Annotated in this window: 45 protein-coding genes, 9 tRNA genes and 2 pseudogenes (2 of these 56 cut by a window edge); 29 read left to right on the top strand and 27 right to left on the bottom strand. The window is 72.7% G+C overall.

Annotated features, from left to right (window positions below):
• Positions 1–563, bottom strand: partial view of a serine/threonine-protein kinase gene (locus ACEXOX_RS23590; RefSeq protein ID WP_406523063.1) — the start only. The gene continues 1,540 nt to the left of window position 1, outside the view; 563 of the gene's 2,103 nt are visible here — the first part of the coding sequence; it begins with the start codon at positions 561–563; its stop codon lies off the left edge, out of view.
• A gap of 264 nt (positions 564–827) precedes the next feature.
• Positions 828–1,280, bottom strand: a complete 453-nt coding sequence (locus ACEXOX_RS23585; RefSeq protein ID WP_406523061.1) for a MarR family winged helix-turn-helix transcriptional regulator — start codon at positions 1,278–1,280, stop codon at positions 828–830.
• A 230-nt stretch (positions 1,281–1,510) separates the two neighbouring features.
• On the opposite strand from ACEXOX_RS23585, the gene ACEXOX_RS23580 reads away from it, so the two are divergent.
• Both ACEXOX_RS23580 and ACEXOX_RS23575 read left to right on the top strand, forming a co-directional pair.
• A complete protein-coding gene (locus ACEXOX_RS23580; RefSeq protein WP_406523059.1) occupies positions 1,511–2,185 on the top strand; it encodes a DUF4956 domain-containing protein in 675 nt (224 codons plus the stop codon).
• Positions 2,182–2,985, top strand: a complete 804-nt coding sequence (locus ACEXOX_RS23575; RefSeq protein ID WP_406523057.1) for a polyphosphate polymerase domain-containing protein — start codon at positions 2,182–2,184, stop codon at positions 2,983–2,985. The genes ACEXOX_RS23580 and ACEXOX_RS23575 overlap by 4 nt, the downstream gene beginning before the upstream one ends.
• A gap of 17 nt (positions 2,986–3,002) precedes the next feature.
• On the opposite strand, the gene ACEXOX_RS23570 is transcribed toward ACEXOX_RS23575, so the two are convergent.
• Entirely contained in the window at positions 3,003–4,184 is a 1,182-nt protein-coding gene (locus tag ACEXOX_RS23570; protein ID WP_406523055.1) for a sensor histidine kinase, read from the bottom strand.
• Between the two features lie 283 nt (positions 4,185–4,467).
• Complete coding sequence (locus ACEXOX_RS23565) at positions 4,468–5,199, bottom strand: response regulator transcription factor (protein WP_406523054.1); 732 nt, start codon at positions 5,197–5,199, stop codon at positions 4,468–4,470.
• A gap of 202 nt (positions 5,200–5,401) precedes the next feature.
• Between ACEXOX_RS23565 and ACEXOX_RS23560 the strand changes: the two genes are divergently transcribed.
• The 4 genes from ACEXOX_RS23560 (at position 5,402) to ACEXOX_RS23545 (ending at position 9,121) form a co-directional block, all read left to right on the top strand.
• A complete protein-coding gene (locus ACEXOX_RS23560) occupies positions 5,402–5,986 on the top strand; it encodes a hypothetical protein (RefSeq protein ID WP_406523052.1) in 585 nt (194 codons plus the stop codon).
• 176 nt (positions 5,987–6,162) lie between these two features.
• Positions 6,163–7,521 carry an aspartate aminotransferase family protein gene (locus ACEXOX_RS23555; protein WP_406523051.1) on the top strand — a complete coding sequence of 453 codons (1,359 nt, stop codon included), beginning with the start codon at positions 6,163–6,165 and terminating at the stop codon, positions 7,519–7,521.
• Between the two features lie 220 nt (positions 7,522–7,741).
• Positions 7,742–8,419 (top strand): GntR family transcriptional regulator, encoded by a 678-nt coding sequence (locus tag ACEXOX_RS23550; RefSeq protein WP_030023235.1) that lies wholly within the window; start codon positions 7,742–7,744, stop codon positions 8,417–8,419.
• Positions 8,420–8,470: 51 nt separating this feature from the next.
• Positions 8,471–9,121, top strand: coding sequence for a hypothetical protein (locus ACEXOX_RS23545; protein WP_406523050.1), 651 nt, complete (start codon positions 8,471–8,473; stop codon positions 9,119–9,121).
• Between the two features lie 60 nt (positions 9,122–9,181).
• On the opposite strand, the gene ACEXOX_RS23540 is transcribed toward ACEXOX_RS23545, so the two are convergent.
• The gene (locus ACEXOX_RS23540) at positions 9,182–9,916 is read right to left on the bottom strand and encodes an SLATT domain-containing protein (RefSeq protein WP_406523049.1); all 735 of its coding nucleotides are present in this window, start codon (positions 9,914–9,916) and stop codon (positions 9,182–9,184) included.
• A 414-nt stretch (positions 9,917–10,330) separates the two neighbouring features.
• Here ACEXOX_RS23540 and purD point away from each other — a divergent pair, with 414 nt between their 5' ends.
• The 4 genes and pseudogenes from purD to ACEXOX_RS23520 all read left to right on the top strand — a co-directional run bounded on the left by purD (position 10,331) and on the right by ACEXOX_RS23520 (position 15,924).
• Entirely contained in the window at positions 10,331–11,623 is a 1,293-nt protein-coding gene (gene purD / locus ACEXOX_RS23535; protein WP_406523047.1) for a phosphoribosylamine--glycine ligase, read from the top strand.
• 571 nt (positions 11,624–12,194) lie between these two features.
• Positions 12,195–13,673, top strand: coding sequence for a hypothetical protein (locus ACEXOX_RS23530; RefSeq protein WP_406523046.1), 1,479 nt, complete (start codon positions 12,195–12,197; stop codon positions 13,671–13,673).
• A pseudogene (locus ACEXOX_RS23525) lies at positions 13,634–14,155 on the top strand (hypothetical protein); the annotation flags it as partial. The gene ACEXOX_RS23530 and the pseudogene ACEXOX_RS23525, both read left to right, overlap by 40 nt.
• A gap of 290 nt (positions 14,156–14,445) precedes the next feature.
• Positions 14,446–15,924 (top strand): N,N-dimethylformamidase beta subunit family domain-containing protein, encoded by a 1,479-nt coding sequence (locus ACEXOX_RS23520; RefSeq protein ID WP_030023240.1) that lies wholly within the window; start codon positions 14,446–14,448, stop codon positions 15,922–15,924.
• A 25-nt stretch (positions 15,925–15,949) separates the two neighbouring features.
• On the opposite strand, the gene ACEXOX_RS23515 is transcribed toward ACEXOX_RS23520, so the two are convergent.
• Entirely contained in the window at positions 15,950–16,870 is a 921-nt protein-coding gene (locus ACEXOX_RS23515; RefSeq protein ID WP_406523045.1) for a LysR family transcriptional regulator, read from the bottom strand.
• Between the two features lie 101 nt (positions 16,871–16,971).
• On the opposite strand from ACEXOX_RS23515, the gene ACEXOX_RS23510 reads away from it, so the two are divergent.
• Both ACEXOX_RS23510 and ACEXOX_RS23505 read left to right on the top strand, forming a co-directional pair.
• Positions 16,972–18,321 carry an MFS transporter gene (locus tag ACEXOX_RS23510; protein ID WP_406523044.1) on the top strand — a complete coding sequence of 450 codons (1,350 nt, stop codon included), beginning with the start codon at positions 16,972–16,974 and terminating at the stop codon, positions 18,319–18,321.
• A 230-nt stretch (positions 18,322–18,551) separates the two neighbouring features.
• A complete protein-coding gene (locus ACEXOX_RS23505; protein WP_406523043.1) occupies positions 18,552–19,454 on the top strand; it encodes a phosphoribosylaminoimidazolesuccinocarboxamide synthase in 903 nt (300 codons plus the stop codon).
• A 121-nt stretch (positions 19,455–19,575) separates the two neighbouring features.
• Here the strand turns inward: ACEXOX_RS23505 and ACEXOX_RS23500 are convergent.
• The 9 genes from ACEXOX_RS23500 to ACEXOX_RS23460 form a co-directional block, all read right to left on the bottom strand.
• Positions 19,576–19,648, bottom strand: a tRNA-Gly gene (locus ACEXOX_RS23500).
• 34 nt (positions 19,649–19,682) lie between these two features.
• Complete coding sequence (locus tag ACEXOX_RS23495; protein WP_406523042.1) at positions 19,683–20,402, bottom strand: DNA-binding response regulator; 720 nt, start codon at positions 20,400–20,402, stop codon at positions 19,683–19,685.
• Positions 20,403–20,416: 14 nt separating this feature from the next.
• Entirely contained in the window at positions 20,417–21,820 is a 1,404-nt protein-coding gene (locus ACEXOX_RS23490; RefSeq protein ID WP_406523040.1) for a sensor histidine kinase, read from the bottom strand.
• 38 nt (positions 21,821–21,858) lie between these two features.
• Positions 21,859–22,686, bottom strand: a complete 828-nt coding sequence (locus ACEXOX_RS23485; protein ID WP_406523038.1) for an ABC transporter permease — start codon at positions 22,684–22,686, stop codon at positions 21,859–21,861.
• Complete coding sequence (locus tag ACEXOX_RS23480) at positions 22,683–23,657, bottom strand: ABC transporter ATP-binding protein (protein WP_406523036.1); 975 nt, start codon at positions 23,655–23,657, stop codon at positions 22,683–22,685. Before ACEXOX_RS23480 ends, ACEXOX_RS23485 begins: the two co-directional genes overlap by 4 nt.
• Positions 23,658–23,866: 209 nt before the next feature.
• Positions 23,867–23,939, bottom strand: a tRNA-Gly gene (locus ACEXOX_RS23475).
• Between the two features lie 75 nt (positions 23,940–24,014).
• Positions 24,015–24,086, bottom strand: a tRNA-Gly gene (locus tag ACEXOX_RS23470).
• Positions 24,087–24,131: 45 nt separating this feature from the next.
• A tRNA-Gly gene (locus ACEXOX_RS23465) sits at positions 24,132–24,203 on the bottom strand.
• Between the two features lie 443 nt (positions 24,204–24,646).
• On the bottom strand, positions 24,647–24,967 hold the full coding sequence (locus ACEXOX_RS23460) for an Lsr2 family protein (RefSeq protein ID WP_406523034.1): 321 nt from the start codon (positions 24,965–24,967) through the stop codon (positions 24,647–24,649).
• Positions 24,968–25,266: 299 nt separating this feature from the next.
• Here ACEXOX_RS23460 and purS point away from each other — a divergent pair, with 299 nt between their 5' ends.
• Genes purS through purL form a run of 3 tightly spaced genes read left to right on the top strand, consistent with a single transcriptional unit; the run spans position 25,267 to position 28,471 of the window.
• Entirely contained in the window at positions 25,267–25,524 is a 258-nt protein-coding gene (purS, locus tag ACEXOX_RS23455; RefSeq protein ID WP_030023249.1) for a phosphoribosylformylglycinamidine synthase subunit PurS, read from the top strand.
• Positions 25,521–26,225: a phosphoribosylformylglycinamidine synthase subunit PurQ gene (gene purQ, locus ACEXOX_RS23450; protein ID WP_406523032.1), complete on the top strand. Its 705-nt coding sequence runs from the start codon at positions 25,521–25,523 to the stop codon at positions 26,223–26,225. The genes purS and purQ overlap by 4 nt, the downstream gene beginning before the upstream one ends.
• Entirely contained in the window at positions 26,222–28,471 is a 2,250-nt protein-coding gene (gene purL / locus ACEXOX_RS23445; protein ID WP_406523030.1) for a phosphoribosylformylglycinamidine synthase subunit PurL, read from the top strand. The genes purQ and purL overlap by 4 nt, the downstream gene beginning before the upstream one ends.
• A 375-nt stretch (positions 28,472–28,846) precedes the next feature.
• Here the strand turns inward: purL and ACEXOX_RS23440 are convergent, their stop codons facing one another.
• Positions 28,847–30,340, bottom strand: a complete 1,494-nt coding sequence (locus ACEXOX_RS23440) for an MFS transporter (protein WP_406526442.1) — start codon at positions 30,338–30,340, stop codon at positions 28,847–28,849.
• A gap of 219 nt (positions 30,341–30,559) precedes the next feature.
• Between ACEXOX_RS23440 and ACEXOX_RS23435 the strand changes: the two genes are divergently transcribed.
• Genes ACEXOX_RS23435 through ACEXOX_RS23425 form a run of 3 tightly spaced genes read left to right on the top strand, consistent with a single transcriptional unit; the run spans position 30,560 to position 32,023 of the window.
• Complete coding sequence (locus tag ACEXOX_RS23435; protein ID WP_406523028.1) at positions 30,560–30,916, top strand: TetR/AcrR family transcriptional regulator; 357 nt, start codon at positions 30,560–30,562, stop codon at positions 30,914–30,916.
• The gene (locus ACEXOX_RS23430) at positions 30,895–31,206 is read left to right on the top strand and encodes a hypothetical protein (protein ID WP_406523026.1); all 312 of its coding nucleotides are present in this window, start codon (positions 30,895–30,897) and stop codon (positions 31,204–31,206) included. Before ACEXOX_RS23435 ends, ACEXOX_RS23430 begins: the two co-directional genes overlap by 22 nt.
• 10 nt (positions 31,207–31,216) lie before the next feature.
• A complete protein-coding gene (locus tag ACEXOX_RS23425) occupies positions 31,217–32,023 on the top strand; it encodes a sterol carrier family protein (protein ID WP_406523024.1) in 807 nt (268 codons plus the stop codon).
• A 59-nt stretch (positions 32,024–32,082) separates the two neighbouring features.
• Here ACEXOX_RS23425 and ACEXOX_RS23420 read toward each other — a convergent pair whose 3' ends face one another.
• Positions 32,083–32,445: a hypothetical protein gene (locus tag ACEXOX_RS23420; protein ID WP_406523022.1), complete on the bottom strand. Its 363-nt coding sequence runs from the start codon at positions 32,443–32,445 to the stop codon at positions 32,083–32,085.
• Positions 32,446–32,871: 426 nt separating this feature from the next.
• Between ACEXOX_RS23420 and purF the strand changes: the two genes are divergently transcribed.
• Complete coding sequence (gene purF / locus ACEXOX_RS23415) at positions 32,872–34,431, top strand: amidophosphoribosyltransferase (RefSeq protein ID WP_406523020.1); 1,560 nt, start codon at positions 32,872–32,874, stop codon at positions 34,429–34,431.
• Positions 34,432–34,463: 32 nt separating this feature from the next.
• Positions 34,464–35,558, top strand: coding sequence for a phosphoribosylformylglycinamidine cyclo-ligase (gene purM / locus ACEXOX_RS23410; RefSeq protein ID WP_406523018.1), 1,095 nt, complete (start codon positions 34,464–34,466; stop codon positions 35,556–35,558).
• 107 nt (positions 35,559–35,665) lie between these two features.
• On the opposite strand, the gene ACEXOX_RS23405 is transcribed toward purM, so the two are convergent.
• Complete coding sequence (locus ACEXOX_RS23405; RefSeq protein ID WP_003980574.1) at positions 35,666–35,926, bottom strand: DUF3073 domain-containing protein; 261 nt, start codon at positions 35,924–35,926, stop codon at positions 35,666–35,668.
• Between the two features lie 604 nt (positions 35,927–36,530).
• Entirely contained in the window at positions 36,531–37,649 is a 1,119-nt protein-coding gene (locus tag ACEXOX_RS23400; protein WP_406523016.1) for a Leu/Phe/Val dehydrogenase, read from the bottom strand.
• Positions 37,650–37,912: 263 nt separating this feature from the next.
• Between ACEXOX_RS23400 and ACEXOX_RS23395 the strand changes: the two genes are divergently transcribed.
• Together ACEXOX_RS23395 and bldC are read left to right on the top strand one after the other, a co-directional pair.
• Positions 37,913–38,749 carry a hypothetical protein gene (locus ACEXOX_RS23395; RefSeq protein ID WP_030024842.1) on the top strand — a complete coding sequence of 279 codons (837 nt, stop codon included), beginning with the start codon at positions 37,913–37,915 and terminating at the stop codon, positions 38,747–38,749.
• A 545-nt stretch (positions 38,750–39,294) separates the two neighbouring features.
• The gene (bldC, locus tag ACEXOX_RS23390; RefSeq protein ID WP_003980577.1) at positions 39,295–39,501 is read left to right on the top strand and encodes a developmental transcriptional regulator BldC; all 207 of its coding nucleotides are present in this window, start codon (positions 39,295–39,297) and stop codon (positions 39,499–39,501) included.
• A gap of 520 nt (positions 39,502–40,021) precedes the next feature.
• On the opposite strand, the gene ACEXOX_RS23385 is transcribed toward bldC, so the two are convergent.
• The 3 genes and pseudogenes from ACEXOX_RS23385 to hrpA all read right to left on the bottom strand — a co-directional run bounded on the left by ACEXOX_RS23385 (position 40,022) and on the right by hrpA (position 44,908).
• Complete coding sequence (locus ACEXOX_RS23385; protein WP_406523013.1) at positions 40,022–40,348, bottom strand: DUF6274 family protein; 327 nt, start codon at positions 40,346–40,348, stop codon at positions 40,022–40,024.
• 286 nt (positions 40,349–40,634) lie between these two features.
• Positions 40,635–40,709, bottom strand: a tRNA-Asp gene (locus ACEXOX_RS23380).
• A gap of 108 nt (positions 40,710–40,817) precedes the next feature.
• Positions 40,818–44,908: pseudogene (gene hrpA / locus ACEXOX_RS23375) on the bottom strand (ATP-dependent RNA helicase HrpA).
• A 265-nt stretch (positions 44,909–45,173) separates the two neighbouring features.
• Here hrpA and ACEXOX_RS23370 point away from each other — a divergent pair.
• On the top strand, positions 45,174–46,289 hold the full coding sequence (locus ACEXOX_RS23370; protein ID WP_406523011.1) for an ABC transporter permease: 1,116 nt from the start codon (positions 45,174–45,176) through the stop codon (positions 46,287–46,289).
• A 185-nt stretch (positions 46,290–46,474) separates the two neighbouring features.
• Here ACEXOX_RS23370 and ACEXOX_RS23365 read toward each other — a convergent pair.
• From ACEXOX_RS23365 to ACEXOX_RS23350, 4 genes are all read right to left on the bottom strand, one after another.
• Positions 46,475–46,551 (bottom strand) — tRNA-Phe (locus ACEXOX_RS23365).
• Positions 46,552–46,555: 4 nt separating this feature from the next.
• Positions 46,556–46,630, bottom strand: a tRNA-Asp gene (locus ACEXOX_RS23360).
• Between the two features lie 48 nt (positions 46,631–46,678).
• Positions 46,679–46,751: transfer RNA gene (locus ACEXOX_RS23355), tRNA-Glu, on the bottom strand.
• Positions 46,752–46,926: 175 nt separating this feature from the next.
• Positions 46,927–48,627: a metallophosphoesterase gene (locus ACEXOX_RS23350; protein WP_406523009.1), complete on the bottom strand. Its 1,701-nt coding sequence runs from the start codon at positions 48,625–48,627 to the stop codon at positions 46,927–46,929.
• 120 nt (positions 48,628–48,747) lie between these two features.
• Here ACEXOX_RS23350 and ACEXOX_RS23345 point away from each other — a divergent pair, with 120 nt between their 5' ends.
• The 5 genes from ACEXOX_RS23345 to ACEXOX_RS23325 all read left to right on the top strand — a co-directional run bounded on the left by ACEXOX_RS23345 (position 48,748) and on the right by ACEXOX_RS23325 (position 54,438).
• On the top strand, positions 48,748–49,098 hold the full coding sequence (locus tag ACEXOX_RS23345) for a metallopeptidase family protein (RefSeq protein ID WP_003980582.1): 351 nt from the start codon (positions 48,748–48,750) through the stop codon (positions 49,096–49,098).
• Between the two features lie 378 nt (positions 49,099–49,476).
• On the top strand, positions 49,477–49,968 hold the full coding sequence (locus ACEXOX_RS23340) for a hypothetical protein (protein WP_406523007.1): 492 nt from the start codon (positions 49,477–49,479) through the stop codon (positions 49,966–49,968).
• A gap of 344 nt (positions 49,969–50,312) precedes the next feature.
• Entirely contained in the window at positions 50,313–52,571 is a 2,259-nt protein-coding gene (locus ACEXOX_RS23335) for a DEAD/DEAH box helicase (protein WP_406523005.1), read from the top strand.
• A 308-nt stretch (positions 52,572–52,879) separates the two neighbouring features.
• A tRNA-Lys gene (locus ACEXOX_RS23330) sits at positions 52,880–52,955 on the top strand.
• 397 nt (positions 52,956–53,352) lie between these two features.
• The gene (locus ACEXOX_RS23325; RefSeq protein ID WP_406526441.1) at positions 53,353–54,438 is read left to right on the top strand and encodes a PP2C family protein-serine/threonine phosphatase; all 1,086 of its coding nucleotides are present in this window, start codon (positions 53,353–53,355) and stop codon (positions 54,436–54,438) included.
• Between the two features lie 96 nt (positions 54,439–54,534).
• Here ACEXOX_RS23325 and ACEXOX_RS23320 read toward each other — a convergent pair whose 3' ends face one another.
• On the bottom strand, positions 54,535–55,587 hold the full coding sequence (locus tag ACEXOX_RS23320) for a DUF2332 family protein (protein ID WP_406523003.1): 1,053 nt from the start codon (positions 55,585–55,587) through the stop codon (positions 54,535–54,537).
• A gap of 568 nt (positions 55,588–56,155) precedes the next feature.
• Between ACEXOX_RS23320 and ACEXOX_RS23315 the strand changes: the two genes are divergently transcribed.
• A protein-coding gene (locus ACEXOX_RS23315) for a M23 family metallopeptidase (RefSeq protein ID WP_406523001.1) crosses the window boundary here: on the top strand, positions 56,156–57,268 show its 5' portion. It continues 87 nt past the right edge of the window; 1,113 of the gene's 1,200 nt are visible here — the first part of the coding sequence; the start codon lies at positions 56,156–56,158; the stop codon falls past the right edge of the window.

Here is a 57,268-nt window from a genome sequence, read left to right as displayed (position 1 = left end):
CCGACCGCCTGGTTGGTACGGGTGAGGCCGCCCTCGACGGTCACCGCCTCCAGCGCCCGTGCGATACCGAAGTCGATGACCTTGGGGCCGTCGATGGTGAGCAGGATGTTGGACGGCTTGAGGTCGCGGTGGACGATGCCGGCGGCGTGGATGCTGCGCAGCGCGCCCGCCAGCCCGCCGGCGAGGATGCGTACGGAGCGCTCGGGCAGCGGCGTACGGCCCTCGGTGATCACCTGCCGGAGCGAGGGGCCCGCGATGTAGCCGGTGGCGACCCAGGGCGTCGCGGCCTCGGTGTCGGCGTCCAGCACGGGCGCGGTCCACTCGCCGCCGACGCGCCGCGCGGCCTGCACCTCCTGCCGGAACCGGGCCCGGAAGTCGTCCTGGCCGGACAGTTCGGTCTTGACCAGCTTGACGGCGACCGTGCGGCCGCGGTCGGAACGGGCGAGGTAGACGCGGCCCATGCCGCCCTCGCCCAGCCGCCCCAGCAGCCGGTACGCCCCGATCCGCGGCGGGTCCTGGGGGCCGAGCTGCCCGAGGCGGCCGCGCTCTGCGCGCTCATTCACGTTCCGCTTGCCCTTTCACCTTGTTCGCCCTGTGCTCCCGGACGTGCCCTGCGGGGACGGTGCCGCAGGCGCGAACGTATCGGACGACGCCGCCGGTCCGGTTTCGGTTCCCCGGTGTCCGTACGGGGCCCCGGTGTCCGTACAGGCCGTGGTCGGGCCGTGGTCGGGCCGGGGGAGGTGCGGCCGGTGTGCGGTGTGGCCGGGCCGGGCGCGGACTTCGGAACGGTCGTCAGGACGCGGGCGCGAGCCCACACTTCGGTGCACTCAGTAGCCGAGGTTATCGAGCGCGCGCGACAGCGTCTCCACCGCCTCCACGACCGCGCGGAAGTCCGGCGTCCCGCCCAGGTGTTCGGCCAGCTCGGCGGCGAACACGTCGTGTTCCGGAGTGATACGGCGCAAAGCGGACAGACCGTCATCGGTCGGCGCGAGCAACTTGGCCCGGCAATGGGCCGGGTTGGGCCGGTACTCGGCCAGCCCCTCCGCCACCACCAGGTCCGCGACCCGCTGCACGCTCTGCCGGGCGAGGCCCAGCTCCCGCGCGATTCCGGCCACGGGCAGCGGTCCGCCCGCCACCGCGCCGAGCACCTGCCGGCGGGCGGTGGTCAGCCCGGCCGGACGCGCCAGCCGCTCCGACACGGCGAGCAGCTGGCCGTTGAGCCGGGAGACACCGAGGGCGGTCCGGGTGAGGAGCTCGGGGGCGTGCGGGGGCGCTTGCATGACAGCAGCCTGTCGATGTGACAGGAGACTGTCAATGAGGGGACGGGGCTCGGCCGTCCGGGTGAGCGGCGCGCGTTAACCCGTGGAGTGGGGTGGAGTTAACCCGTCCGTTCCTAGCGTCTGACGCGTACCGATCAGCGACCGGCCGATCACGACGGACAGATCAGCGACCGACCGATCACCACCGACCGATCAAGACCGACAGATCAGCGACCGACAGGAGACACGCCATGGAGACGCTGGGGCAGCTCGCCGCCCACCTCGTGCTCGACCTCGCCGCGGTGAGCGTGCTGACGTTCGCCATCTACTACCCGCGCCACCGGCGCCGCGACCTGGTGCCCGCCTACCTCGCGCTGAACGTCGCGCTGTTCGCGGTCGTCTCGGCGCTGGCCCAGGTCGGCGAGGGCGGCACGGCCCTCGGATTCGGCCTGTTCGGGGTGCTCTCGATCATCCGGCTGCGGTCCGACTCGATCCAGCACGAGGAGGTCGCGTACTACTTCACCACCCTGGTCCTCGGCCTGCTGTGCGGCCTGCCGCACCTGGGCTTCGCCATCGCCGCGACGCTCGCCGCGCTGCTGCTCCTGGTCATGTACGGCGCCGACCACCCGCGGCTGATGGCCCGCACCTGCCGGACCGTGGTCACCCTGGACGCCGTCCACACCGACCAGCGGGCGCTCTGCGACGACCTGGCGCGCCGGCTCGGCGGCGAGCCCTGCACCTGGACGGTCAAGGAGATCGATTTTGTCCGGGACCTGATGGTGGTGGACGTCCGCTTCCGTCTGCCGGAACCTTTCGGCAGGCCCGCTCGTACGACCTCACAGCGCACCGACCGCAACCGGCCCCGCACGATCACCCGTTCCCCCGCGCACCCGCAGCCCCGTCCCCTTTCCGAGGAGACCGTGTGATTCCCGCCGTACGGGCGATCGCCCGCGCCGCCATGGCGGCGCGCCCGATAACCCTCTCCGAGCTCCAGGCCCGCGCGGAGCTGATGGCCCGCATCGACCGCAGCTACCTCGTACCGGTCGAGATCTTCGCGGACTTCGCGGCCCGGCTGACCGACCCGCGGCGTCCCGGCGGCCCGTTCCGGGGGCTGTGCATCAACGGCCGCCGCTGGTTCGGCTACCACTCCGTCTACTACGACACCCCCGGCCTCCAGACCTTCCACGACCACCGGCAGGGCCGCCGCTACCGCTACAAGATCCGCGAGCGGCTGTACGAGGACTCAGGGGAACGGCAGTTCGAGATCAAGCTCAAGGGGCGGCGCGGCGAGACGCTCAAGCGGCGGCAACCGCTGCTGCCCGGGGAAGCGACGCTCGGGCGCGGCCCGCGCAGCTTCCTGGCCTCCGTCCTGCACGGCACGTACGGCATCGGCGCCCCCGAGGAACTGGTGCCGTCGCTGGTCACCGACTACCGGCGCGCCACCTTCGTCGCCGACGAGCAGCGCATCACCTGCGACGCGGACCTGGTCTGCCGGGACGCGGGCACCGGCCGCAGCGTACGGGCCGACGGCGGACTGGTCCTGGTCGAGACGAAGACCTCGGTCACCGGCCACCTGACGGAGGCGGACCGGCTGCTGCACTCCTACGGGCTGCGCGCCGCCGAGTTCACCAAGTACTGCGGGGCGATGGCGGCGCTGCGCCCCGGGCTGACGGACAATCACTGGCGGCGGGCGGTGCGGGAGGCGTTTCCGCGGGCTGCGGCATAGGAGGCAGGCAGCCCGTCTCAGGCACGGCGGTCCGTGGCCGCCGGGCCGAAGCGGGCCGTGACGCGGGCACCGCCTCCGGACGCCGCGCCGCACTCCAGCGAGCCGCCCGACTCCTCCGCCGACCGGCGCACGATGTCCAGGCCCAGCCCCGTCGAGCCGCCGCCGCTGCGGCCGCGCTCCGGGACGTGCCCGGCGGGGAAGCCGGGGCCGTCGTCCTCGACGGTGAGCAGGCACCCGCCGGAGACCGCGCGGGCGACCGTGACGCGCAGCCCCGCGCCGTCCGGGGTGTGGTCGAAGACGTTGCCGATCAGGGCGTCCACGGCCGCGGCCAGTCCGGCAGGGTCGGCCCGTACGACGGCCGGACCGCCGGGGGCCTCGAAGGCCAGCTCGCGGCCCTGGTCCTCGGCCAGCGGGCGCCAGAAGTCGGCGCGTTCGCGGGCGATGGCGGACAGGTCGGCGCATGGGGGGCGCTGGGTGCCCGCTGCCGACGCCGTACCCGGGCCCGCCGTACCCGCATCCGTCGGGCCTGGGCCCGAGGCGCCCCGCCGGGCCGCCGCGCCCGGGCCCGCCGCGCCCCGCCGGGCCGCCGCGCGCAGCGGTTCGCGCGCCGTACGGATGATGTCGTCGACGCTGCGCTCCAGCGCCGCCACGTCCGCCGCGATCCGCTCCGCCTCCGCCGGGTCGCGCAGCCCCTCCGCGTCCAGGCGCAGCGCGGCGACGGGGGTGCGCAGCCGGTGCGCGAGGTCGGCCGCGTTCTCCCGTTCGGCGGTCAGGAAGCCGTCGATACGGTCCGCCAGGTGGTTCACCTCGCGCGCCACCGCACGCAGCTCGGGCGGCCCGGACGGCTCGGCGCGGGCCGCCAGGTCGCCCGCGGCCAGCCGGTCGGCGACCCGGGACAGCCGGCGCGCCGAGCCGACCAGGCGGGCACCGAGCCGGTCGGCGACCAGCAGCCCCAGCAGGACCAGCGCCACGCCGATCCCGGCGAGCTCCAGCGAGGAGGCCAGCGTGCCCGCGTACAGCTGGCTCTCCGACAGCGCGACGAGGACGACGGCGGTGCCGCCCGCCACGCCCTGCACCGGCACCAGGACGGTACGGCCCCCGGAGGGCGGCTCGTACGTGAACGCCCGCCCGTACCGGGCCAGCCGTACCGCGTCGGTGACGGGCGTGGCGGGCCCGAGTACGGTGCCGTCGGCGAGCACGACCGAAGTACGGGGAGACCCGGGCCGTTGGCGGAGTCGACGATGCCCGCGGCGGCCCGGCGCGCGTCCGGCGCATCGCTCGGCGCCCCGCCGGACCCCGCGCCCCGCCCGCCGGCCAGCGCCTGGCCGACCCCGGTGGCCAGCGAGTGGGCGCGCGAGGTGGCGTCGGCGGTGGCCCGGTCGGCGGCGTGGCTGCGGGTGAGCAGGGCGAGCGGGACCAGCAGGGCGGCGAGGACGAGCGCGGTGGTCGCGGCGGTCAGGAGGAGCAGGCTGCGGCGCATGGTTACGGCTTGCGGGGCGGGGTGGGGCCGCCGTCCGGGCTGGTTCCGCCGAGGGCTTCCGGAGCCGCCAGCTTCACGCCCACCGTACGGACCGTGTGCAGATAGCGCGGCCGCTGTGCCGTCTCGCCCAGTTTCCGCCGCAGCCACGACAGGTGGACGTCCACTGTCTTGTCCGCGCCGCCCAGCGGCTGCTGCCACACCTCCGCCAGCAGCTCCCGCCGGGAGATCACCTGTCCCGCGCGCCGCGCCAGATGGGCGAGCAGGTCGAATTCGCGCGGCGTCAGGTCCAGCGGCTCGCCGTCCAGGGACACCTCCCGCGCGGCCGTGTCCACCCGCAGGCCGCCGACCCGGAGCGCGGGTTCCGGTTCCGCGGTGCCGAGGCGGCGCAGCACCGCCTTGATGCGGGCGTCCAACTGAGCAGCCCCGAAGGGCTTGACGATGTAGTCGTCGGCACCGTCACCGAGGACCGCGACCATGTCCGGCTCCTCGTCGCGCGCGGTGGCGACGATCACCGGTACGTCACTGACGGCCCGCAGCATCCGGAGCACCTGCGCGCCGTCCACGTCCGGCAGGCCGAGGTCCAGGACGACGAGGTCCGGGCGGTCCGTGACGGCGGCGTCCAGGCCGGACATGCCGGTCGCCGCGGTGGCCACGGCATGGCCGCGGTCGCGCAGCGCGCGCAGCAGAGCGCCGCGCAGCTGGGGGTCGTCCTCGACGACGAGGAGATGGGACATGCCCGTCACCGTAACCAGGCACCCCGGCCCGGCGGGAGACGCCGCGGGCGACGGCACACCTCGGGCCAGGGGTTTGTCCGCGTCTTAACCGGACGTTAGGAAAGGGTGCGGGAAGGTGCCGGGGACGGTGACGCGGGCCGTACGGGCGCCGGATCCGTACGGCGGAACGACGGAACCCCGGAACGGCAGGAAGGACGGCGCGATGGCGTGGCGCAGTGTGGCGGCGACGGCGGCCTGGGTGTGCGCGGTGGCCGCGGCGGGTGGTCTCGGTGCCTGGTCGCTGGCGAGCGCCGACACCGGCGGCCGCAACGCGCGGGCCGTACCGCTGGACGACGGGGGCGTACGGGACCGGCTCGCCGCGGCCCGCGCCGCGTCGCCGGAGCCTGGGCCGGGGTCGGGGCCGGGGCCGGGAACGGGGGTGCCCTCGGGGCCCGCCGGGACCGGCCCGTCGGCCGGATCGCCGTCGGGCGTGCCGTCCGGATCGCCGTCCGGTTCCGGGCCCGCTTCCGCGTCCCCCTCCCGCCCCGGGGGCGGCGGAACGATCCGCCTGGCCGGGGGCAGCGCCACCGCCGAGTGCCGTACGGACGGCCGGATCTACCTGACGGTCTGGAGCCCGGCCACCGGTTACCGCGCGGACGACGTACGGCGCGGGCCGGCCGCTACCGCCGCGATCGAGTTCGAGCCGCTCGACGACCACTCCGGCGACGACCACTCCTACACGCTGCGCTGCGCCGCGGACGGCCGCCCGCAGGCCGCCCCGGCCCCGGACGACGACGATGACGACTGAGCGCCGCCCGGAGCCGCCTGCCCTGGAGCTTCCTACAGCCCCACCGACAGACTGTCCGCGCCCGTGCCGAGCGCCATACACAGTGTCGGTACCTCGCGCCGCGCGGCGGTCCCTAGGCTGAAGGCGTCCGCCGTACCGTGCCCCTTGGCGGGCCCGAGCGATCCGAGGTAGTGCCCGTGACCACGACGCAACCCGACCCGGCAGCCGGCGCGGCGGTGCACGCCGCCGACCGCGCGCACGTCTTCCACTCCTGGTCCGCGCAGGGCCTGATCGACCCGCTGCCGGTGGCCGGCGCCGAGGGCTCGTACTTCTGGGACTACGACGGCAACCGCTACCTCGACTTCTCCTCCCAGCTGGTCAACACCAACATCGGCCACCAGCACCCGAAGGTCGTCGCCGCGATCCAGGAGCAGGCCGGCAAGCTGTGCACCCTCGCGCCGGGCTTCGCGGTGGACGTCCGTTCCGAGGCCGCCCGGCTGGTCGCCGAGCGCACCCCCGGCGACCTCGACAAGATCTTCTTCACCAACGGCGGCGCCGAGGCCGTGGAGAACGCGGTCCGGATGGCCCGGCTGCACACCGGCCGGACAAAGGTGCTGTCCGCCTACCGCTCGTACCACGGCGCCACCGCCGCCGCGATCAACCTGACCGGCGACCCGCGCCGCTGGCCGTCCGACACCGCGTCGGCCGGTGTCGTGCACTTCTGGGGCCCGTTCCGGTACCGCTCTCCCTTCCACGCGGAGAACGAGGCCCAGGAGTGCGAGCGCGCCCTCGCGCACCTGGAGGACACGATCGCCTTCGAGGGGCCGCAGACGGTCGCCGCTATCATCCTGGAGACCGTCCCCGGCACCGCCGGGATCATGGTGCCCCCGCCCGGCTACCTGGCCGGAGTCCGCGAGATCTGCGACCGGTACGGCATCGTCTTCGTCCTGGACGAGGTGATGGCGGGCTTCGGCCGTACGGGCCACTGGTTCGCCGCCGACCACTTCGGCGTCACGCCGGACCTGCTGACCTTCGCCAAGGGCGTGAACTCCGGCTACGTACCGCTGGGCGGTGTCGCCATCTCGGCCGAGATCGCCGCCACCTTCGACCAGCGCCCCTACCCGGGCGGCCTGACCTACTCCGGCCACCCGCTGGCCTGCGCCTCCGCCGTCGCCACGATCAACGCGATGGCCGAGGAGAAGATCGTGGAGAACGCGGCGGAGATCGGTGAGCGGGTCATCGGGCCCGAGCTGCGCGCCATCGCGGAGCGCCACCCCTCGGTCGGCGAGGTGCGCGGCCTGGGCGTCTTCTGGGCGCTGGAGCTGGTCAAGGACAAGGAGACGCGCGAGCCGCTTGTCCCGTACAACGCTTCGGGCGCGGCCAACGCCCCGATGGCCGAGTTCGCGGCGGCCTGCAAGCGGGGCGGCCTGTGGCCCTTCGTGAACATGAACCGTACGCACGTCGTGCCGCCCTGCACCGTCACGGAGGCCGAGGCGAAGGAGGGCCTGGCGGCCCTGGACGCGGCGCTGTCGGTGGCGGACGCGCACACGCGCTGAGACCGGTACGGGCACGGGTTCGTGCCCGGATCCGGGGCCGGGGCCGGGCGCGCGGCCGGGGCTCCGGCCCCCGGCCGCCCCGTGCCACTCCCGCGCCACCGTCGCCCCGCCCGCCCCCTCGCCTATCGTGAGGGCGAGGGCCGCTCTCCTTACGCGGTCTACGGACCATGCGGTCGCACGGGCCCCCGGGGCCACGAGGCCGCCGAAGGAGACGGACACGATGCCCGCCGGCCCAGGCAGCGGAGTCATACGGCGCAACACCCTGCGCCAGCAGATCGCCGACGCGCTGCGCGACGAGGTGCTGGCCGGACGGCTGCCCTGCGGAGACCAGTTCACGGTCAAGGAGATCGCCGAACAGTACGGGGTCTCCGCGACGCCCGTCCGCGAGGCGCTGCTCGACCTGTGCGCCCAAGGGCTCCTCGACGTCGAGCAGCACCGCGGTTTCCGGGTGCACGCCTTCACCGCCGCCGACTACCGGGCCATGATCGAGGCCCGCACCCTGATCGTCGAGGGCATCTTCCGTACCCGCGCCGAGCGGGCGCTGAACACCGTGTCGCCCGCGGTGATGATGTCCATCAGGCGCCGTGCCGAGGAGGCCGAACGGGCCGCCCGGGCCGGTGACATGGACGTGCTGATCGGGTACGACCTGCGCTTCTGGCGCGAACTGGGCAGTCTGGTGGGAAACCCGTACATCAGTGACTTCCTGGACCGGGTACGGGTCCAGAGCTGGGTCTTCGCCGTGCCGCTGCTGCGGCGCGAGCCGGACCTGCGCGGCCGGCTGTGGCACGGCCACCGCGATCTGGTCGGCGCCGTCGTCCGGCGCGACCTGACCGAGGCACAACGGCTGGTACGCGAGTACAACGAGCACTCCCTCGCCCTCGTCGGTGGCCCCGGGTAGCACTACGCTGTCCCGACCGCCCCCCACCCGACTGGAAGCGAGTCTCGTCTCGTGGCATGTGACCTGTGGCTGGTCCCCCTTGTCGATGTGCTGTGCCACAGCCCCGACAACCCCTTCTCCGAAGAGATCGCCGCCTACGACCAGGCCCTCACGGAAGCGGGGCTGCCGCCGGTCCCCGTCTTCAGCTACATGCCCGGCCTGTCCGGGGACGTCGCCCCGGTGGCGGGCTTCGACTACGACGCGCTGCACTTCCTGCGGCGCGCGTACCTGCTGAGGATCTGCGGCCTCGAAGTGACGCCGGTGGACGAACTGGGCGGCGACTACGAGCAGTTGCTGGAGATGTTCGAGACCACGGCCCAGCAGTCGCACCTGGTCTGGCACTACGACCACGCCGGGGCGTACGTCCCGGTCGACTTCCCGCACCCGCTGGCCACCGACGAACTCCTGGAGGGCGGCGGGCCGCTGGGCTCCGCGCACGGCCTGCTGCGCGACCTCGAACTGGTCGCGCCGGCCATCGGTATCGATCCGGCCAATCCGCCGGCCGCCCCGCAGGCCCCGTCGCGCCCCACCACGCTGGAGGAACGGGTGGAGGGACTGCCGCCGGACGACAGTCCGTTCGCGCGGGAGCGGCACGTCTGGCTGGGGCTGCACGCGGCGGCGACCCGCAGCCTGGGCCAAGGGTCGATGATCGTCTTCAGCTGACGGCGGCCGGCCGCAGCCGGTACGGGAGCGGCCGCCGGCCCGCGCGAGCGGGCGTACGCCTCAGCGCGGCGACTCGGGCGGCCGCTGCCGCGGCATGTTCGGGCGGGTGCCCGGCGGGAGCGTGATCCGGCCAGGTTGCGGACCGCCGGGCTCCGGGCGCTGTCCCCACTGGGCCGTCGCCCGCGCGGCCGGCGGCAGCGGGCCCGGACGGAACTGCGCCATCCAGTCGGCGGTCTCGGCCCGCACCAGCTCCGCGATGTCCTCGTTGAACCGGCGCAGCACGCCCAGGCAGCGCTCCGCCGCCTCACCGGCGGTGCCCTCCGTCGGGCCGAGGACCTCGCGGACGTTCTCCGACGCCCAGTCGAACTGGAGGACCTCCAGCCGCCGTTGCACCGCCTGCGCGGTCGCCACGTCCCGCATCCAGCCCGCGGTCACCCCGAAGAACCGGTCGCCGGCCACGCACACCGCCGCGACCAGCAGCGCCAGATACCCCCACTTCGCGCCCCCGGGCACCACCCCGGTCAGGTCGAGCAGCGGCAGCAGGCCGCCCACCGCCACCCCGGCCGCGGCCCCCAGGCGCAGCGCCCGCGCGCCGCGCCGCTTGGCCACCCGGTCGTGCAGGTACCAGGAAGCGGCCCGCAGGGCGCCCTCCTCGACCCAGTGGTACAGCTCGTCGAGGCGCTCAGCCGGCTCGCCCCAGTCCCCGAGCGGGAAGGTGCGGCTCCCCAGGTCGCCGCGCCCGCCCCCGCGCTCCTCCCGAGGGAGCCCCTCGGGCTGCATCTCCGGCTGACTCACCCGTGCACTCCCTCATGCAGATACGTGCGATGCGCGCGGTACGTACGAGACGGCCGGTGCGCATCCTCCTTCCTACCGCCGAACGGTGGGCCTCGCCCCCAAGATCGCTTTATTTCCGCCCGGAAGTGGTGCGGAATCCGGTATAGGACCATGCCCGCTCTCACTCGAAAGAGTTGCCACTGCCCGGTGGCGTACGGTTTCCACGGCTTCCACCCCTTTGGTTCCCGCCTTTCGCTCGGTCGTGTCCCCGCCCCCCGGCCGGTCCCGTCCGCGCCGCCGGTTCCTTCCCCCTCCGCCGCCGGTACCTTCCCGTCCCCGCCTCCGGTCCCGTCCCGTCGCCGTCCGCCGCCCGGCCGCCGGGGGCCCGTGGGGGCGCCGCCCCGCGCCCACGCCCGCGCCGACTAGGCTGCTCACGTGAAGGTCCTCGTCATCGGCGGCGGCGCCCGCGAACACGCCCTGTGCCGCTCACTGTCCCTCGACCCCGACGTCACCGCGCTGCACTGCGCCCCCGGCAACGCCGGCATCGCGGAAGTGGCCGAGCTGCACACCGTCGACGCCGTCGACGGCGCGGCGGTGGCAGACCTGGCGCGGCGCCTGGAAGCGGAGCTGGTGATCGTCGGCCCTGAAGCGCCGCTGGTCGCCGGGGTCGCCGACGCCGTGCGCGAGCGCGGCATCCCGGTCTTCGGACCGTCCGCGCAGGCGGCCGAGCTGGAGGGCTCCAAGGCGTTCGCCAAGGACGTGATGGCCGCCGCCGGGGTGCCCACCGCCCGCAGCTACCTGTGCACCACCCCCGCCGAGATCGACGCCGCGCTGGACGCGTTCGGCGCCCCGTACGTGGTCAAGGACGACGGCCTGGCGGCCGGCAAGGGCGTCGTGGTCACCGAGGACATCGAGACCGCGCGTGCCCACGCGCTGGCCTGTGTGGGGGCACCTCCCGCGCCGTCCAGGCAGCGGGGGAGTGTGGTCATCGAGGAGTTCCTGGACGGCCCCGAGGTCTCTCTGTTCGCCGTCACCGACGGCGAGACCGTCGTCCCGCTCCAGCCCGCCCAGGACTTCAAGCGCGCCCACGACGCCGACGAGGGCCCGAACACCGGTGGCATGGGCGCCTACAGCCCGCTGCCCTGGGCCGACCCCAAGCTGGTCGACGAGGTGCTCCAGAGCGTCCTCCAGCCCACCGTCGACGAACTGCGCCGCCGCGGCACGCCCTTCTCCGGGCTGCTGTACGCGGGCCTGGCGATCACCTCGCGCGGCGTGCGCGTCATCGAGTTCAACGCGCGCTTCGGCGACCCGGAGACCCAGGTCGTGCTGGCCCGCCTCCGTACCCCGCTGTCCGGGCTGCTGCACGCCGCCGCGACCGGCACGCTCGCCGCGCTGCCGCCGCTGCGCTGGAGCGACGACGCGGCGGTGACGGTCGTGGTGGCCTCGCACAACTACCCCGGTACGCCGCGCACGGGCGACCCGATCGGCGGCCTGACGGAGGTCGCGGAGCAGGACGCGCCCGGCGCGTACGTCCTGCACGCGGGCACGAAGAAGGACGCCGCCACCGGCGAGGTCGTCAGCGCGGGCGGCCGGGTGCTGTCCGTGACGGCCACCGGCACCGACCTGGCCGCGGCCCGGGAGCGCGCCTACCGGGCGCTCGGCCGGCTCACGCTGGACGGGTCGCACCACCGTACGGACATCGCGGCGCGGGCGGCGGGGGAGAGCTGACGACCCGTACCGGCGCTGTCGCGGCCCGGATCGGCCCGCTTCTCGGGGCGGGCCGGTTCGCTTTCGGGTCGCTTCCGGGCCGGGCCGGGCGGTGTCCGGGTCGGGCCGGGAGGCGTTCGGGTCGACCCGAACGGCGTTCGGGCTGGTCAGGGTCGCTTCCGGCCGGTCGGCGTCCGGTGGGGTACGGGCCGTGTCCGGCCGGGCCCGCGTGGCGTCCGCTACGCGCCGTTCCGGGCGTACCGGACGATTTTGGCCGGGAAATGGCTCCCGGCTTTACCCAAAGCCATTCCATCGAGTGACCGCACCGCCATCCGGCTGACGGGGAGGGAGCCCCAACTAGGGTTCCCCGCAAGCGTCGTGTGGCGCCCGTGCCGCCCGGCGGCGCGGCTGTCACGGCGGCGTCCGGCAAGTGGCTCACCGGCATTGCGATGTCAGTGGCCGGTGCCACAGTGGTGAAGAGTGAGCGACGCCGCCGGAAGCCGTCCGCGGCCCCGGCACCGTCGCCCCGCTCTCGTCTCGACCCGTGTTCTCTCCGTCCCGTTGATCAGGGCAGCAGGGGGTGTACAGGCTGGTGGCAGGTCCGGAAGCAGGAGCAGAGGCGGCGCGCGCCCGCGCGCTCGCGGTGCTGCGGATCCGCGGCGCGGCGCTGGGCGTGGCCCTGGTGCCCGCGGCGGTGGCGGTGGTGCTGCTCGTCGGGGGCCTCACCGGCCGCATCGGCCGCGCCGACCCGGTCACGAGTTCCGGCGGCTGGGACACGGCGCGCTGGGCCGTGACCGGCCTCGCGCTGGTCGTGCTGCTGCTGGCGGCGCTGGTCACGGCCGTCGTCGTCCGGGCGCGGCCCGCGCTGAGCCCGTCGGTACCGATAGCCGAGTCCTCGGCCCCCGACCTGTACCGCCTCGTACGGGACCTGGCCGACCGCCTGGAGGTGCCCGCGCCGTCCGCGATAGCCCTGACGCCCGACTGCGACAGCTGGCTGGAGGACCGTACGCACCGTGCGCACGCCCCGCCCCGCGGCCGGGCGGCGCGCGGCGGCGAGGGCGCGGGAGCGCGCGACGGCGCGCGTGCGGTGCAGGCGCCGGTCCTGGTGATCGGTTCGCCGTTCATGTGGTGGATGCGGGTCGCCGAGCTGCGGGCCCTGCTGGCGCCCGTCGTGGCCGGCACCGGCCCCTCCGCCAACCCGGACATAGCCGCGGCCCGCCGCTTCGTACGGGGCCTGGACGCCGCGGTGGCGGTCTCCGCGAACGCCAGGAGCCCGCTGACCGCACCGGCGCCGGCGTTCGTCGGCTGGGTCGCGCGGCTGCTGCTGCGGGCCTGCCGCGAGCACGCCCTGGAGATGGAGCGGTGCGTGGCCGCCGCCGCTTCCGAGCGCGCCCAGAGCGTCGACTACGGCCTGCGGATCGTCGCCCAGGAGCAGGTCGGGCTGGCGTACGCGGGCTGGGACCGGTTGCTGACCCGGGTCGCCCTGCCCGCCTGGCGGATGGGCCGCTGGCCCTCCCGGCTGGACGCCGGGGTGGTCTCCGCCCTCACCGAACTCTCCCGCCGCGACCGGCTGGCCGAAGGTTTCGCCTCCCGCCTGGGCGAGCGCCCGGCGTGCGACCTCCTGGAGGAGCCCGGCGCCGTGGACCGCGCCGCCTCCCTCCTCGCCGCCCGCCTCTTCCACGGCGGCCCGGCCGAGCCCGGGCCCGACTGGTCGCCGGTCGGCTGGCAGCAGTATCCGGAGGAGGTCGTGGACCGCAAGTGGCGCCAGGAGGCCGCCCGCCTGCACCGCGTCCTGGACGCCCTCCCGCCGGCCCCGGGCGAGGGCGCGCAGTCGCCGCGCCCCCGGCGACGCCGGAGCGGCCCGCCCGCCCCGAGTGCCGCATACCCCACCCGGCCCCGCAGTCCCCGGGCGCGCAGTCCCCAGCGCCGCAAGCCCCTGGGTCGGGAGAGCCCCTGGCCCTGCAGTCGTCAGGGCGGCAGTCGTCAGGACGGCAGTCGTCAGGGGCGCAGCCCCCGGTGCCGGGCGAGCGGTCCGCCGATCCCGGGCCGGAGAGTTCCGGTCCGACACTGATACGGGTCATCGAACGCCTGATGGCGGACGAGGGCGCGGGCGACCTCGTGGCCGCCCGGCTCGGCGCCGAGCTGGCGCGGGAGGAGTCCGTGGAGGCGGAGCGCCAGGCGGCTCGCGCGCCGGCGGCCGACGGTCCGGGCGCGGGCGCGGACGCGCCGGGCATCTCCGGCATCCCCGGTGTCACCTGGGGTGACGGCCTCGCCGACGGGCTTCCGCTGTTCCCGATGCAGCCCCCGCGCACGGGCCGTGAGCTGCTCGCCGACCATGTGACCGCGATGGTGTGCTGTGCCGCCGTGGACACCGCCGGCGCCGCCCCCGGTCTGGACTGGCTCGACGGCCCGGTCCTGCTCGTGGACGGCGTGCGCCGTTCGGACCTGGGGCACCCGGTGCACCGGCTCGTCGACGACGGTGACGCGGGCCCGCTGGGCGACTGGCTCGGCGAGGTCGGCGTACGGCCGGAGAAGCCGGTCCGGCTCGTGTGAGGGGGCGCCAAGGGCGCGTAGGGAGCGTACGGGGGCGCATTCGGGGGCATGAAGGAGCCGAGTGCGCCTGTTGTCGGCACCCGCCGTGCATCACCCGCACGACCGGGCTGAATGTTCCCCTCCAGTTCGCCGTTCATGGCCGGAACCCTCGCGAATTCACGACGAAGGGTGACGGAGCAAGTGCGTAATGTGATGTGCTGGGGTCGGCCCCAGTCGTTCAATCGAGCACGACATCTGAGTGCCGCGGCGGCCTGCTCAGTCGGCGGGGGGACGCAGGGAGGGGAGTACGAATGGGGACGGAGCAGATCCGGCGCTGGGAGTCGGGTGCGCTTGCGCACGCGGTCACGGATCCGTTCGGACAGGGCCCGCTGCCCTGGCTGCGCGGCAGCGAGAACTACTTCGACTCCGGTCAGGTGGTCCCCTGGTACGTCGATCCGGCGGTCGCCCCCGGCGAGAAGCGCCTGCCCTCGCCCCGCTCCAGCGCCGGACCCCGTACGGCCGACGACGTCCGGCAGCAGATCAAGGGCTTCGTGAGCACCGGCGCGGTCGCCCCCGGCGAAGCCATCGACTTCCGCGTCTCGGTCGACCCGCCCCAGCCCTTCAGCATCGACATCTACCGCATCGGCCACTATGCGGGCACCGGCGCCGCCAAGATCACGACCAGCCCCCGGCTGGCCGGCATCGTGCAGCCCGCGCCGCTCACCGCCGACCGCACGGTCTCCTGCCACCACTGGTGGCTGTCCTGGCGCCTCCAGGTCCCCACGTACTGGAAGCTGGGCGCCTACGTCGCCGTCCTGACCACCGCCGACGGCCACCGCAGCCATGTCCCGTTCACGGTCCGCGACGCCCACCCCGCCGACCTCCTGCTCCTCCTGCCCGACATCACCTGGCAGGCCTACAACCTCTACCCGGAGGACGGCCGTACGGGCGCCAGCCTGTACCACGCCTGGGACGCGGACGGCTCGCTCCTCGGCGAACCGGACGCCGCCACCACCGTCTCCTTCGACCGCCCGTACGCGGGCGCCGGCCTGCCCCTGCACGTCGGCCATGCCTACGACTTCATCCGCTGGGCCGAGCGCTACGGCTACGACCTCGCCTACGCCGACGCCCGCGACCTGCACGCCGGGCTGGTCGACCCATCCCGCTACCGCGGCCTGGTCTTCCCCGGCCACGACGAGTACTGGTCCCAGCCGATGCGCCGGACCGCCGAACTGGCCCGCGACAGCGGCACCTCACTCGTCTTCCTGTCCGCCAACACCATGTACTGGCAGGTCGAACTGGCCCCCTCGCCCGCCGGACCGGACTCGCTGCTCAGCTGCCGGAAACGGCAGGGCCCCGGGCGGCCCGCCCTCTGGCGTGAGGCCGGGGACCCGGAACAGCAGCTGATGGGCATCCAGTACGCGGGCCGGGTGCCGGAGCCCGCGCCGCTGGTCGTGCGCAACGCCGACCACTGGATGTGGGAGGCGACCGGCGCCCACGAGGGCGACGAACTGCCGGGTCTCGTCGCCGGCGAGGCGGACCGGTACTTCCCGCGCACGCCACTGCCCGAGCACAGCCACCGCATCCTGCTGGCGCACTCCCCGTACGAGGACAGCGAGGGCGCCCGCCGCCACCAGGAGACGTCGCTGTACCGGGCCCTCAGCGGCGCCCTGGTCTTCGCGTCCGGCACCTTCGCCTGGTCACCGGCGCTGGACCGCCCCGGCCACGTGGACGAACGCGTCCAGCGCGCGACGGCCAACCTGCTCGACCGCATCTGCAAGCGGGACTGAGGCGAGGGCCTTCAGGGGCCCGCCGCTACCGCGCCGCGAACGCCCCCAGCTCCCGTGCCAGCGCCACCGTCAGCGCCCGGAAGATCCGTACCTCCGGGTTGGGGTCGCCCGCCCGCGTCGCCAGCACGCTGTGCGCGCACGGCGCGTCCAGCACCGGCACGTACACCGTCCCCGGCCACGGGTAGTAGCGGGCGAAGGACTTCAGTCCGGAGCCCGCCCCACGGCCCGCCGCGACACTCGTCAGCACGTCGTGCGGGGTCAGCGCGCAGTCCGGGGCGCGGCGCTCGCCCTCGTCGAAGTACAGGTAGTCGGTGAACGGCCGCGGCGTGTGCCGGGGCAGCCGCAGGTACGGCAGGTCGATGATGTCCGCGACCCGGACACCCGTCGCCGCCGCGTCCGCGAGCTGCGAGGCCGCCGGGACGGCGACGATCCGCTGCTCGGTGGTCAACACGTCCACCTCGATGCCCTCGGCCTGGATCGCGGGCCGTACGAACGCGACGTCCACCCGGTCCTCGCGCAGCGCGCTGCAGTGCTCCGTGAAGGTCAACTGGACGAGCTTGAGCGGAACTTCCGGGCGGGCCCGGCGGAAGGCGTTGACGGCCGCCGGGGTGACCTCGGCCGAACCGTGGCCCATCACCCCCACCCGCAGCCCGCGCGCCGCCAGCGACGACGCCGCCGAGGCGTGCTGTGCCGCCTCGGTCACGTCCTCCACGGCGGCATTGGCGGCGGCCAGCAGCGTACGGGCGTGGGAAACCAGGCGGCGGCCGGCGGCGGTCGGCTGCACGGGGCCGTTGCCGCGGTCCAGCAGCCGGGTGCCCAGCTCGCGCTCCAGCTGCTGCACGTGCTGGGTGACCGCGGCCGGCGAGAGGAAGAGCCGCGACGCGGCCCGCCCGAAGTGGCCTTCCTCGACCACCGCCAAGAAGGAAGACAGGCGTCGCAGGTCCATGAGTGCCACGATAAAACGATCCGGCGTCCGGTCGCGGGGGCCGTTCACGATTCCTGAACGGAGGCGGCGCCCAGGGCCTCCGGCCTCGTACAACGGCTCTCATGAGCACGCCCGCCGCCGATCCCCGTACCGACCCGCATACCGATGTCCGTACCGGTCCCCGTGCGGATTCCCGTACCGATCCACGTACCGGTCCCCGTGCGGATTCCCGTACCGGCCCCCACCACCGCCACTGGCTGCGGGCCGGCTGGATGATGACCGCCTCCGGCTGGAGTGCCAACCAGTTCTCCGCCCTCCTCGGCGCCTACCGCGACGACCTGGGCCTGACCACGGCCACCACCACCGCCCTCTTCGCGGTGTACGTCCTCGGCCTGATCCCCGGGCTGCTGCTGGGCGGCCCGCTCGCCGACCGGCGCGGCCGCCGCCCCGTCGTCTACAGCGCGCTCGCCACCGCCGCCGTGGCGACGTGCCTGCTGATGGCGGGCCCGGCCGCCGCCTGGCTGCTGTGGCCGGGCCGCTTCCTGACCGGCCTCGGCGCGGGCGCCCTGCTCACCGCGGGCAGCGTGTGGATCAAGGAACTCTCGTCCGCCCCGTACGACCCGGCCACCGCGCCCGGCACCGCGGCCCGCCGCTCCGGGCTCTTCCTCTCCGCGGGCTTCGCCTCCGGCGGGCTGGCCGCCGCGCTGATCGCCCAGTGGGCACCGCACCCGATGGTCACGGCGTACGTCCCGCACCTGGTGCTCTCGGCGGCGGCCGCGGTGGCGGCCGCCCGGGCGCCGGAGACGGGCCGGGCCGGGCTCGCGCTCCGTCCGGACGCCGGGGAGACGCACTCCGCCGCCGATGCGGACCGGCCCGCCGCACACGGGACGCCCGCCGCACACGGGACGTCCGCCACCCCCTTCCGGCGGCTGGTCGCCCCGGTGGCCCCCTGGGTGTTCGCCGCGCCCACCATCGCCTTCGTGACCCTCCCCGGACTCGTCGGCGACCGCCTGGACGGCTGGCAGACCGTGTACGCGGGGGTCGCCACCGCCGTGACCCCGGGCGCCGGGCTCCTCGTGGCGCCCCTCGCCCGCCGGCTCGCCGCCCGGCACCGCCTCGCCACCGCCGCCGCCGGACTGGCGGCCGTCGCCCTCGGCCTCCTCGTCGCCGCCGGCGCCGTCGCGGCCGGGCAGCCCGTCGTGGCGCTGATCGCCGCGGTGGTGCTCGGCGGCGGATACGGGCTGTGCGTGGCGTACGGGCTGACCGAGGTCGCCGCCCAGGCGCCGCCGCACCGGCTGGCCCGCCTCACCGCCCGCTTCTGGACCCTCGCCTACCTGGGCTTCTTCGCCCCGTACGTGATCACCCTGGTCAGCGCGGCGGTGCCGCCGGCCGTCATCCTCACGGCCGCGGCGGTGCTGGCCCTGCTGACGCTGGGCGCGGTCGGCCGCGCGGCCCGCCGGGACGGGGTGTGACCCGCTCCCGACCCGCCCCGATCCGCACCCGACCCGCTCCCGACCCGCCCCGATCCGCACCCGATCCGCTCCCGACCCGCCCCGGAACGCACCCGACCCGCCCCCGAACGCCCCCGATCCGCCCCCGACCAGCACCTGAGTGGGCCCCCGCCCGACCCTGCGCCGTCGTTCCCGCTCCGTATACGGGAGAATCGGGGTGAGGGGCCTGGATCAACCTACGCGGAGGCAGCGTGTCCGGTTTTGTAGAAAAGCCCGAGGCAGTGGAGGTACCGGGGCTCACCCATCTCCACACCGGCAAGGTGCGGGACCTCTACCAGAACGCCGACGGCGACCTGGTCATGGTCGCCAGCGACCGCATCTCCGCCTACGACTGGGTGCTGCCCACCGAGATTCCCGACAAGGGGCGGGTGCTGACCCAGCTCTCGCTGTGGTGGTTCGACCAGCTCGCCGACCTGGTCCCCCACCACGTCCTCTCCACGGACCTGCCCCCCGGCGCCCCGGCGGACTGGGCCGGCCGTACGACGGTCTGCACGTCCCTGGCGATGGTCCCCGTCGAGTGCGTCGCCCGCGGCTACCTCACCGGCTCCGGCCTCGCCGAGTACCGGCAGACCCGTACGGTGTGCGGGCTGGCGCTGCCGGAGGGGCTGACCGACGGCTCGGAACTGCCCGGGCCGATCTTCACCCCCGCCACCAAGGCCGCCGTCGGCGAGCACGACGAGAACGTCCCGTACGAGGAGGTGGCCCGCCAGGTCGGCGCCGAGGTCGCCGCCCAGCTCCGGCAGACCACCCTCGCCGTGTACGGCCGCGCCCGCGACATCGCCCGCGAACGCGGCATCGTCCTGGCGGACACCAAGTTCGAGTTCGGCTTCGACGGGGAGCGGCGGCTGACGCTGGCGGACGAGGTTCTCACGCCGGACTCCTCACGCTTCTGGCCCGCGGACGTGTGGCAGCCGGGCCGGGCCCAGCCGTCCTTCGACAAGCAGTTCGTCCGCGACTGGCTCACCTCGCCCGCCTCCGGCTGGGACCGCAGGAGCGAGCAGCCGCCTCCGCCGCTGCCGCAGGAGACGGTCGAGCGCACCCGCGCCAAGTACATCGAGGCGTACGAGCGGCTCACCGGGCTGCCCTGGTCGTGACGGCGGGGACGGAGGGACGCCGGTCGCCTGCCGGAGAGCGGCGGCCGGCAGCACTCCCCGTCCGCAGGTGAAGGCCCGTACGCGAAAGGCCCCGGTCATGATGACCGGGGCCTTTTCCCTGAGCGGACGACGAGGCTCGAACTCGCGACCTCAACCTTGGCAAGGTTGCGCTCTACCAACTGAGCTACGTCCGCCTGCCCCGCGCTCAGCGGCGCGGTGCGGGCTCCACTATAGCCAACCTCGGGCGCGCGCGATGCGCGCCGCCGCGTGCCGGTTCTCCGCGCACAGTTTCGCGGCGGCCGAGGAGAGGTAGTTGCGCACCGTTCCCGGCGACAGCGCGGCCCGCTCCGCGATCTCCGCGATGGGCGCGCCGTTCTCCGCGTACTCCAGCACCTCCGCCTCCCGTACGGTCAGCGGCGAGTCCCCGGCGCTGATCGCGTCGGCTGCCAACTCCGGGTCGACATAACGGTTTCCGGCGTGCACCGAGCGGATGATCTCGGCCAGCCGCTGGGCCGAGACGGTCTTGGGGACGAAGCCCCTGACCCCCGCCTCCAGGGCCCGCTTCAGGTGGCCGGGGCGCCCGTGACTGGTCACGATCATGGCCCGGCAGCCGGGCAGCCGGGTGCGCAGCGATGTGGCCACCGCCACACCGTCCATCCCCGGCATCTGAAGATCCAGTACGGCGATGTCGGGACGCTGGGCCAGCGCCATCGCCAGGGCCTCCGGGCCCGAAGCGGCCTCCGCCACCACCTGGAGATCGTCTTCCAGCGCCAGCAGCGCCGCCAGCGCGCCCCGGATCAGATGCTCGTCGTCGGCGAGCAGCACCCGTAGCGGCGCCGGGGCGCCGGCCGCTTCCGGAGCCCCGGCCGCACTCGGAAGCCCCTCCGCGGCCGCATCCGGCCCACGCCCCTCAGCTCCCCGCCCCTCGGCCCGCTGCGCCTCCACCATGCTCTCCGCTTCCCTCACGTCGTTCCCGCCCCCGCGCCGGGGCTTCCGGCGGCATTCGATGGCCTACGGCCCGCGCCCGGCCCGTCCTCGCACCTGCCCCCGCCTCCCGGTGGCCCGCCCGCGGCGGCCTCCGGCCCGTACCTCTGCGGTTCATCCTTCGCCAGCGGTACCTGGGCCCGCAGCCAGAAGCGCCCGTCCGGCCGGGGGCCGACGGTCAGGGTGCCGCCGAGGGCGGCGAGCCGTTCCCGTAGCCCGGCTGTGCCACTCCCGTCACCGCGGCGCACGGCATCCCGCACCACACCGTCGTTCTCCATCGTGAACACCACCGCAGGCCCGGACCGCTCCGTCGTGGCCGTCCGCCCGGCACCGTCCGGGCCGTCGCCCGTCACCCGCAGCGTCATCCAGCAGGTGACCGCGTCGGCGTGCCGCAGCACGTTGGTGGTGCCCTCCCGTACGACCCAGGCCAGCACCGCCTGCGTCTGCTGCGGCACCCCGGCGCTGCCCTCCTGGTCGATGAGGCACTCCACCCCGGCAGCCTGGAGCACGGCCCGCGCTCCCGCCAGCTCCACCTCCAGATCGGCCTCCCGGTAGGCGCGCACCACGTCCCGTACCTCCCGCTGGGAGTCCTGGGCCATCTGCTGGACCTCCGCCATCTGGTCGGCGGCCTCCGGGCGCCCCTTGCGTGCGAGCCGTTCCGCCAGCTCGCTCTTGAGCGCGATCACGGCCAGGTTCCGGCCGACCACGTCGTGCATGTCGCGCGCGAACCGCAGCCGTTCCTCGGTGACGGCCAGCCGGGCCTGGTCGCCCTTGGCCTCGTCCAGCTCCCGCATCGCGGCGAGGATCCAGCCCCAGCTGCGGCACGTCAGCGCGGCGAAACCCGCGGAGAAGGCGAAGGTGGGCGGCAGCCCCCATGCGTACTTCAGCGGGATGCCCGCGAGGGCCAGCGCCGCCACGGTGACCACCGAGACCGCGGCGCACACCAGGGCCTGCCACCGCTTCTTGACGACCAGGGAGAGGAGGCACCCGGCGGGCAGGGTGGGGAACAGCATCGCCGTGCAGTAGACCGCTACGGGCAACGGCAGGGTGGTGGCGACCGCTGTCAGCAGGCCCACCGACACGGCCGACAGCACCCCGGACACGGCGATCAGCCGCCACGGCGCGGGGGTGCCGTACACGTAGTGCGACAGTCCGTGCCGGACGCCGGGAACGTAGACGCCGCACTGCACCAGCCCCAGCACCACGGTCGCCACGAGCAGCGGCGGAACCCGGTGCACCTCGGCCGCCGCGGCACCCAGGGACGCCGCGAGCCAGCCGATGAGCAACAGCCACGGCGAGATGTACAGCGTCCACCGCGCCCACAAGTACACCTGCGCGACCCTGCCGCGCCCCCGCAACTTGCGCAGCTGCCCGTGGAACACCGGCCCCGCACCCCCGTCGTCCCCATCGCCGTACATCGTCAGTGCCGTGGCTCCCAACGGAACCACCGACGTACAGCAAACACCGCGAGACCGGCCCAGACCAACGCGATGACCAGCCGCTTCAGCGTTTCGGTGAGGTCACCCCCGCCGATCCAGCCGTCCCGGACCAGCCCCATCACGGGGGAGAGCGGCAGCAGCTCCAGGATGTTGGCGATCTTGTCGGGCAGGATGTCCAGCGGCACGATCATGCCGGAGCCGGCCATCGAGACGAAGACGAACGGCATCGTCGTCAGCTGCGCCGCCTCGGCGCTCTTGGTGATGCCGGTGGAGGCGGCGGCCATCGCCACCGCGATCAGCATGCCCAGGGCCACGCCCAGCACGACCAGGTGCGGGGAACGGGGCGCGCCCGCGTCCAGCGCCAGGGAGCCGAGGACCGCCAGCAGGACGATCTGCGCCAGCCCGAGGAGGACCGCCGGCAGTGCCGCCCCGGCCAGGATCTCCCGGTCCGACAGCTCGCCGCAGCGCAGCCGCTTGAGCACCAGTTCCTCCCGCCGCGTCACCAGCGACCCGGTGACGGACGAATACACCGCGAAGAGCAGGACGAAGCCGATGGTGCCCGGCAGCAGCACCGTGCCGACCGACAGGCCGTTGGCCTGCAACGGCATCTGGGAGACCGCCTGCCGCATGGCGAAAGCCATGATCAGCGGCATCAGCAGCGTCATGAACAGCGCGGTCTTGTTACGGCCCAGGAGGATCAGCTCGGCGCGGAACAGGGCGGTCAGCCGCTCCTGCGGTCCCCTGCGGGCGGCCGCCCCGGAACCCGTACCGGGCCGTTGCTCGACGGCCTTGACGTCGGTGACGCTCACTTCTCCTCCAAACCCTTGGCGATCCGCAGGAACGCCTCTTCCAGCGATGCCGAGCGGGCGTCCAACCCCCGCAGCTCGACGCCCTCGTCGCGCGCCCAGAGCAGCAGGCCGGTCGCGGCCCGCTGCAGGTCGGACGTGTGCAGCCGCAGGGTCCGGCCCGCCGTCTCGTGCCCGTCGACGCCCATCGCCGCCAGCGGCGGCAGGTCGCCCGGGGTGTAGCCCGGGGGAAGTTCGAAGGAGATCTGCGCGGGGTGGGTGGCCACCACGTCCGCGACCGTGCCGGCCGTCGCGATCCGGCCCTGGTGCATGATCGCGAGGCGGTCGGCCAGCTCCTGGGCCTCTTCCAGGTAGTGCGTGGTCAGCACGACCGTCGTGCCGCCCTCCCGCAGCTCGCGGATCAACTCCCAGGTCGTATGGCGGGCTTCGGTGTCCAGGCCGGTGGTCGGCTCGTCCAGGAAGAGCACCTCGGGCCGTCCCAGCGTCGCCGTGGCCAGGTCCAGCCGCCGCCGCTCACCGCCGGAGAGCTGCTTGACCCGTACGTCCTTGCGCTTGGTCATGCCGACGGTGGCCAGCGCCTCGCCGACCGGCCGGGCGCCGGTGGTGGCCCCGGCCCACATCCGTACGGTCTCCTCCACGGTCAACTCCGCGGGGAAGCCGCCCTCCTGGAGCATCGCGCCGACCCGCGGCCGGACCTTCGCACGCTCCGTGTACGGGTTGTGGCCCAGCACCCGCACCGAGCCGCCGGTCGGCGCGGCCAGCCCCTCCAGGATTTCGAGGGTGGAGGTCTTGCCCGCCCCGTTCGTCCCCAACAGGGCGAACAGCTCTCCGCGCTCGACGGAGAAGTCGATGCCCCGTACCGCCTCGAAGGCCGCGGTGGCCTTCTTGCTCTTCCGGCCGTCCCCGGACGGCCCGTAACGTCTGCGCAGGCCCGTGACGTCTATCACGCGCTCGCTCGTGTCCCCGATGTCCATGCTTCAAGGCTCCCGTCGGAACCCGGCTGCGGGCAGTGCGGGTTGTCATCACCGCGGATGACAAATGTCAGGAGGGGAGGGAGCGGGGGATTGGTGGGCGGGGAGGCGGCCGGGGTCGATGCGTGGTCCGGGCGGGGGCGAACAGAGGCCCACCACCGGGCCGGACAAAGCAAAAGACCCCGGTCGATATGACCGGGGTCTTTCTTCTGAGCGGACGACGAGGCTCGAACTCGCGACCTCAACCTTGGCAAGGTTGCGCTCTACCAACTGAGCTACGTCCGCAGGCATCCGACCGGCTTTCACCGGGCGGCGCGACAGCTACTCTACCTGATCCACCGGAGTGGTCGGTACTGTCGGAGCGGGTGACAGGGATTGCACACTGCGCCTCCCCCTTGGAAAGGGGGCGCTCTACTACTGAGCTACACCCGCATGACCACCATCAATCGGTCCGTACGGACTTCTTGATGCTGTCAGAGCGGGTGACAGGGATTGCACACTGCGCCTCCCTCTTGGAAAGAGGGCGCTCTACTACTGAGCTACACCCGCGTGACTCCTCGGGATCCGGCCTTTCGGCCTCGCCCCTCGGCGTGCTCCAGACTCTAGCTGATCAACAGGGGGGCTGCGCAACTCCGCTGCGGGACAGCCGGAAGCGGCCGCGGGCGGGGCGCCTTCCGGCCGTCGCCGGGCCGCCGCTCGACCTCCGTCCGGCTCTTCCGTCCGGCTCTTCCGTCCGGTCCTTCCGCCCGTCCGCTCGGCGCGGCCATCGCCGGATCGTCTCCGTCCCCGCCCGGCGGCTCCGCCCCCCCGCCATCCCCGCCCCCGGTCGCCGCCTCTGTCCCCGGCCTCGTCTCCGTCCCCGGCCTCGTCTCCGTCCCCGGCCCCGTCTCCGTCCGGCCGCGGACCGGCGGCCGGACGGAGACGGGTGGGGCGCATGAGAAGGAGGGGGCGGGGGAGAGGGGTGAGGGGAGGGCGGGGGCGGGGCCTCCGGATCAGCTGTTGGCCGCGTCGAAAGCCTCGTAGACCTTCTTCGGGATCCGGCCGCGCGGGGGCACGTCCATGTGGTGGGAACGGGCCCAGGCGCGCACGGCGGCGGGGTCCGGTGTCACCGAGGTGTGGTGGTACGCCTTGCCGGACCTCGACCGCTTGCGGCCGGCCTCCACGAACGGGGCGAGGGTGCCGCGCAGTTTCTTCGCATTGGCGGGATTGAGGTCGATCTCGTACCACTTCCCGTCCAAACCGAAGATGACCGTCTCTGCGGCTTCTCCGCCTTCGATGTCATCGGAGAGCGTGACTACTACGCGCTGCGCCACGGATATCGGTCCTTTCGAGCAGCGACCCCACCTTGACATGGGGGATGCTGCAGATCCGGCTGATTGGGATCAATGCATTTTCATTTGTACAGCGGCGGGCATTGCATGGTGAAGCCCAGTTAATTTCCTCAGCGTGTCCTTCCGCAATGCGGACCCTAGGTCTTTTCTGAGATTTTCCCCACCACTTACCGCGGCCGACGCCGTACCGTGACCGCACCGTCACGATATCTATGCGCGTAGATTTTCGAACACGGTACTGTGATGGCACCGCCTTACGCACCACACCATCGGGAGTGCCAGTGGCACGCGTCGTAGTCGACGTCATGCTCAAGCCGGAGATCCTCGACCCGCAGGGCCAGGCGGTGCAGCGCGCACTGCCACGCCTGGGATTCGAGGGGATCGGCGACGTCCGTCAGGGCAAGCGTTTCGAACTTGAGGTGGAGGGCCCGGTCGACGACGCCGCCCTCGCCCGTATCCACGAGATGGCCGAGACCTTCCTGGCCAACACCGTCATCGAAGACTTCACCGTCCACGTCGAAGACCAGGCCGGGTCATGACAGCGCGCATCGGGGTCATCACCTTTCCTGGCACGCTCGACGACCGTGACACCCAGCGCGCCGTCCGGCTCGCCGGGGCCGAGGCGGTGCCGCTGTGGCACCGCGACAAGGACCTCAAGCAGGTCGACGCCGTGGTGCTGCCCGGCGGCTTCTCCTACGGCGACTACCTGCGGGCCGGCGCCATCTCCCGCTTCTCGCCGGTCATGGAGACCGTGATCGAACAGGCCAGGGGCGGCCTGCCGGTCCTGGGCATCTGCAACGGCTTCCAGGTCCTGACCGAGACGCACCTGCTGCCCGGCGCCATGCTGCGCAACGACAGCCTGCACTTCGTCTGCCGCGACCAGAAGCTGCGGGTGGAGAACGCGGGCACCGCCTGGACCGCCGACTACACCGCCGGCCAGGAGATCTCCGTACCGCTGAAGAACATCGACGGCCGGTACGTCGCCGACGAGCGCACGCTCGACATGCTGGAGGCCGAGGGCCGGGTCGCCTTCCGCTACCTGACCGAGGGCGACACCGCCGACGGGTACGGCAACCCCAACGGCTCGCTGCGCGACATCGCCGGCGTCACCAACGAGGCGGGCAACGTCGTCGGCCTCATGCCGCACCCGGAGCACGCCGTCGAGCCGCTGATCGGCACCGGCCGTACGGACGGCCTCGGATTCTTCACCTCGATCCTGAAGAAATTGGTCAACGCATGACGCTCGACACGGTCAAGCACGCAGCCGAGACGCCGGACACCGACCAGCCGTGGGCCGAACTCGGCCTGAAGCAGGACGAGTACGAGCGCGTCCGCGAGATCCTCGGCCGCCGTCCCACCGGCGCCGAACTCGCCATGTACTCCGTCATGTGGTCCGAGCACTGCTCGTACAAGAGCAGCAAGGTCCACCTGAAGCAGTTCGGCCAGAAGGTCCCCGAGAACGACGCGATGCTCGTCGGCATCGGCGAGAACGCGGGCGTCGTCGACGTCGGCCAGGGCTACGCCGTCACCTTCAAGGTCGAGTCGCACAACCACCCGTCCTACGTGGAGCCCTATCAGGGCGCGGCCACCGGCGTCGGCGGCATCGTCCGCGACATCATCGCCATGGGCGCCCGCCCGGTCGCCGTCGTGGACCCGCTGCGCTTCGGCGCCGCCGACCACCCCGACACCAAGCGCGTCCTGCCGGGCGTCGTCGCGGGCATCGGCGGCTACGGCAACTGCCTGGGCCTGCCCAACATCGGCGGCGAGGTCGTCTTCGACGCCTGCTACCAGGGCAACCCGCTGGTCAACGCCGGTGCCATCGGCGTGATGCGGCACGAGGACATCCACCTCGCCAAGGCGTCCGGCGCCGGCAACAAGGTCATCCTCTACGGCGCCCGGACCGGCGGCGACGGCATCGGCGGCGCCTCCATCCTGGCCTCCGAGACGTTCGACGACGCGAAACCGTCGAAGCGCCCCGCCGTCCAGGTCGGCGACCCCTTCCAGGAGAAGCTGCTCATCGAGTGCACCCTGGAGGCGTTCGCCGAGAAGCTCGTCGTCGGCATCCAGGACCTCGGCGCGGCCGGACTGTCCTGCGCCACCAGCGAGCTGGCCTCCAACGGCTCCGGCGGCATGCGCGTGGAGCTGGACGACGTACCGCTGCGCGACTCGACGCTCTCGCCCGAGGAAATCCTCATGAGCGAGTCGCAGGAACGCATGTGCGCCGTCGTGGAGCCGGCGAAGGTCGAACGGTTCCTGGCGATCTGCGAGAAGTGGGACGTCACCGCCACCGTCATCGGCGAGGTCACCGACGGCGACCGGCTGGAGATCTACTGGCACGGCGAGAAGATCGTCGACGTCGACCCCAAGACCGTCGCCCACGAGGGCCCGGTCTACGAGCGGCCCTACGCGCGTCCCGCGTGGCAGGACGCCCTCCAGGCCGACGACGCGGGCAAGCTGCCGCGGCCGCGGACCGGCGACGAACTGCGCGAGCAGGTCCTGAAGCTGGTCGCCTCGCCCAACCAGGCGTCCAAGTCCTGGATCACCAGCCAGTACGACCACTTCGTGCAGGGCGGCACCGTGCTGGCCCAGCCGGAGGACGCCGGCATGATCCGGATCGACGAGACGACCGGGCTGGGCGTGGCCATCGCCACCGACGGCAACGGCCGCTACGCCAAGCTCGACCCGTACCACGGCGCGCAGCTGGCGCTGGCCGAGTCCTACCGCAACGTCGCGGCGACCGGCGCCAAGCCGCTGGCGATCTCCGACTGCCTGAACTTCGGCTCGCCCGAGGACCCCGCGGTCATGTGGCAGTTCTCCGAGGCCGTCCGCGGTCTCGCCGACGGCTGCCTGGAGCTCGGTACGCCCGTCACCGGCGGCAACGTCTCGCTCTACAACCAGACCGGCGAGGCCGCCATCCACCCGACCCCCGTGGTCGCGGTGCTCGGCGTCATCGACGACGTCAGCCGTCGCACGCCGATCGCCTTCGCCGACGAGGGCCACCTCCTCTACCTTCTCGGTGACACCAAGGACGAACTGGGCGGCTCCGCCTGGTCCCAGGTCGTCCACGACCACCTCGGCGGCCTGCCGCCGCAGGTGGACCTGGGCCGCGAGAAGCTGCTGGCCGACATCCTGATCTCGGCCTCCCGCGACGGCATGGTCGACGCGGCGCACGACCTCTCCGACGGCGGCCTGATCCAGGCCCTCGTCGAGTCGTGCCTGCGCGGCGGCAAGGGCGCCCGGATCGTCGTCCCCGACGAGCTGGACCCCTTCGTCCTCCTCTTCTCGGAGTCGGCGGGCCGCGCGATCGTCGCGGTCCCGCGCAGCGAGGAGCTGCGCTTCACCGACATGTGCGGTGCGCGCGGCCTCCCGGCCACCCGCATCGGTGTGGTCGACGGCGACACGATCGACGTCCAGGGCCAGTTCACCCTGCCGCTGAGCGACCTCCGCGCAGCACACGAGGCAACCATCCCGTCCCTGTTCGCCTGACCCACCCGGACGGCGCCCCAACCGACGCCGTCCGTCCGCACGGTGGCCCGCTTGGCGCCGTTCGCTCGTACCGCGGCCCGTCCCTGCGGGGGCGGGCCGCTGTCGTGGGCCCTGCCGGGGCCGGTCTCTCCCGAGCCAGACCTTCCTCCCCTCCCCCCCTCCCCCCCGGCCCCCGCCCCCGCCCCCTCCCTCCCTGCCCCTCTTGTCCTTCCTTGCCCTTCCTTACCCTCGGGCTCCCCGTCTCCGTCCTACTCGTCCCCTGGGGGCTCCCACCCCCGAGCCACCCGTCCCCCCCCGGGTTCCCCGCGCCTGACCCACTCGCCTCCGGGGCCCCATCCCTGCCTCACTCGCCTCCCGGGGCCCCATACCTCCGTCCTACTCGCCCCCGGGCGCCATCTCCCCCGGCTGCCCTGTCTCCCCCGGCCCCCCAGCCGTCTCCCCTCCCCGTATGCGGAGCGCCAGGAGCGCTGCCAGTACCAGTACGGCTGTCGAGCAGAGGAAGACGACGGCTATGGAGGAGCCGAAGGCGTCCACCGCTTGGGTGTGGGCCTCGCCTTTCAGGGCCGGTATGGCGCTGGTGGAGCCGCCCGGGCCGCGGTCGGCGTAGACGCGGGCCAGTACCGTTCCGAAGAAGGCCACTCCCAGTGAGCTGCCCAGGGTCTGGAAGAAGCGGATGCCGGTCGTCGCCACTCCGAGCTGATGGCGCGGTGCGGCCTGCTGGGCCAGCACGATCAGCTGTCCCAGCGTCTGGCCGAATCCGGCGCCGAGCAGGAGGAGTTCGGCCTGTACGGCCCACAGGCCGGTGTCGGTGCCGTTCGTCGCGAGCAGGAGTGTGGCCACGGCGGCGCAGGCCGCACCGCTGACCACGGATCTCTTCTCCGACCAGCCGTGGGCGCCGAGCCTGCTCGTCGCCAGGCCCGAGACGGCGATGCCGAGCGCCACCGGGATCATGAACAGGCTCGCCGAGGCGGGCTCGACGCCGCGCACCAACTGGAGATAGATCATCACGTAGACCAGCGAGCCCGTCAGGGTCACGCCGATCAGGCCCTGGACCGCGAAGGCGGCGCGCAGCGTACGGATACGGAACATCGACAGCGGGAGCAGCGGTTCGGCGGCGGTGGCCTGCCGCCACAGGAACAGCCCGAGCAGCGCCACGGCCCCGCCGGTCAGACCCAGGATCACCGGGGAGCCCCAGGGGTGCTCCCGGCCGCCCCACTCCGTCACCAGCAGCAGCGCTGTGGAGAACGTGGCTGCCAGCGCCGCGCCGAGGAAGTCGATACGGCGCCGCTCGCCATGGTGGGGGAGCTTGAGGGTGAGTGCTGCCGCGACGAGCACGACCAGGCCGATCGGCAGGTTGACGTAGAAGATCCAGCGCCAGTCCGCGTGTTCGGCGAGCAGCCCGCCGACGACCGGCCCCAGGGCCATGCCGGCCCCCGCGACGAGCCCGCCCAGTCCGGCTCCCTTGCCCGCGCCGTGCTTCCCCGGGCCTCTGAGCTGGGCGATGACGACCATCGTGACGCTCATCAGCCCGCCGCCGCCCAGCCCTTGCACCGCGCGGAAGGCGATCAGTTGGTCCATGTCCTGCGCGGCCCCGCACAGCGCCGAGCCGAGCAGGAAGGTGGCGACGGCGCCGAGGAAGACCCGCTGCGCGCCGAGGGCGTCACAGAGCTTGCCGTACAGGGGCAGCGCGGCGGTGGCGGCGAGCGAGAACGCGCTGACCAGCCAGGGGATGCGGTCGATGCCGTGCAGCGGGTCCAGTTCGCGGACGATCGGGACGGTCGCGGCCGAGACGATGTTCTGGTCGAGGACGGCGAGCAGCATCGTGGCGAGGCAGACGACGAAGCCGACCTTGTACCGGCCCGGGGTCATGCCGCCGGGCCCGCCGAGGCCGTGTCCGTCGGCGCCAGGTCCGGAGCCGCCGTGTCTGTCGGCGCCAGGTCCGGCGCGGCCGGTGGCGACGCTGCCCGGCGAGGTCCGCGAAGGGTGCGAAGGAGTGGTCGAAGGGTTCATGGCAGCACCATGCCCGCGATGTGTGGACCGAGTCAATATTTTGCCCGGTACTATTTTTTGCCCTGGTACAGTGGTGGTATGGCCGAGGAGCTGGGACTGCGCGAGCGCAAGAAACTGCAGACGGAGCGGCGGGTCTGGCGGACCGCCGTCGAACTGTTCCTGGAGCGGGGCTTCGAGAAGGTCTCCGTCCAGGAGATCGCCGCCGCCGCCGAGGTCTCCAAGATGACCGTCTTCAACTACTACGGCTCCAAGGAGGACTTGGTCCTCAAGCCGATGGAGCACCACGCCGAGGACGCGGCCCGCGCCGTCCACAGCCGCGCGCCGGGGAGTCCGCGGTGGCGGCCGTCTGCCGGCAGTTCGTCGAGCTGCTGGAGTCGCGGGACCCCTCCGTGGGCCTGTGCGACCAGCAGGAGGTGCTCAGCATCCGCCGCCTGATCGTGGAGACGCCCGGCCTGCTGCTTCGCGCGTACGCCAACCGGATGCACGGCCTCCAACAGCTCGCCGAGGTGCTGGCGGCGGAGACCGGCGGCGACCGGATGGAGGCCCAGGTCGCCGCGGGCCAGCTGATGGCCGCCCGTAACGCGCTCATCAACGAGAACCACCGCAGGCTGCTGGCCGGCGAGTCCGCCGACGCGGTGTACCCGGACGCGGTGGCCGCCGCCCGCCGGGCCTTCGGCCTGGTGGAGCAAGGGCTGGGGGACTACGCGACGCGCCCCGCCGAGTAGCCTCGACGCCATGCCCAGTGCCCGCAAGCCGTCCGGCCGCGCCCGCGCCCGCAGTTACGACTCCGCGAAGACCCGCGCCGCCGTCATCGCCCAGTTCGGACACGTACGGTCCGCCGTGGAGCGCCTGACGCCGGAGCAGTTCGCGCTGCCCACCCGGCTGGGGGACTGGACGGTCCGCGAACTGGTCGCCCACCTGGCCATGGCGGTGGAGCAGGTTCCCGCGGCGCTCGCGCAGCCCGCGCCGCCCGCCCCGGAAGTCACCCTCGCCACCTGGCCGTCCGTGACCCGCGCACTGGCCTCGAAGGTCGACGAGAACGCCCGCGACACGGCGGCCGGCGGCGAACCCGCGGCCCTCCTGGACCACGCCGCCGCCCGGTACGCCGAAACGGTCCCGATGGCCTCCGACGACCGGCTGCTGGCGGTCCGGATCGGCGCGATGCGCCTGGCCGACTTCCTGGTGGTGCGCTGCGTCGAACTGGTCGTGCACACCGACGACCTGGCCGCCGCCACCGGCCTGGACATCCCGTTCGACCGCCAGGCCCTGGCCACCGCCACCCGGGTGCTCGCCGACGCGCTGGCCGTCAAGGCGCCCGGCGGCTCCGTCGAGGTCCGGGTGCCGCCGTTCGCCGTCGTCCAGTGCGTCGAAGGCCCCCGGCACACCAGGGGCACGCCGCCCAACGTCGTCGAGACCGACCCGATGACCTGGCTCCGCCTGGCCACCGGGCGTACGGACTGGCCCGCGGCGCTCGAAGCCGCCGCCGTGACCGCCAGCGGTGAACGGGCCGATCTCGCGCCGTATCTGCCCCTCATGGGCTGAACCCGGAGACGCGGCAGGCACTTTCCGGCGCCCCGCCTCACCCCTCCGGGCGCCCCGCCTCACCGTCCCGGGCGCCCGCCCCGCCAGGCTCGTACCGTCCAGCGGGTAGGACCACGGCCAGTACGGGGTGGTGAAGTTTGCGGGGCGGTGAAGTCCAGGTTGAGCAGCCACGGCCGGGTGTGCCGCCCGCCCACGAAGCCGTTGGCACGCTCGGTGCTGATCCGCGTGTCATGGCGCAGGTCGCGATATTCGGCGTCCCCCTCGGTCACATTGCCTTCGTGAAGGTCGTGCTCCCCGGCCGGCCCGAGCGCGGAGTGGCACTCCAGCGCGCCGCCGAAGGTCCCGCAGCAGCAGAACGCGCCACGGAACAGGGCCTTCCGGAAAGGGGTGCAGGCGTGCCGCGCCCCGTACGAGCGAGGCATGGAGGCGCGAGGAGCCCGGGCTGAAAAGCCCGGAATTCACCGGAACGTTCGCCGTGCCGCACCCCCGGGACGGCGGAGTGGCGCATCTCACCCCGCACCCCGGTCCGGGGTGCGGGAGGAAGCGGAACGGCGCACGCCGAACCCGCACCGGAACCGGCCGGACCCCGCGTGAAGAGACGGTGCAGGCGAACGCGGGGGAAAGCGGTGTTCGCCCGCGCCGCACGCGGTGACAGGTGGCGCGGGCGACGCGACCGAGGCCGACGTGGCGGCGCTGCGCCAAGGGCCGCGGGCTCCGCGGGGAGCGTGATCCCGCCCGTAAGTACGTGCTCACGTCAAGCACTCGCCCACTTGGAGCAGGCCCCCGGACCCGGCCCCGGTTCGATCCCCGGTTCGGATGAATCGCGGACCTGCCCTAGACTCAGTGCTGTGCCACGTGGTGACGGACGACTCAGCCACGACCTGCTCCCCGGCGAGAAGGGCCCCCAGGACGCATGTGGCGTCTTCGGTGTCTGGGCTCCGGGTGAAGAGGTCGCCAAACTCACCTATTTCGGGCTGTATGCCCTGCAGCACCGCGGTCAGGAGTCCGCGGGCATCGCAGTGAGCAACGGCTCCCAGATCCTCGTATTCAAGGACATGGGCCTGGTTTCCCAGGTCTTCGACGAGACATCCCTCGGTTCCCTCCAGGGCCACATCGCCGTGGGCCACGCCCGCTACTCCACCACCGGTGCCTCGGTGTGGGAGAACGCCCAGCCGACGTTCCGCGCGACCGCGCACGGCTCGATCGCCCTGGGTCACAACGGCAACCTGGTCAACACCGCCGAACTCGCCGAGATGGTCGCCGCACTGCCCCGTGAGGGCGGCCGCGCGACCCAGGTCGCGGCGACCAACGACACCGACCTCGTGACGGCCCTGCTGGCCGGCCAGGTCGACGAGGACGGCAAGCCGCTGACCGTCGAGGAGGCCGCGCCGCGCGTCCTGCCCAAGGTCTCGGGTGCCTTCTCGCTGTGCTTCATGGACGAGCACACCCTGTACGCGGCCCGTGACCCGCAGGGCATCCGCCCGCTGGTCCTCGGCCGGCTGGAGCGCGGCTGGGTGGTGGCCTCCGAGACCGCCGCCCTGGACATCTGCGGTGCCAGCTTCATCCGCGAGATCGAGCCGGGCGAGCTGATCGCCGTGGACGAGAACGGTCTGCGCAGCTCCCGCTTCGCCGAGAGCAAGCCCAAGGGCTGCGTCTTCGAGTACGTCTACCTGGCCCGCCCCGACACCGACATCGCGGGCCGCAACGTGTACCTCTCCCGGGTGGAGATGGGCCGCAAGCTGGCCGCCGAGGCGCCCGCCGAGGCCGACCTCGTCATAGCGACCCCGGAGTCCGGCACGCCGGCCGCGGTCGGCTACGCCGAGGCCAGCGGCATCCCGTACGGCGTCGGCCTGGTCAAGAACTCCTACGTCGGCCGGACCTTCATCCAGCCCTCGCAGACCATCCGGCAGCTCGGCATCCGGCTCAAGCTCAACCCGCTCAAGGAAGTCATCCGCGGCAAGCGGCTGGTGGTCGTCGACGACTCGATCGTCCGCGGCAACACCCAGCGCGCCCTGGTCCGGATGCTCCGTGAGGCCGGTGCCGCCGAGATCCACATCCGGATCTCCTCGCCGCCGATCAAGTGGCCGTGCTTCTACGGCATCGACTTCGCCACCCGGGCCGAGCTGATCGCCAACGGTCTGACCGTGGACGAGATCGGTACGTCGCTGGGCGCCGACTCGCTGGCGTACATCTCGATCGACGGCATGATCGAGTCGACGACGATCGCCAAGCCGGACCTGTGCCGCGCGTGCTTCGACGGCCAGTACCCGGTCGACCTCCCCGACCCGGAGCTGCTGGGCAAGCACCTCCGGGAGGCGGAGACCGCGGGCCAGGCCAAGCCGGACCTGGACGGCGTCGAGACGCTGACGGCCGGGGTCGGCGGCGCCGACGCGCTGCGCCGCCCGTAGAGCTCGTACACACCGACAGGAAAGATCTCACCGTGTCTGCCGAGTCTTTTGAGCGTGCCCAGCACGCGGGCACCAGCGCCAGCTACGCAGCAGCGGGCGTGGACATCGAAGCGGGCGACCGCGCCGTCGACCTGATGAAGCAGTGGGTCAAGAAGGCCACCCGCCCCGAGGTCGTCGGCGGCCTCGGCGGGTTCGCCGGCCTCTTCGACGCCTCGGCCCTCAAGCGGTACGAGCGGCCGCTGCTCGCCTCGGCCACCGACGGCGTCGGTACCAAGGTCGACATCGCCCGCCGGATGGGCGTGTACGACACGATCGGCCACGACCTGGTCGGCATGGTCGTGGACGACCTGGTCGTCTGCGGTGCCGAGCCGCTGTTCATGACCGACTACATCTGCGTCGGCAAGGTCTACCCGGAGCGGGTTGCGGCGATCGTCAAGGGCATCGCCGAGGGCTGTGTCCTGGCCGGCTGCGCGCTGGTCGGCGGCGAGACCGCGGAGCACCCGGGGCTGCTGGGGGCCGACGACTTCGACGTCGCGGGCGCCGGTACGGGTGTCGTCGAGGCGGACCGGGTGCTGGGCGCGGATCGTATCCGTATGGGTGACGTCGTCATCGCCATGGAGTCCTCCGGTCTTCACTCGAACGGGTACTCACTCGTCCGCCACGTGCTGTTCGACCGCGCGGGGATGTCGCTGGACCAGCGGGTCGAGGAGCTCGGCCGGACGCTTGGCGAGGAGCTGCTGGAGCCCACGAAGATCTACTCGCTGGACTGCCTGGCGCTGACCCGCACGGCCGAGGTGCACGCCTTCTCGCACATCACCGGCGGCGGCCTGGCCAACAACCTGGCCCGGGTGATCCCGGACGGCCTGCACGCCACGGTCGACCGGTCCACCTGGACCCCGGGCGCGATCTTCGACCTGGTCGGCACGGCCGGCGACGTCGAGCGGCTGGAACTGGAGAAGACCCTGAACATGGGCGTCGGCATGATGGCCGTCGTACCGCAGGAGTCGGTGGACGTGGCGCTGACCACCCTCGCGGACCGCGGCGTGGACGCCTGGGTCAGCGGCGAGATCGTCGAGCGTGGTGACCACACCGAGGCAGTGACCCTGACCGGTGACTACTCCGCCTGACCCGGCCCGCAGGGCAGCACAGAACCCGGTCCGAGGTGGCTACCCCGGACCGGGTCCGTGGAAATGCTGTGCACACCGTGCACGCACGACAGAAGAGACGTCGTACGTCAGGCGCGACGACGCTGCTGGGACGAGTTGCCCTCGTCCTCGTCATCGTCGTCTCGGTTGTAAAGGTCGGCGTACCGCGCGTACGGGTCGTCGTCCTCTTCATCCTCGAACGGCTCGCCGTTCGGCGGCTGCTGCTGTGCCGGCTGTTGCGGCGATGCACCCAGCTCTTCGGCCAGGCGTGAGAGATCAGTCCCACCGCTGTTGTACTTCAGCTGGCGGGCGACCTTCGTCTGCTTGGCCTTGGCCCGGCCGCGCCCCATGGCTCGACCCCCTCAACGACGGGGCTCGACGGCCCCAGAGTCTTGACACGCGTTCATGATTCAGAGCGGACTCTCGACGGAGAGACCGGCCCGTAGGGCTTTAACGGTACCTGCTTCCGCGGCCATACGGTACGTCGCCCGCATCACCGACCGCTCGGCACGACCGGCAGGACGCCCCGTCCCCGCTGGTCAGCTGCGATTTTAACCTGTCCCGTCCGGCGACCCGCCGACGGGTGGTGAGGGATGTCTCCTTCACCACCCGTGATCCCTTACGCAGCGCTCAGAGATCGTTACGCGAGCCGTTCGCAGGCCATTTCCGTACCCACCGTGACGGCGGCCGGTACGGTCGGTGACCGGCGCGGCGCCCGCAGGGGTGTGCGGGCCTGCTCGGAGCCTCCCGTGCCCATGATCGGATCGCGATCAGGCTCGATCGAGCCCGAGCATTCTTGGTCATTGATGAGCGGGAACGGTCACGATCTCGCTCCGTGACCGGCTGGAAAAATGGCCTGAACCGATCGGTACCAGCCGGGCCGACGCCGCCGCCTGACGGCAGCACCAGGGGGCATCGGGCGCCACCGGGTGCCACCGGCCGGCTCCGGGTCCGTCAGGCCCGCCGGGCGTCCGCCATCCGCTGTTCGGCCAGCCGGTCCGCCGCCGCGGCGGGCGGAATGCCGTCTTCCTTCGCACGAGCGAATATCGCCAGCGTGGTGTCGAAGATCTTCGCCGCCTTGGTCCGGCAGCGGTCGAAGTCGAAGCCGCGCAGCTCGTCGGCCACCTGGATGACACCGCCGGCGTTCACCACGTAGTCCGGCGCGTAGAGGACACCGCGGTCGGAAAGATCCTTCTCGACGCCGGGGTGCGCCAGCTGGTTGTTGGCCGCGCCGCAGACCACCTTCGCGGTCAGCGCCGGTACGGACTCGTCGTTCAGCGCGCCGCCGAGGGCGCACGGCGCGTACACGTCCAGGCCCGGCGTACGGATCAGCGACCCGGTGTCCGGTGCCACCTGCACCCGCGGGTGCAGGCTGCGGACGCGCTCGATCGATTCGGCACGCACATCCGTGATCACGACCTCCGCGCCGTCCTCAAGAAGGTGTTCGACGAGGTGGTGGCCCACCTTGCCGACGCCCGCGACGCCGACCTTGCGGCCGCGCAGCGTCGGGTCGCCCCACAGGTGCTGCGCCGAGGCGCGCATCCCCTGGAAGACACCGAAGGCGGTCAGGACGGAGGAGTCGCCGGCGCCGCCGTTCTCGGGGGAGCGGCCGGTGGTCCACTGGTTGGTGCGGGCGACGACGTCCATGTCGGCGACGTACGTGCCGACGTCGCACGCGGTCACGTAGCGGCCGCCGAGGGAAGCCACGAACCGGCCGTATGCGAGCAGGAGTTCTTCGGTCTTGATCAGTTCGGGATCGCCGATGATCACTGCCTTGCCGCCACCGTGGTCGAGACCGGCGAGGGCGTTCTTGTACGACATGCCACGGGAGAGGTTCAGGGCGTCCAGCACGGCCTCATCCTCGGAGGCGTACGCGTGGAAGCGGGTGCCGCCGAGGGCCGGGCCCAGGGCGGTGTCGTGGATGGCGATGACGGCCCGCAGACCGCTGGCGCGGTCCTGGCAGAGGACGACTTGCTCGTGGCCACCCTGCTCGGAACGGAACAGGGTGTGCAGCACGCCTCCGTCAACGCTGACGGAGGAGGGACGTACGTCGGTCACGGTGGTGACTCCCATAAGTCGCGGAGGACGCTCCCCGGCGGCTCCCTGTGGCTTGTGGCCGGAGGAGGGCCGGAGGGCCGGTCGGGAAGAGAGTAAGACCTGAGGGGCACGCTGATCGGTGCAGTGCGGAGGATCACCCTCTCCTGAGGGACGGGCGTGGGACGATTTGCCGTATCCCGAGCCGGGTGGCGTGAGCCAACTCCCGGTACTTTGCACCTCTTTCTCATTCTTTGCGGTAGTTCTGCGGACGACACGTTGTAGGAGACAAAGGAGCGGGCGTGGCCCTGGCGTCGTCGGTGATGGTCCCGTACGCGGCATATCTACGGGTCTACGAGCCGCTCGCAGCGTTCCCCGAACCGGAGCGCTCCTACTGGGCGCGCTATGCCCGGCGCGCCGAGACCCCCACGGTTCAGGACGAACTTCGGCGGTCTCTGGCCGATTTGCTGCCGACCCCGCCGGTGCCGGTCCGGGTCCACGAGAGCAGCGACGCCTTCGTCACGGTCGTGGACGGCGTGACGTGCGTCTGTCCCTGGCGGACGCGGCTGCGCGGCTGGCAGGCCCTGGAGGAGCTGTCCGAACTCCTCCCGGCGCCCGTGCTGGACGCGGCGCTGCCCCCGGTGGTGCGGCGCCAGGCGGCCGCGGACTACGAGGAGTGGCTGGAGCGCAATCCGGACGCCCGGCCGTGGATCCGCACCGCCACCTGGCACGTACCGGTGCGCTGGTTCGCGCTCTTCGGCGACGGCGAGCGGGAGTACACCAAGAGCGAGCACGGGCCGGTGCTGCGGTACCGGACGCCCATGGTGCAGGCGCGGCGCCGGGTGGCGCGGGGCCTGCGCACGCTGCGCGACTCCCTGGAGGAGGGGCCGTTGATCGACGGCCTGGTGGACGTGGGCCGCTGGCTGGAGGAGTTCCATCCGCGGGCGCTGGTGGAGCTGGACTACGGCGGGCTGGTGCACGCGGTGCCCGAGGGGCAGCTCGCCGAGGACCGGTCGGCGGCCGAGGTTGCGGAGGGGCTGGCCGCGTTGCGCGAGGGGGACAGCGACCGGGCCGGCGAGGCGTACGAGAAACTGTCGGACCGCTGGCGCGAGGTGCGCGAGCGTCAGTTCGCCAGCTGAGGCGGGCGCTTCCCTTCCGGGTGGGCGCTCCCTCTTCCGCGGGACGACAAAATGATCTGCGGCTGCCGAGGCTCGTGCACACTACGGACACGGGGGGCGTGGGACGTAGGTCCCGATCCGGGCGATTGCCTCAAGGGTGACCTAAAGCACTGACTTCGGGCCTTGCGGCCAAGCCATACCCTCGTGCCAAAATAGGACAAGGAGCCTGACAAGGGCCCCTTCCGCCCTACTAAGGACGGATAGTTCGGTATTGCGCTCCTTGGTGGGTCTGGTGGCAGCTGGTCACCGTGTGACTGATCGTCACGGTGGTGTGACTGTCCGCTATGGCATGGTCCATCGGCTTCCGCCGAGGTTGAACACCTGAGAGGGCAATTCCATCGGTTTGGCCGACGTGGCTGGACAGATGGTGTAGTTGTAGTGCCGAGGACAAGCCGTTCGTCCTATAACCGACTCGGCCCGCGTCCGCCATTTCGGGCAACGCGGGTCAAGGTGCAGAATTTAGAGGAAAGAACCGTGATGGTTCGGTTCTCCCGAGGAGGCCGCTCATGACCGCTCGCACCCCTGACGCCGAGCCGCTGCTTACCCCCGCCGAGGTCGCCACGATGTTCCGCGTGGACCCGAAGACGGTGACCCGCTGGGCCAAAGCAGGCAAGCTCACGTCCATCCGCACGCTCGGAGGACACCGGCGCTACCGCGAAGCCGAGGTTCGCGCTCTGCTCGCGGGCATTCCGCAGCAGCGCAGCGAAAGCTGAACAACCGCATGACCGGGCTGTTTTCGGGCCCCCAACCCGATGCCGGCCCATGGAGCCCCACCCGGCTCCGCCCAGCACCACCTAGCACCACACAGCACCACTTAGCTCCACCCAGCTTCATACGACGCGGAGCCTGCCCCAACAGGCCCCACACCCGCACCATCTGGGTACGTCATCGATCGCGCTGGACTCCGCCGGGTCCAGCGCGATCTTTTGTGCGCGCGCTCCCGTGCGGGCGGCCGGTCCGGCCGGCTGGACACCGCCCGCGGGGGCCGCCGGGGCGGGCCCCCGCCGTTCTCCGGTCCAGTCCAAGGACTGCCGGGCGGGCGGTGCAATTGCACATATTAAATTGAACGAGTGTAGGACGGCCGTAAGATTCCCGGTTCCTGAAACCCGGGCGGTGACACCCGTCACAGCCCGGGAAGGTTGTGGCGCCGACGCCGCTGCGATAGAGGGCCGGAGCGCCCTCGCTCCCCTCAACAGCCTCCCACCGCAGGGCCGGTGGGGAACGCGCCGTTGGTCACCGGGCCGGGGGACTTTGGTCCTCGCCCGCCTCCGCGGGCGGCGCGGCCGGTGTGTCCGCCTCCGTCGGCGGCACTTCGCGGGACGCCGGGTCCGAGCCCGGGGCGCCTTCAGAAGCCGTGGAAGGCCCCCTGGAGGGCCGCGCGGACGCCCGGGCGGCGGAGTCGGCGGCTGGTGCGCCGGCGACGCGGCTGCGGGGCTCCATGGCGAGCCGCAGAAGGCGGGCGCACACGGGGCAGTGGCGGGTCAGGTGGCGATAGCCCGTGGCGGCCGACAGATGGGCCCGCAGCAACGCCCTGGTCTCATGCCTGGCGGCTGTCGACATCGCCCACTCCTCCCGGCCCCGCGCCCTCCCTCGTGACTACCGGTGGTACGTGCCCCCGTCAATACGCACATCGGCCCGGGCCCGTACGACCCGGACCTTCAGGCCACGGGGTGGAGCGTCGCTCCCGTCCACACTCCCCCACCGCGGGGCGACGCAAACGGCCCGCAGCCGGCGAGCGGGTACGGCCGGACGGCGACCGGTCGCGGCGCCGCGGCGCGCTCCCCGGCGTACGTCCGCCACAACGCGAACGGCCCGCATCCTCGGAAGGATGCGGGCCGATCAACTGCGGTCCTGACGGGATTTGAACCCGCGGCCTCCACCTTGACAGGGTGGCGAGCACTCCAAACTGCTCCACAGGACCTTGGTGCGGCTTCCGCTTGCGCGGTGCTGCGGAACAAGACTCTACAGCAGGTCAGGGGTGCGGTCGAACTCGGTCCCGCGGGGCCGCCCGGAGGGGCCCCGCGGCCGGTCAGGCCTTGGGCACCGCCGCGTCCACGGCCTTGACGATCCGTTTGTCGGAGACCGGGTACGCGGTGCCGAGCGCGTGCGCGAAGTAGCTCACCCGCAGCTCCTCGATCATCCAGCGGATCTCCCGGGCCTCGGCCGGCACCGGCCGCCCCTGGGGGTACTGCTCCAGCAGCCAGGCGTACTCGTCCTGCATCTCCTTGACCTTCGCCATCCGGGAGCGGTCCCGCTCGGCGTTGTTGGGGAGCTGCTGGAGGCGGCGGTCCACGGCGACCAGGTACCGCATGAGGTCCGGCAGGCGCTTGGCGCCGTGGGCGGTCACGAAGCCGGGCTTGACCAGGGCGGCCAGCTGTTCCTTGACGTCCGTGAGGGACGGGAGCAGCGAGGCGAAGGTGGTGGCCTTCAGGCGGCGCTCGCACGCCTGCCAGGCCGCCAGCACCTCCCGTACCTGCTGGACCGTCTTCATCGTCGCGTCCACCAGGTCGGCGCGGACCGCGTCGAAGAGCTTGCGGAAGGACTCCTCGTCCCAGGCCGGGCCGCCGTGTGCGGCGATCAGCCGGTCGGCGGCGGCGGTCACGCAGTCCTCGAAGAGGGCCTGTATGGAGCCGTGGGGGTTGGCGGACAGTGCCAGCTTCTGTTGATTGGTGAGCTTGCCCTGCGCGAACTTGGCTGGGTTGCTCTGGATATTCAACAAGATCAAACGGCGGGTGCCGGTCCACATCGCCGTCTGCTGTTCCGCCTCGGTGTCGAAGAGGCGTACGGCCACGCTCGTGCCCTCGTCGACCAGCGCCGGGTACGCCTTCAGCGGCTGGCCGCCGCGCCGGGTCTCGAAGGTGCGGGGGAGCGTGCCGAGCGTCCAGGACGTCAGGCCGGTCCGCTGCTCCAGGCCGGCCGGCGTCCCGGCGCCCGCGGACGCGCCGTCCCCGCCGCCCTTGGCGGGCCGCTCGGCGGCCTGCGCGAAGGCCTTGCTGAGGGCCGCCCGGGTCTTGGGCTTGAGCTTCAGGCGCAGCGCTTCGAGGTCCTTGGCCTCGGCCAGCTTGCGGCGGCGCTCGTCGACCACCCGGAACGTGATCTTCAGGTGGTCCGGGACCTTGGCCAGGTCGAAGTCGGCCGGGTCGACCGGGACGCCGACCATCCGCTGGAGCCCGGCCGCCAGGGCCGTGGTCAGGCCGCCCTGGAGGGGCACGGTCGAGTCCAGGAAGCGGGCGGCGAAGTTCGGCGCCGGCACGTAGTTGCGGCGGATCGGTTTGGGCAGCGAACGGATCAGTTCGGTCACCAGTTGTTCGCGCAGGCCCGGGATCTGCCAGTCGAAGCCTTCGGAAGAGACCTGGTTGAGCACCTGGAGGGGACGTGGACGGTCACACCGTCCGCGTCCGCGCCCGGTTCGAACTGGTACGTGACGCGGAACTTCAGCTTCCCCTGCCGCCAGGAGTCCGGGTAGTCGTCCTTGGTGACGGCCTCGGCGGACTCGTTGATGAGCATGGAGTGCTCGAAGTTGAGCAGCTCCGGCTCGTCATGGCGTTTCTTCTTCCACCACGAGTCGAAATGGGCGCCCGACACGATGTCTTCGGGCAGCCGCTGATCGTAGAAGTCGAAGAGCGTCTCGTCGTCCACGAGGATGTCGCGCCGCCGGGCGCGGTGCTCCAGCTCCTCGACCTCGCCGAGCAGCTTGCGGTTGTCGTGGAAGAACTGGTGGTGGGTGCGCCAGTCGCCCTCGACCAGGGCGTTGCGGATGAACAGGTCCCGGGAGGTCTCCGGATCGATCCGCCCGTAGTTCACCTTCCGCTGGGCGACGATCGGCACGCCGTACAGCGTCACCCGCTCGTACGCCATCACCGCGGCCATCTTCTGTTCCCAGTGCGGCTCGCTGTACGTCCGCTTCACCAGGTGCTGGGCCAGCGGCTCGATCCACTCGGGCTCGACCTTGGCGTTCACCCGCGCCCACAGGCGGGACGTCTCGACCAGCTCCGCCGACATGACCCAGCGCGGCGGCTTCTTGAAGAGCGCCGAGCCGGGGAAGACCGCGAACTTGGCGCTCCGGGCGCCCAGGTACTCGTTCTTGGCGTCCGTGTCCTTCAGCCCGATGTGCGAAAGCAAACCGGACAGCAGGGAGGTGTGGATGGGGTCGGGCGCCGCGTCCTGCTCGCTGAGGTGCACGCCCATCGTCTTGGCGACCGTCCGCAGCTGCGAGTAGATGTCCTGCCACTCGCGTATCCGCAGATAGTTCAGGAACTCGCCCCGGCACATCCGGCGGAACGCCGACGAGGACAGCGCCTTCTGCTGCTCGCGGACGTACCGCCACAGGTTCAGATACGCCAGGAAGTCGCTGGTCTCGTCCTTGAAGCGGGCGTGCTGCTGGTCGGCCTGCTGCTGTTTCTCGGCGGGCCGCTCGCGCGGATCCTGGATGGACAGCGCCGCCGCGATGACCATGACTTCGCGTACGCACCCGTTGCGGTCGGCCTCCAGCACCATCCGGGCCAGCCGCGGGTCCACCGGCAGCTGGGACAGCTTGCGCCCCATCTCGGTGAGCCGCTTCTTGGGGTCCTTCTGCTTCGGGTCGAGCGCGCCCAGCTCGTGCAGCAGGTCCACGCCGTCCTTGATGTTGCGGCGGTCCGGCGGGTCGATGAACGGGAACTTCTCGATGTCGCCGAGGCCGGCCGCGGTCATCTGCAGGATGACGGAGGCCAGGTTCGTGCGCAGGATCTCGGCGTCGGTGAACTCCGGCCGGGTGAGGAAGTCGTCCTCCGAGTACAGCCGGATGCAGATGCCGTCGCTGGTCCGGCCGCAGCGGCCCTTGCGCTGGTTGGCGCTGGCCTGCGAGACCGGCTCGATCGGCAGCCGCTGGACCTTGGTGCGGTAGCTGTAGCGCGAGATCCGGGCCATGCCCGGGTCGATCACGTACCGGATGCCCGGCACGGTCAGCGAGGTCTCCGCGACGTTGGTCGCGAGCACGATCCGGCGGCCGGTGTGGCGCTGGAAGACGCGGTGCTGCTCGGCGTGCGACAGGCGCGCGTACAGCGGCAGCACCTCGGTCTGCGGCAGGTTCTTCTTGTTGAGCGCGTCCGCCGTGTCGCGGATCTCCCGCTCGCCGGAGAGGAAGACCAGGATGTCGCCGGGGCCCTCGCCCCGCAGCTCGTCCACGGCGTCGCAGATCGCGGTGATCTGGTCGCGGTCGCTGTCGGTGCCGCCCTCCTCCAGGAGCGGGCGGTAGCGGACCTCCACCGGGAACGTACGGCCGGAGACCTCGACGATCGGCGCGCTCGGAACCGTGGTCCCGCTGCCGCCCGCGGTCTCGTCCCCGCCGCCGGTCCCGCCCGCCGGTGCCGCCGGTACGGAGGCGAAGGAGCCGAAGTGCCGGGCGAACCGCTCCGGGTCGATGGTCGCGGAGGTGATCACGACCTTCAGGTCCGGCCGCCGGGGCAGCAGCTGCGCCAGGTACCCGAGGATGAAGTCGATGTTGAGGCTGCGCTCGTGCGCCTCGTCGATGATGATCGTGTCGTACTGGCGCAGCTCGCGGTCGGTCTGGATCTCCGCGAGGAGGATGCCGTCCGTCATCAGCTTCACGAGGGTGTCCGGGCCCACCTGGTCGGTGAAGCGGACCTTCCAGCCGACCGCCTCGCCCAGCGGGGTCCGCAGCTCCTCGGCGACCCGCTCGGCGACCGTACGGGCGGCGATCCGGCGCGGCTGGGTGTGCCCGATCAGACCGCGGACGCCGCGGCCCAGCTCCAGGCAGATCTTGGGGATCTGGGTCGTCTTGCCGGACCCGGTCTCACCCGCGACGATCACGACCTGGTGGTCGCGGATCGCTGCGAGGATCTCGTCCTTCTTCTGGCTGACCGGCAGCTGCTCCGGATATGTGATCGCGGGCAGCGCGGCGCGGCGCCGCGCGACCCGCAGCTCCGCCTCCTCGATCCCGGTGGCGATCTCGGCGAGCACGGCCGCGCGGGCCTCGGGCTTACGGATCCGGCGCGCGCCGTCGAGCCGGCGCCCCAGCCGCTGCTGGTCGCGCAGCATCAGCTCGGGCAGCCGCTCCAGGAGAGCGGGCAGGGAGGGGGCGGCACCGTCGGGCCGGGCGGAGGCAGGCTGACTGGACATACGTCCCCCAGGATCTCACCTCCGTGAATACGGTGGCGAACGAATTGCCGCCGGTACGGGGCCGGGAGGACTTTCCGGGCGCCTGCGGTGCCCCCGCGCGGCGGTTCCCGGTGCCCCTCCCGGCGGCTTCCGGCAACTCTCGCTTGTTGTGGCCGGCGGCCCTCCCGGCCGCTTCGGGCCCCCTCCCGGCCGTTTCCGGCGGGCCCTGCGCACGGTGGGCCGACCACCAGGGGAATGTCCGGGATAGGTGCTTTAGCGTGGCCTTATGTCTGATCAGCACGGTGACCTCCCCCAGCCGCACGGCGCCCACGGACGGCCTCCCACCGCGGCCGAGAGATGGACCGCCTTCAAGAAGTCGCCGTTCCTGCCCGCCACCGTGCTGGTCTTCATCCTCGCCGTCGCCGCCGGCCTCTTCGCGGGCTCGTACACGTACACCATGGCCAACCCGACCCCGCGGCACATCCCGACCGCCGTGGTCGGCCCGCCGGACTCCCCGCACGGCAAGGCCTTCGCCGACGGCATGGAGAAGGCCCTGAACGCCTCCCTCCAGCTGCACGCGTACGACTCGTACGCCGCCGCCCAGAAGGGCGTCGAGGAGCAAGAGGTCTTCGCGATCCTGCGGGTGCGGGACAAGAGCGTGGAACTGGACGTGGCCGGGGCGGCCGGCGCCCAGGTCGCACAGGTGCTCGAACAGGCCGGGCCCAAGGTGGGCCAGGCGGTCGGCGTGCCGGTCGAGGTCAAGGACCTCAAGCCGCTCCAGGAGGGCGACCCGCGCGGGCTCGCCCTCTTCTACATCTCGCTCGCCGCGGTGATCATCGGGTTCGTCGGCGCGATCCAGCTGAGCGTGCACGCACGCGGCCTCAATCCGCTGGAGCGGATCGCCTTCACGGTGCTGTACGCGCTGCTGGGCGCCTTCGCGATCGCCGCGGTCGTGGACTGGCTGCTGGGGGCGCTGGACCTGCCGTTCGTGGAGTCCTGGCTGATCCTGGCGCTGACGATGTTCACGTCCGGCATGGTCTTCACGATGTTCAACACCCTGATCGGGCGCTGGGCGATGATCCCGACGTGGGGCCTGATGGTGCTGCTGGGCAACCCGTCCTCGGGCGGCGCGGTCTCCTGGCCGCTGCTGCCGTCCGTCCTCGGGCACATCGGCCGCTGGCTGCCGCCGGGCGCCTCGGTCAACGCGCAGCACACGGCCGTCTACTTCGGCGCCTCGCAGCACGCCTTCCCGTTCCTGGTGCTGGCCGGCTGGGCGCTGGTCTCGTGCGCGGTCTTCTGGATCTGGCGGCACCGGCACCCGGGCGGGCGCGAGGTGGGCGCGCTCACCTCGGGGGCGCACCGGGCGGGCGCCCCGGCCGCACCGGACGCGCCGGGCGCCTGACGCACGCGGGGCCGGGCCTTCGGGGTCCGGCCCCGGTTTCCGCCGTACGGGTGGATGAGGGGACCGCATACGGGTGGGCCGGTCGGACGGAGACCGGAACCCCGGGGGCGGGCTCCCGAGGGGCGGGTTCCCGAGGGGCGCATGAAAAAGGCCCCGATCCGAAGATCGGGGCCTTTTCCCACTGCTGGTGGCTGGGGCCGGGGTCGAACCGGCGACCTATCGCTTTTCAGGCGATCGCTCGTACCAACTGAGCTACCCAGCCACAGCGGTCCTGACGGGATTTGAACCCGCGGCCTCCACCTTGACAGGGTGGCGAGCACTCCAAACTGCTCCACAGGACCTTGCACTGTGCGAGACCAAGCGTACCTGCTCTCGCACACGGTAATGCGTGCCCCCAACGGGATTCGAACCCGTGCTACCGCCTTGAAAGGGCGGCGTCCTGGGCCACTAGACGATGAGGGCTGATGGCCCGCCTTGGTGCCTTGTGGGGCGCCGTCGGGGACGTGAGAAGCATATGGGATGCAGGGACCGTTCGCCAAAACGGTTTGTTCGAGCCCCTCCGAGGAGGTGTTCGGCGAGGGATCCGACGGGCGGACGGGGCGGGTGGCACGCCGCGCTCCCCGCCCGCCTCGCGGGCCTACGGAGGGCCGGGGGAGACCGTTCCGGGAGCCGTCGTGCCAGGAGTCCCCGAGCCGGGAGCCCTTGTGCCGGGAGCCCTCGTGCCGGGCGTCCCCGTGCCCGGCGACGGCGAGGCGCCCGGCCGGTTCTCCTGCGGCAGGTGGCGGCTGACCTCGGCCTTCGACAGTCCCAGCCCGCCGAGCGTGATCTCGTCCCACGCCTGGAGGCGCCGGGTCTCGCGGTCCAGGTAGAGGACGGACGCCTGCACCGGAGCGGGCTTCTTGCCCTGCACCGCGCGCAGCCCGCCACCGCCCGTGGACCCCTCGATCATCAGCCGGGTGCCCCGGGGGAGCACGCTGTTCTCGCGGTGGTGGACATGGCCGGCCAGCGCCAGCGGAACCAGACCGTCCGCCTCGGACGCCGCGACCGGGTTGTGCGCCAGCGCGATGTCCACGGGCGTCCCCGCGAGCCGCTGCGTACGGAGCGAGTCGGCCAGCTTGCCGCCGGCCGTGCGTTCCGAGAAGTCCCCCTCCGCGACGACCGAGCGGTCCGGGGTGAACTGCGGATCGCCGACGCCGGCGATCCGCAGCCCGCCGACGCTGACCGCCCGCCCGTCGTCGAGGACCGTGGCGTTCTTACGGGTGGCCAGGTACTTCTGCGTCGTCGCGGAGTCGTGGTTGCCGCGCACCCAGACGTACGGCGCGCCGAACGTGGCGACCGGGTCCAGGAAGGCGTTCTCGGCGGCCGAGCCGTGGTCCATGGTGTCGCCGGTGTCGACGATCACGTCGATCTTGTACTGCTTCACCAGGGACTTGACGATCTGCCAGGCCGCCGGGTTGAGGTGGATGTCGGAGACGTGCAGCACCCGGATGGTGGTGGGATCGGGCGCGTACGCGGGCAGGGTCGAGGTGGCTTCGTAGAGTTTGGTCACGTTCGTCACCAGGCGCGCCAACTCCCGCTGGTACACGTCGAACTCGCTGACGATGTTGCGGGCGTTGCCGACCACCGAGGGCGCCGAGGACAGCAGCCCGGAGAACTTCGGCTCCAGGACCGATTTCGGGTTCCAGGTGGCGTACGCGGCGGCGCCCGACGAGGCCAGCAGCACGAGCGCCAGCCCGCCCGCGGCCAGCGCGCGGCGCGGCCGCCGGTAGACGGCCAGCCCCAGCGCGGTGGCGCCGGAGACGACCGCGACGCAGGAGCGGAAGGCGAGAGTGCCGGTGCCGCTGACGACGTCGCGGGTGACCTGCTCCTGAAGGCCGGCGAAACGTTCCGGGTGGTCGACCAGGGCCTGGGCCCGTACGGGATCCAGCCGGTCGACGTCGACATCCAGCCGTATCGGCGCGTGGTGGCTGCGCAGCTCCAGGGCGCCCAACGGCGAGACGTTGATCTTCGTGCCGCCGGAGAACGACGGGCGCAGTGTCATGTTCGTGTCCACCGGCCCCACGGGAGCGTGGATGCTGCCGACGATCAGCAGCCCCAGCCAGGCGCCGAGCAGGGTGACGGTGATCAGGCCGAGGGCACGGGCGTACGGGTGCGGGGTGTGGGTGAGGGTGCTGGTGGGGGCGGTGTGGTGGGAGCGGTAGTCGTGGAGCACCGCGGCGGGAAAGCCCCGTAACCGGGCGAGCGAGGCGCGGAGCAGCCGGGACACGGAGGAGTCGGAGGAGCCGGCGGAGTCGGAGGAGCTGGGGGAGGAGTCCCCGGGCGGCGCGACACGGGCCATTGGGCGCGTATTCCCGGGCGCCGCGCCCGTCATGCCCGGAAAACGGACCTACCGCGCCGGGCCGCCGGCGGCTCCGCGCGGTACCGCCGCCGAACGGTGGCGTGGCGGACAATGGGCGGTGTGCTGGAGATGACGCGCGAGGAGTTCGAGGAACTGGTGGCCGAGGCGTTGGACCGGATCCCGCCGGAGCTGACACGGCTGATGGACAACGTGGCGGTGTTCGTCGAGGACGAACCACCGGCCGAGGACCCCGATCTCCTGGGGCTGTACGAGGGGACGCCGCTGACCGACCGCGGCGAGTGGTACGCGGGCGTGCTGCCCGACCGGATCACGGTCTACCGCAACCCGACCCTGCGGATGTGCGAGACGCGGGAGGACGTGGTGGCCGAGACCGAGGTGACCGTCGTGCACGAGATCGCGCACCACTTCGGCATCGACGACGAGCGGCTGCACGCGTTGGGGTACGGCTGACGGCTGACGGCTGACGGCGGTCCGGGGCGGTCCGCGTACGGCGCGGAGGCGTACGGCCGGAGCGGGCAGGGCGTCCGGAGCGCTCGTGGCGTCCGGGGGCGGGCAGGGCAGCCGATCAGCGCTCATGGTGGCCAGGACGGCCCGCGCGGCCGGTTCGCGGCATTCGTGGCGTTCGGGACGGTGCCGTCGGTGTCCGGGGCCGAGATCGGGCCCGTACGGACGCGATCTCGTGCCCGCGGCGCGTGTCCTCGGGTGCCCGGCGGGAGTTGGGCAGGGCGTTCATCTCCGCAGTCTCCGCGCTCCGGATCCGGAGGTCCCGCCCGTGCGCCCGATCGCTTCCCCCTTCCCGGCCCGGCCCTGAACCGGCTCGCCGCCGCCGTGGCCGCAGCCTCCGCCCTGGCCGCGTCGCTGAGCGGCTGCATGAGCGTGAGCGACGCGGAACCGCCCAAGCCGTCAGGCTCCTCCGCGCGGCCCGACGGCGGGCCCGCGCCGGACGGCGGCACGGTGGACACCCGCGGCGGGAGCCCGGACCGCAGGGGGCGTACGGGTGGCGGCCACGGTGTGGAGGGGCACGCGGGGGCGCCCGCGAGCGACCACACGCCCTCGGCGCACGAGACGGAGCCGGAACCGGAACCCGCTTCGGGCGCCGCACCCGGCCCGGAGCAGCCCGGACCGCCCGGCAGCGACCCCGCCGCGCCAGGGCCGCCGCGGCCCGGCAGCGGCCGCCCCTCGTCGACCGCCCAGCCGCCCCGTACGACCCCGACCGTGAAGCCGACGCCGAGCGCCAGCCCGGACCCGCAGCCGAGCACCCCGGCGCCGACCCCGTCGTCCCCGCCGCCCGCGCCCTCGAACCCGGAGGGCGGGGGGTAGCGGCGGGGACGGGGAGCGGGAAGTGTCGTACGGGGCGGCTGGGCGGGGGACGTCGGAGCGGGTGCGGTGCGGGTGGGGGCCGAGGTGGGCGGGGTGCAGGGGTGGCGGCAAAGGGCCAGGTGACAGCGGTGGGGAACGGGGGTTCGGGAGGGCATTTGCCTTCCGGGGGTGGGAGTGAGTATGGTGGTAGATCGTTTGATCCCATTTGCCCGGCGCATGATGCAGCGCCGTGTGGCGCGTTCTCTCCCTTGCCGTGGCTGACCGCATTGAGGCGGTCGTTTGTGAAGTCTCACGGAGTTTGGGCGCGTGCCTGTGCCGAGACTCCGGAAGGTTTCGCATTTCGCATGTCTGTTTCCACTGATCAGTCCGTCCTGCCCGCTGCCGACGAGCAGGCTCTCCAGCAGGACCAGCCGCAGGACCAGGCCGTCATCGAGACGCCTGCCGAGGTGACCGAAGCGGCCGAGCCGGCCGCCGGCACCGACGTCGACACCGACGCTCCCGCCGAGGACGCGGCCCCGCAGATCACCTTCGGTGACCTCGGCCTCGACGAGAAGATCGTCCGCAAGCTGGCCGCGAACGGTGTCAGCACCCCGTTCCCCATCCAGGCCGCGACGATCCCCGACGCGCTGGCCGGCCGCGACATCCTCGGCCGCGGCCGCACCGGCTCCGGCAAGACCCTCTCCTTCGGTCTGCCGCTGCTGAGCCGCCTGGCCGGCGGCAACACCGCGAAGAAGCGCCCGCGCGGCGTCATCCTCACCCCGACCCGTGAGCTGGCCATGCAGGTCAGCGACGCGCTGCAGCCGTACGGCGACGTCCTGGGCCTCAAGCTCAAGGTCGTCTGCGGCGGTACGTCCATGGGTAACCAGATCTACGCGCTGGAGCGCGGCGTCGACGTCCTCGTCGCCACCCCCGGCCGGCTGCGCGACATCATCAACCGCGGCGCCTGCTCGCTGGACGACGTCGAGACCGCCGTCCTGGACGAGGCCGACCAGATGGCCGACCTGGGCTTCCTGCCCGAGGTCACCGAGCTGCTCGACCTGATTCCGTCCGGCGGCCAGCGGATGCTGTTCTCCGCCACGATGGAGAACGAGATCGGCACCCTGGTCAAGCGCTACCTGACCAACCCGGCGACCCACGAGGTCGACAGCGCCCAGGGCAACGTCACCACCATGACCCACCACGTCCTGGTCGTGAAGCCGAAGGACAAGGCGCCGGTCACCGCCGCCATCGCCGCCCGCAAGGGCCGCACCATCATCTTCGTCCGCACCCAGCTCGGCGCCGACCGCGTCGCCGAGCAGCTGTGCGACTCCGGTGTGCGCGCCGACGCGCTGCACGGCGGTATGACGCAGGGCGCGCGGACCCGCACGCTGGCCGACTTCAAGGACGGTTACGTCAACGTCCTGGTCGCCACCGACGTCGCCGCCCGCGGTATCCACGTCGACGGCATCGACCTGGTCCTGAACGTGGACCCGGCCGGTGACCACAAGGACTACCTGCACCGTTCCGGCCGTACCGCCCGTGCGGGCCAGTCCGGCACGGTCGTCTCGCTGGCCCTGCCGCACCAGCGCCGCCAGATCTTCCGCCTCATGGAGGACGCGGGCGTGGACGCCTCGCGCCACATCGTCGGCGGCGCCGGCGCCTTCGACGAGGACGTGGCCAAGATCACCGGCGCCCGTTCGCTCACCGAGGTGCAGGCCGACTCGGCGACCAACGCCGCCAAGCAGGCCGAGCGCGAGGCCCAGGAGCTCTCCCGTGAGCTGGAGCGCGCGCAGCGCCGGGCGACCGAGCTGCGCGAGGAGGCCAACCGGCTGACCGCCCGCGCCGCGCGGGAGCGGGGCGAGGACCCGGAGGAGGCGATCGCCGCCGCCGAGGCCGCCGTGGAGGAGGCCGCCGAGGCCGTCGTACCGGCCCAGGCCGCTCCCGAGGCCGACGAGGCGCAGCGCCGCTCCTCGTACCGTGACGAGCGGGGCAACTACGAGCGCCGGGACCGCCGGGACAACGACCGCGGCGACCGTGGTGACCGTGGCGGCTTCCGCCGTGACGACCGTTCCGGTGGCGGCTTCAACCGCGACCGCCGGGACAACGACCGCGGCGACCGTGGCGGCTTCAACCGTGACCGCCGTGACGACCGCTCGGGTGGCGGCTTCCGCCGTGACGACCGTTCCGGCGGCGGCTTCAACCGCGACCGTCGCGACGACCGTGGCGAGCGCGGCGACCGTGGTGACCGTGGCGGCTTCCGCCGTGACGACCGCTCCGGTGGCGGCTTCAACCGCGACCGCCGTGACGACCGCTCGGGCGGCGGCTTCAACCGTGACCGCCGCGACGACCGTTCCGGTGGCGGCTTCAACCGCGACCGCGGCGACCGCCCGAACCGTCCCTTCAACCGTGACGACCGCTCCGGCGGCCGCTCCGGCGGCGGCTACCGCTCCGGTGCCGGCGACCGTCCGTACAACCGTGACCGCCGCGACGACCGTCCCGCCTCGGGCGGCTACCGCTCGGGCGGCGGCGACCGTCCGCACGGCCGCCGTGACGACCACCGCGGCCACGGCACCAGCTCCTTCGGCCGCCGTGAGGACAAGCCGCGCTGGAAGCGCAACGGCTGACGGAGTCCGTGACGCCTGACGGAGTCTGGGACGCGTGAGGGCGTCCGTGACACCTGACAAAGTCGGTGCCGTCCGACGGCGTCGCACTCCACGACCGCGGGGCCCGCGCCACGCCTCCGTACTCCGGTACGGGGCGGGCGCGGGCCCCGCGTCTCAACTGCGTTCCCCGTGCGGCCCCTTGACCGCGCTCCCCGCCGTACGGCAGCCTCGTGCGCCACGCCCGCCCCGAAGCGGACGCGGCGCCTCCGCCGGCCCGATGGCTTATGCCTTCGGGCTGCGGCGGGAACGCGGGCTATGCTGCTCGGTGCGGGCCATTAGCTCAATTGGCAGAGCAGTGGACTTTTAATCCATTGGTTCAGGGTTCGAGCCCCTGATGGCCCACCAGGTACGAGCCGGAGGCGAGCCCTCCGACCCACCGCACAGCGCCCCCGCCGGGAGTCCCCGGGCGGGGGCGCTGTCGTGTGCCCGTCGCCCTCCGCTGCCCCCCTCTGTCCTGCCTGCCGTCCGGCCCGCAGCCCCTCCCACCGTCCGGTCCACTGCTCGTTCCGCCGCCCCCTCGCCGCCCGGTCCGCCACCCCCATCGGCTCCGTATGACCCGTACGGCCCCATCTGATTCGCCCCCGGCCCGGCAGCGGAAAGCCTTGGGACGGCGGCGGTGGTCGTACGGGCGGGCGCGGGCCGCGGCCCGGCTGCGACGGGAGTGGGAGGCAGGCCGGTGCGGGTGCGTCGAGGCGGCAGGGACCGTACGGGCGAACGGGAGCGGCGGCGCCGCCGCTCCGGCATGTCGCCGTTCGGCCGACGGCTGGTCTGCTGGCTGCCGCTGATCCTGCTGGTGGCGGGGCTGATCTTCGACAGCGGCACCCCCGACCGGTACACGGCCGCGCCCTTCTTCTCCGCCGCTCCGCTGGTGGCGGCGCCGCTGTACTCGCTGGGCAGTACGGCCGTCATCGCGGCGGCCGCCGTCTTCGCCGAGACCTGGGTCGTGACGTACCACGGGGGCCGCGACGCCAACCAGTCCTTCACCGAGGGCCTGACCGTCCTGGTCGTCGCCGTCCTCGCGCTGGGCATCAACCGGGTCGTACGGATGAGCGACGCCCGGCTCGCCTCCGTACGGGACGTCGCGGAGGCCGCCCAACGGGCCGTGCTGCCGACGCCCGCCGAACGCATCGGCGGGCTGGCGGTCGCGGCACGCTACGTGGCGGCGCAGGCGGACGCCCGGATCGGCGGAGACCTGTACGCGGTCCAGGACACCCCGTACGGCGTACGGCTGATCGTCGGCGACGTACGGGGCAAGGGCCTGGAGGCGGTGGAGGCCGCGGTGATCGTCATCGGTGCCTTCCGGGAGGCGGCCGAGCAGGAGGCCAGTCTGGAGGCGGTGGCGGGGCGGCTGGAGCGCGCGCTGCAGCGCGAGGGCAGCCGACGGGAGGGCCTCGACCAGTTCGAGGGGTTCACGACGGCCGTACTGGCGGAGCTGCCCTCGGACGAACACGCGGCGCTCCGCATCCTCAACCGCGGCCATCCGGCACCGCTGCTCCTCGCCCCCGACGGCGAACTGCGCGAGCTGACGCCCGCGTCGCCCGCGCTGCCGCTCGGCATGAGCGAGGTGGCCGGCTGGCCGGACCGGGCGGACGAGACGGCCTGCCCCGCGGGTTCGATCCTGCTGCTCTTCACCGACGGCGTGACCGAGGCCCGGGATGCCGGCAACGTCTTCTACGAGCCGGCGAAGCGGCTGCGCGGGCGGGTCTGGGCCTGCGAGGGGCCGCAGGCGCTGCTGGACGCGCTGGTGGCGGACGTGGCGGCACACACAGGCGGAGAGACGGCGGACGACATGGCGTTGCTGGCGGTGCAGCGGCCGCTTAAGGGGTGAGGGGGCGTGGCGACAGCCCCGGAGCATCAGCCGACGCCTGCTTAAGGGGTGAGGGGGCCGTGGTCACAGCCCCGGAGCATCAGCCGACGTCCGGCCTCACCGCCACTGCACGTCCTGCCCGTACAGCCACTGCACGCTCTGCCCGTGCTGGCCGGTCAGCGCGACAGCCCGCTCGTCGAGGGCCAGCGTCAGCAGCCGCTCCGTCACCTCCAGGGGCTGCGCCGGGCGGGGCGTGGCGATCCACGGGAGCACGGAACGGTGCTCGTTGGAGACCCAGTGCCCGGGGCGGTCGCGCTCCCGGAGGACGGTCCGTACGAGCCGGGCGAACTCCTCGCGGCGCGCCGGGGGCAGGTACGTCAGCACGGAGGTGTGGAAGACGACGAGCGTCGCTTCGGGCGGGGCCTCGGCGGCCAGTGAGGGCAGCGCGTCGATCAGGTCGCCGCGTACGACCCGGGGACGCGGCGCGGACCGTACGGCCTCGATGGCGGCCCGCTGCCGCCGTACGCGCTCGTCGGTGGCACCCGGCCAGACGAGAGCCTCCAGCCAGCGCACGTCGTCGGGGTCGGCCGGGTCGAGGGGGTCGAGGTCGATGCCCGCACGCCAGGTGATGTCCGGGACGCGATCGGGTACGGGGGTGCCCGGCCCCGTACGGCAGGCGAGGACCGCGGCGCTGTCCGGGGCCCCGAACTCCGGCCGGTCGTCGTAGCGGTAGCGATAGCGGTCCGGGTACAGGCACAGCCCTGCCGACGCGCCGACCTCCAGGAGGGCCAGCGGCTGCGGGAGCCGGGCGAGCAGGGGCAGCAGGGTCGCGCAGCGGGCCGGCTCGTTGGTCTGCGTCAGGCGTCGCATGACGACGGCCCTGACCTGCTCCCAGTGGCGCAGGGTCCACTCACGCCAGCCGCGGTACGCCGCGTCGCCGCGCGGCCCGTGCTCGGCGTAGGGGCCGTCGAGGTAGCGGACCGCGGCGAACAGGAGGTTGGGCTGCTGCTTGTTGCCGGCCGGCAGGGAACGCGCGAGATGGTCGCAGAACTCGGGGTCGTGGCCGATCCGCGCGGCCAGCTCCTCATGGGCGTCGGACTGCCCCCGTGCCTGGTACCAGGCGAAGTCCACGTACCGATCCGCCAGTGCCTGCGCGCTGTTGACGACCATGATCAGACGTTACTGCGCTCACAGGGGGTGAGTGCCGGGCACCCCTGCGCATAACGACTCCCGCACAATCGCGCATCACAGGTTTGAAGAGCGCTCAGCAACTCGCCCTGCTTTGTGCCCCGATGGGTGTTTAAGCTCGGGCCGAAGCTATCCCAAAGCACCCATGAATTCGGTGGAACGCTTGGTATCGGACCACGGTTTCTATTACAGTCCGATAACGCAGCGCGGTCGTCCCAGCCGTCGCAAGAGGCGGCACCGTGCGCCGACGCCTAATCCCGTCAGCAGGTTCACAACTGAATCACCGTTGGTGCATCGCTGGACCGGCCGTGCGGCCGGTGCCGTACCAGCGCGTGTCCGGGGAACCGGGGAACCACCACGTTGGGGTGCGCCGGGCCGGACGGCCGCCGATCCGTCGGAAGCCGCCCGCCGTCCGTGGCAGACCTTCCTGCTCCGCACACCCAGTGCCTGAACGACTCCGGAGGCCCGTCCCCCTCCGGCGCCGGACCGGCCTGGAAGGCGGCTCCACCACTGACCCGGTAGGCGAGAGGAAGGAAAGGAGTGCGCCCCCGTGGCGTCCAACAGCCCTGCCGACTCCGGCCCCGAGACTCCTTCCGGCGCCGCTCCCGGCGCCTTTGACCCGTTCCAGGCGTTCGGCGCGGGCGTGGGCACGGGCGGCGCTGCTGCGGCCGGTGCCGATGCCGCTGCCTCCGTTCCCAGCACTGTTCCGGCCGCCGGTGCCGGGTGGTTCGCTGCCGAGCCCGGTGCGTTCGACACCGGCACCTGGGAGGAATGGAATCCCGTCGAGGAGTCCGTACGCCCCGCACGCGGCAAGCACCGGGTGGCCGGCAAGCAGCGCGGCGGACTCGCCCGCAGCGGTACGGCCCTGGGCGTCGGCGTGATCGCGGCGGTCGGCGCCGGCGGTGTGGCCTCCGCCGAGGGGAAGCCGCAGGTCGCGATATCGCTGCCGGATGTCGTCGGTGAGGCGGAATCCGTATCGGACACAGCGTCCTCGGACGTGGCTTCCTCAGACGCGGCTGTCTCGGATACGACTGCCTCGGATACGACTGCCTCGGACGTGGCTTCCCCGGACGCTGTGGAGGCCCGCACCGAGCCCATCGCATCCGCGCCTTCCGCCGTCTCCGCCTCTTCCGCCGTCTCCGCGTCTCCCGCCGGGGCCGGGCCGGGTACGAGCGGCACGTACGGCATGGGCGACGTGCGCGGCACGGGCGATGTGTACGGCACGGAGGTGGGCCAGTCCCTGAGCGGCCACGCCATCCCACAGACCGACCAGCAGCAGAGCGGCGCCGCCGAAGAGGAACGTCTCGCCGCCGCCACCGGCTCCCAGAACGCCGCCCAGCCCGCGGCCGCGCACTCCCGCCGCTACGTCACCCCGCTCTCCACGTACACCCTCGCCGCCGGGTTCGGCCAGGCCGGCGACCGCTGGGCGGCCCACCACACGGGCCTGGACTTCGCCGCCCCCGCCGGCACCCCGGTCAAGGCGATCCACGGCGGCACGATCACGCAGGCGGACTGGTCCGGCGCGTACGGCTACCGGTCCGTCCTGACCCTGGACGACGGTACGGAACTGTGGTTCTGCCACCTGTCCTCCCTGGTGCGGACCTCCGGCCGGGTCGCCGCCGGCGACCTCGTCGGCCGGGTCGGCGCCACCGGCAACGTCACC

Source organism: Streptomyces sp. Ac-502, from assembly GCF_045222935.1.
GTDB classification, from domain to species: domain Bacteria; phylum Actinomycetota; class Actinomycetes; order Streptomycetales; family Streptomycetaceae; genus Streptomyces; species Streptomyces monomycini.
This window is presented reverse-complemented; position numbering and strand designations above follow the sequence as displayed.

Bases quoted from the DNA above. Each gene is read 5' to 3' on its own strand.
- ACEXOX_RS23585 (WP_406523061.1), bottom strand. From the start codon at position 1,280: ATGCAAGCGCCCCCGCACGCCCCCGAGCTCCTCACCCGGACCGCCCTC.
- ACEXOX_RS23425 (WP_406523024.1), top strand. From the start codon at position 31,217: ATGCCCAGTGCCCGCAAGCCGTCCGGCCGCGCCCGCGCCCGCAGTTAC.
- ACEXOX_RS23370 (WP_406523011.1), top strand. From the start codon at position 45,174: ATGTCTGATCAGCACGGTGACCTCCCCCAGCCGCACGGCGCCCACGGA.
- ACEXOX_RS23320 (WP_406523003.1), bottom strand. From the start codon at position 55,587: ATGGTCGTCAACAGCGCGCAGGCACTGGCGGATCGGTACGTGGACTTC.
- purQ (WP_406523032.1), top strand. From the start codon at position 25,521: ATGACAGCGCGCATCGGGGTCATCACCTTTCCTGGCACGCTCGACGAC.
- ACEXOX_RS23495 (WP_406523042.1), bottom strand. From the start codon at position 20,402: ATGGTGGAGGCGCAGCGGGCCGAGGGGCGGGGAGCTGAGGGGCGTGGG.
- bldC (WP_003980577.1), top strand. From the start codon at position 39,295: ATGACCGCTCGCACCCCTGACGCCGAGCCGCTGCTTACCCCCGCCGAG.
- ACEXOX_RS23510 (WP_406523044.1), top strand. From the start codon at position 16,972: ATGAGCACGCCCGCCGCCGATCCCCGTACCGACCCGCATACCGATGTC.
- ACEXOX_RS23405 (WP_003980574.1), bottom strand. From the start codon at position 35,926: ATGGGGCGCGGCCGGGCCAAGGCCAAGCAGACGAAGGTCGCCCGCCAG.
- ACEXOX_RS23350 (WP_406523009.1), bottom strand. From the start codon at position 48,627: ATGGCCCGTGTCGCGCCGCCCGGGGACTCCTCCCCCAGCTCCTCCGAC.
- ACEXOX_RS23560 (WP_406523052.1), top strand. From the start codon at position 5,402: ATGGCGTGGCGCAGTGTGGCGGCGACGGCGGCCTGGGTGTGCGCGGTG.
- ACEXOX_RS23580 (WP_406523059.1), top strand. From the start codon at position 1,511: ATGGAGACGCTGGGGCAGCTCGCCGCCCACCTCGTGCTCGACCTCGCC.
- ACEXOX_RS23335 (WP_406523005.1), top strand. From the start codon at position 50,313: ATGTCTGTTTCCACTGATCAGTCCGTCCTGCCCGCTGCCGACGAGCAG.
- ACEXOX_RS23520 (WP_030023240.1), top strand. From the start codon at position 14,446: ATGGGGACGGAGCAGATCCGGCGCTGGGAGTCGGGTGCGCTTGCGCAC.
- ACEXOX_RS23550 (WP_030023235.1), top strand. From the start codon at position 7,742: ATGCCCGCCGGCCCAGGCAGCGGAGTCATACGGCGCAACACCCTGCGC.
- ACEXOX_RS23385 (WP_406523013.1), bottom strand. From the start codon at position 40,348: ATGTCGACAGCCGCCAGGCATGAGACCAGGGCGTTGCTGCGGGCCCAT.
- purL (WP_406523030.1), top strand. From the start codon at position 26,222: ATGACGCTCGACACGGTCAAGCACGCAGCCGAGACGCCGGACACCGAC.
- ACEXOX_RS23480 (WP_406523036.1), bottom strand. From the start codon at position 23,657: ATGGACATCGGGGACACGAGCGAGCGCGTGATAGACGTCACGGGCCTG.
- ACEXOX_RS23325 (WP_406526441.1), top strand. From the start codon at position 53,353: ATGTCGCCGTTCGGCCGACGGCTGGTCTGCTGGCTGCCGCTGATCCTG.
- ACEXOX_RS23440 (WP_406526442.1), bottom strand. From the start codon at position 30,340: ATGACCCCGGGCCGGTACAAGGTCGGCTTCGTCGTCTGCCTCGCCACG.
- ACEXOX_RS23435 (WP_406523028.1), top strand. From the start codon at position 30,560: ATGGCCGAGGAGCTGGGACTGCGCGAGCGCAAGAAACTGCAGACGGAG.
- ACEXOX_RS23515 (WP_406523045.1), bottom strand. From the start codon at position 16,870: ATGGACCTGCGACGCCTGTCTTCCTTCTTGGCGGTGGTCGAGGAAGGC.
- ACEXOX_RS23565 (WP_406523054.1), bottom strand. From the start codon at position 5,199: ATGTCCCATCTCCTCGTCGTCGAGGACGACCCCCAGCTGCGCGGCGCT.
- ACEXOX_RS23400 (WP_406523016.1), bottom strand. From the start codon at position 37,649: ATGGGAGTCACCACCGTGACCGACGTACGTCCCTCCTCCGTCAGCGTT.
- ACEXOX_RS23420 (WP_406523022.1), bottom strand. From the start codon at position 32,445: ATGCCTCGCTCGTACGGGGCGCGGCACGCCTGCACCCCTTTCCGGAAG.